Raw genomic sequence first — 56,912 nt, forward strand, 5'->3', positions numbered from 1 at the left:
GCTGGTCGCGCCTTTCGGTTTTATCGCCGACGGCAGCGCCTACTATTTGTTGTCGCCCGAGGCAGTCAACCCGGACTCGCCCGTCGCCCGCTTGCTCGACTGGTTGCGTCACCAGGCGCTGGGCAGCGAGCAGCACGACGCCACCCGCCCAGCCCCATAAGCGGACAGACTTACGGCCTCACCTCGGCATGAACCTCAGGGGCCAGCGCCGGGTCCTGCCCACCCAGCAACTGCACAAAAGCCTGGGCGGCCTTTTGCAGGGGCTGGTTCTTCAGCCATACCGCGTGCACCGGCAGCAGCAGGCCGTTGTCGATGTTCTTGAAGGTCAGGCGCTTGAGCCGCCCGGCCTTGAGCAAGGGCGCGATCACCGACAACGGGAAATTGCCCCAGCCAATGCCGGACTCGACCATGTCCAGGGCCATGGCCAGGCTGTCGGTGCGCCAGTAGGACTCGGCGATCAGCGGCCGGGTGTCGCGGATCGGCAGGTCGCGGCTGGCAACCACCACCTGACGCACGTTGACCAGTTCTTCCAGATAGAGGGTGGCGTCCGGCGCCTCGGGTAAGGGATGGCGCGCGGAAATGCAGGCGATCATCCGCTCGCTGCCGACGTACTGGAAATACTCCAGGACATTCAGGCTGAGCCCGGCGAAGGCCACGCCGACCGCGATCCGGCCAGTGTGCAGCAGCTGCAACAGATCGTCCTGGGGCGCGCTCAGCACCTCGATGTCGAGCAACGGATGACGCTCGGCGATCAGCTTGATCGCCGCCAGCACCCGGGACTTGTCGATGTCCTCGACCACGCCGATGGACAGCCGGCTTTCCAGCCCCAGGGACAACTCCACCGCATGCACCTGCAGGTGCTTGAGCTGCTCGGCGATCAGCCGCGCGTGGGGCGCCAGGGCATTGGCCATGGCGGTAGGCACCGGCTCGCGATGGCTGCGGTCGAACAGGGGGTAGCCCAGCTCCGCCTCAAGGTTGGCGATACCCATACTCACCGCCGAAGGCACCTTGCCCAGGGCCCGGGCCGCCGCGGAAAACGAACCGCGCTCGAGCACGGCGAGAAACAACTGGATGCTGTCGCTGGAGAAATTCATGCAGACGCCTGTCTAGAATGTCGACCTATCAGTAAACCTGAAAGCTACTGACTTTTTCTGTCAGACACATTGAAGCTATCTTGCGCCGCATTCGCCAGCCCTTCCTGCAAAAGGAGCGGCCCGGGCCAACGAACGCGGAGGAAAAAAAGCATGCAAGGCATCAAGCGCAAACTGGTTTACGTGTCACTGTTCGAGGTGTTCGGCATGACCTTCTCGGCCCTGGGCCTGGCCTTGCTGTCCGGCACCTCGCCGAGCAGCACCGGTCCGCTGGCGGTGGTGATCACCAGCATCGCGGTGACCTGGAACTTCATCTACACCAGCCTGTTCGAGCGTTGGGAAAGCCGCCAGGTCTCGCGGACCCGCACGATCAAGCGGCGGATCGCCCATGCCGTGGGTTTCCAGCTGACGCTGATCCTGTTCCTGATTCCGTTGATCGCCTGGTGGATGCACATCAGCCTGGTGCAGGCCTTCCTGCTGGACCTGGCGCTGATCCTGTTCATCCCCTGCTACACCTTCGTCTTCAACTGGCTGTTCGACCGGGTCTTTGGCCTGCCGGCGTCGGCGCTGCCGGACCCGGTCTGAGGTCACAGTGCAAATCGGCATCGCCCAAGAGCGACGCCGCTGTTAGATTTCCAGGGCCCTCCACCCGCCAAGGAAAACTTGCATGGGAACCCTGAGAATTCTCGGTAAAGCCTCGTCGATCAACGTCCGAAAAGTGCTGTGGACCTGCGAGGAACTGGGCCTGCCCTACGAACGCGAGGATTGGGGCAGCGGCTTCCAATCGACCCACACACCGGAGTTTCTCAGGCTCAACCCCAATGCCCAGGTGCCGGTACTGGTCGATGACGCTGGCGCGCTGTGGGAATCCAACAGTATTTGCCGGTACCTGACCGGCAAGGTCGCCGGGCAACGGCTGCTGCCCTGCGAGCCTCGGGCCCGGGCGCTGGTGGAGCAGTGGATGGACTGGCAGGCCACGGAGCTCAATCCGGCGTGGAGCTACGCCTTCGTCGCCCTGGTCCGGCAGAACCCGGACTTTCAGGATCCGCAGCGGATCGCCGCCGGCCTTCGCGGCTGGAACGCCAAGATGGCCCTGCTCGAGCAGCAACTGGCGAGCAGCGGCGACTATGTGCCCGGCGAGCAGTTCAGCCTGGCCGATATCGTCCTCGGGCTGTCGGTGCATCGCTGGATGATGACGCCCATGGAGCGCCCCGACTTCCCCGCCATCGCCGCCTATTACGCACGGCTCAGCGAACGCCCGGCCTTCCTGCTGCATGGACGCAATGGCATTCCCTGAGTCGTCTTTTTCTTCTGCAGGAGCGAGGCTTGCCCGCGATAAGGCCGTCCCAGACACCACCCAGTTCGATCCCTGAATCGGTGTTGCGATCAAGGGCGCTTTCGCGGGCAAGCCTCGCCCCTACGGAAGCTGGATGCCGTTTCGGCTGCAGCAGCGGCATAAAACCGCAAGATGTAACGAAATACGACAATAAATCAGCGCACAGCCCGACTTCCGAGACCGCATTCACAATCATTGATTTCCGTTAGCCAGCTAAGATTCCTCTTCACCGAAACCTGGAATCCCGCCCATGTCGTCCCTCGCCCCCACTGTCGCCACCGACGGCCTCGACCCGGTCCGCGCCGCCAATATCTCCGCCCGCATCGATCGCTTGCCCGCCGTCGCCACCGTCTGGCGCCTGGTGGCGCTGCTGTCGATTGGCGGTTTCTTCGAGCTGTATGACCTGTTCCAGACCGCCTATATCAGCCCCGGCCTGATCCGCGACGGGATCTTCGCCACCGGCAGCCAGGGCGTGTTCGGTTTTTCCGACCAGGCGGCCTTTGCCTCGGCGACCTTTCTCGGCCTGTTCCTCGGCGCCAGCCTGCTGAGCCCGATCGCCGACCGCTTCGGGCGCCGGGCGATCTTCACTTTCGCCCTGATCTGGTACACCGTGGCCACGGTGCTGATGGGCGTGCAGACCTCGGCCCTGGGGATCATCGGCATGCGTTTCCTGGTGGGCATCGGCCTGGGCATCGAACTGGTGACCATCGACGCCTACCTCTCCGAGCTGGTGCCCAAGCACATGCGCAGCTCGGCCTTCGCCTTTGCCTTTTTCGTGCAGTTTCTCTCGGTACCGGCGGTGGCGCTGATGTCCTGGTGGCTGGTGCCGCAGGACCCGTTCGGCATCGCCGGCTGGCGCTGGGTGGTGTTGGCCAGCGCGGTGTTCGCGCTGTTTATCTGGTGGTTGCGTTCACGCCTGCCCGAGTCGCCGCGCTGGCTGGCCCAGCATGGGCGCTTCGCCGAGGCCGAGCGGATCATGGACAACATCGAGGCGCGCTGCGCCAAGGACCACGGCAAGCCGCTGGACACCCCGCAACCCGAAGCCCTTGGTGTCCAGGGCTCGGGGCGTTTCGCCGATATCTGGCAACCGCCCTATCGGCGCCGGGCACTGATGCTGATCGTGTTCCATGTGTTCCAGGCCATCGGTTTCTTCGGTTTCGGCAACTGGCTGCCGGCGCTGCTCTCGGGCCAGGGCGTGAGCGTCACCCACAGCCTGATGTACGCCTTTATCATCACCCTCGCCTATCCGCTGGGGCCGCTGCTGTTCGTCAAGTTCGCCAACCGCTTCGAGAACAAGTGGCAGATCGTCGGCTCGGCCCTCGGCGCCATGACCTTCGGCACCCTGTTCGCCTGGCAGAGCACGGCCCTGGGGCTGATCGTCTGCGGGGTGCTGATCACCTTCTGCAACGCCTGGCTGAGCTTCAGTTACCACTCCTACCAGAGCGAGCTGTTCCCCACCAATATCCGCGCCCGGGCGGTAGGTTTCTGCTACTCGTTCAGCCGCCTGTCGACGGTGTTCAGCAGCCTGCTGATCGGCTTTTTCCTCGACCGCTTCGGCACGCCCGGGGTCCTGGCGTTCATTGTCGGCAGCATGCTGATCGTGATGTTCACCATCGGCCGTTTCGGCCCGCGTACCCGCAACCTGGCCCTGGAGAACATCGCCCAGCGTTGACCGGTCGCCGCTGGCCGCAAGCGGCAAGGCTTGTCCGCCGCGTGCCGCCAGCCTTGCCGGGTAATCGGCGCAAAGCCCTGGCAAAGAGCCCCGTCCCGGGGCACTGCGGGGTGGCGGCATGCAAATTGCTGCGCAGCCTTCGACAGCCCTTACACACAGGTACCCAATCATGTTGGTCAGTGCCCAGAAAACCACGGCGATCCAGCCCTCCCAGCGGTCCGACATGGACCCGAGCACCGCGGCCGCCAGCGCGCTGTACAGCGGTTTGATGCAGAACGTGCAAAACACCGCGACCCTGCAAGCGTCCCAGGCCGTACAGCAGGCCAGCAACACGGTCAGCGACAATGTCGCCGCGGCCTTCGCCAAGACCCGCGTGCTGCTGCAGGCCACCCCGCCGACCACCAGTACCGCGCAGGCCAACAGCACCACCCAGAGCTCGGCCCTGGATGAGTTCAAGGACTACATGAGCAAGTCCCCTGAGCAACGCATGCGCGACCGCATCCTCGAAGAGATGGGCATTACCGAGGAAGACCTGAAAAACATGCCGCCGGAGAAACAGCAGGCGGTGGCTCAGGAAATTGCCCAGCGGGTCCAGGACAAACTGAAACTGGCGCAAGTCGAGAAGGACGCCAGCGGCATCGAGAAGCAAGTCACCGACAAGTTCCTCGCGGCGCTTTAAAAGCGGCCAGCCGAAACAGGGTTCCCCACGGGAACCCTTTTTTATGAGTCGACTTGAGCGGCTGCGCTCAGCCCTGAGCCAGCATATCGAGCAAGGCCCGCAGCGCCGGCGACGGTTCGCTGCCCTCGGCCAGCACCAGGGCAAAGGTGCGCGGGATCGGCTCGCTCAATGGCAGTACGCACAAACCGTGGCGTTGCTCCGGCAAGGTCATCTGCGGCACCAGGGTCACCCCCACTTGCTCGCGAACCAGGGTGAAGGCGCTGCTCCACTCCCGCACCTCGACCCGCACGTCCGCCAGCTCCAGGCCGGCATCCGCCGCCAGGCTGCGGGCATTCACCGAACAGCCGCCGGTGGCCAGCACGAAGGGTTGGTTCACCAGTTCCTGCAAGGTCACCCCTTGCTCCTGACCGCGGCGCGCCAGGGCATGCCCCGCCGGCAGCACCGCCACCCAGGCATCGCGCCCCAGCAGGCCGACGCTGCGCTCGGGCGCAGGGTTGAGCAGCACCCCGACATCGATCAAGCGCGCCTCGAGCAAGGCCTCGACCTCGTCGTCGCTGACCTCCAGCGCCACTACCTGGATGCCCGGATACAACTGCTTGAAACGGCGCAGCAGCGGCGGCAGGAAAGTCGCCAGCACCATGGGGAAACTCGCCAGGCGAATGGTGCCGCGCTGAATGTCCCGGCAGGCGTCCGCGGTGTCGCGGATGTTCTGCAACGCCGCGAGCATCAGCCGCGCCTGTTCCACCACCTGTTCGCCAATGGCGGTGGGCAGGGCCTGGCGGTTCTCCCGGGTGAACAGCTGCACGCCCAGGTTGTCTTCGAGCAGCGCCAGGGCCTGGCTGGCGCCGGACTGGGTCATGCCGACCCGCTCGGCGGCGCGGGTGATGTTGCCGGTATCCGCCACGGCCACCAGCATGCGCCAGTGCATCAGGTTCATCATGGCAGTAGCTGTCCTTATGGGCGTTTTCTGAAAGATTAATTTTACTGAGAGCAGCGCGGACTATGACACTGATCTCCCCCTTCTGGAGAGCCCTCGATGAACCTGTATTTCTCGCCCCACGCCTGCTCGCTGGCCCCGCACATCGTGCTGCGCGAACTGGCCCTGCCGTTCACCCTGGTCCGGGTCGACAACCGCAACAAGACCACGGCCGACGGTGGCGACTTCCTGGCGATCAACCCCAAGGGTTATGTGGCGGCGCTGGAACTGGACGACGGCCAGGTGCTGACCGAAGGCCCGGCGATCCTGCAATACCTGGCCGACCTCAAGCCGCAGGCGGGCTTGGCACCGGCCAATGGCAGCTGGCAACGGGTGCGGTTGCAGGAGATGCTCAACTTCGTCTCCAGCGAGATCCATGGCGGCCTCGGCTGGCTGTTCAACCCTGAGTTTTCCGAAGCGACCCAGGCGCTGATCCGGCAGAAACTGTTCAAGCGCCTGGCGCTGCTGGACCGCACGCTGGAGCAGCAGAGTTACCTGCTGGGCGAATCCTTCGGTGTCGCCGACGCCTACCTGTTCACCGTGCTGCGCTGGACCGCCGGCTTCGCCATCGACCTGGAACAGTGGCCGGCGCTGGCAGGCTTCCAGGCGCGAATCGCCCAGCGCGAAGCGGTACAAGCGGCACTCGCAGCCGAAGCGGCATAAGGCTCGAGGCAGGATGCCGCAGCAGCTCCGCCGGTTATTTACTTACAAGCAAAAACCAGGAAGCCCGCGGGGCGGGCTTCGTAGAGGATCAATGACCGAAAATATTGTGCTCGATCTTCTTGGCTTTCTTGTCCGCGCGCTTTTCATCGGCGGTCCGGCTGGGTTTTTTCTTCGCCGTCTTTTTGGCATTCATACCTTTGGACATGATGCACACTCCACTCGCAGGGGATCGTTCATCTGGTATACACCTATCCCGCGCACTTCGTACTTTTATAATCACCCCCCCGGCCCCCCCTGCGAAAACCCATGCCCGACACCCAATACCTGCTGCTTGCCGACACCCTGCGACCGCTGCTGAACAAGTTCTATCGCGCCCACAACTCGCCAATGCGCGCAGCCGGGGAAGGGCAATCATGGGTGGCGAAACGGGGAGCGATCATTGCCGGGCTGAACCTCACGCCCATCGCCCAGGGCCACTGGCTGACCGGGCTGTTCGTCGACCCGGCCCATCGCGGCCAGGGCATTGCCGCGATGCTGGTCGAACGGGCACGCGCACAGCTGCCGGGGCCGCTGTGGCTGTTCTGTCATCCGGACCTGCAAGCCCTGTACGAACGCATGGGCTTTGCCACCGCCCCCGCCCTGCCCCAGGCCCTGGCGGATCGCCTGGAGCGTTATCGCAGGAGCAAGAGCCTGATCGCCATGGGCATCGATCCTTTGGTCAGCTCGACCCGCGACAGGGTGTGATCGCGGGCCCTGGAGCGCGGGCCCGCCTCGACGGCAAACCGGCCTCCGGCAAGTCCATGAAACCGACGCTTCTGGCTGTCTGTTTCAATCGTCGGCGTGGGGATCGAGGTCGGGGAACATCACCTCGGTAAAACCGAATTTGCTGAAGTCGCGGATCCGCGACGGATACAGGCGGCCGATCAGGTGATCGCATTCATGCTGCACCACCCGCGCATGGAAACCCGAGGCTACCCGCACGATCGGCTCGCCCCTGGGGTCAACGCCTTCGTAGCGAATGTGCTGATAACGCTCGACCGCGCCGCGCAGCCCCGGCACCGACAGACAGCCTTCCCAGCCTTCTTCCAGCACCGGGCTCAAGGGCGTGATCAGCGGATTGATCAGGATGGTCTGCGGCACGGCCTCGGCTTGCGGGTAACGCTCGCTGTGCTCGAAACCGAAGATCACCAGTTGCAGATCGACGCCTATCTGCGGCGCGGCCAGGCCGACCCCACCGACGTTTTCCATGGTCTGGAACATGTCGTCGATCAGTTGCCACAGCTCGGGGCTGTCGAACATCTCGGGCGGCACCGATGGTGCGATGCGCAGCAGGCGCTCGTCGCCCATTTTGAGGATTTCACGGATCATGATCAGACTTCGTCAGTGGTCGGCTTGAGCGAGTGGTCCCGGCCCAGTCCCGATACGTGTTGTTTGGGTTCGTCGTGCTCGCCGGGCACCCTTTCTCCAGGGTTCTTGCCGTCGGACGACATGTGCTCGATCGCCGCATTCATCTCGGCCCCCAGCAACAGCACCGCCGAGGAAATATAGAAGTACAGCAGCAGGACGATGATCGCTCCGATACTGCCATACATGGCGTTGTAGTTGGCAAAGGTCTTCACGTAGAACGCGAAGCCTAACGAGGCGATGATCCACACCACCACCGCCAGCACCGAGCCCGGGGTGATGAAGCGGAACTCCTGCTTCACGTCGGGCATCACGTAGTAGATCAGCGCCACGGCGACCATCATCAGGATCACGATCACCGGCCAGCGCAGGATGGTCCAGACCGTGACGATGAAGTCTTCCAGGCCGACCTGCGCGGCGATCCAGCCCATCACCTGCGGCCCGAGCACCATCAAGGCCGCGGCCGCCAGGAGCATGCCGGCGATGCCGATGGTGTAGAAAATCGACAGCGGAAAACGTTTCCACAACGGGCGTTTTTCCACCACGTCATAAGCGGCGTTCATCGCGCTCATCATCAGCCGCACGCCGGCCGAGGCGGTATACAGGGCAATCACGATACCCACCGACAGCAGGCCGCCCTTGGATTGCTGCAACTGGTCGATCACCGGGTTGACCTGCTCCAGCGCCTGGGGCGGCAACACCAGTTCCGATTGCAGGCGCAACCAGGAGAAGAAGTCCGGCAGGTGCAGGAAACCGATCAAGGCGATCAGGAACAGGATGAAGGGGAACAACGAAAACAGCATCTGATAGGCCAGTGCCGAGGCGTAGGTCGACATTTCATCGTCGATGAACTCAGTGACCGTGCGCACCAGCACACGATGCAGGGGCAGGCCTTTCAAATTCGGCAAGAACATAGCGTCTCCTTTCGCCGCAAGAATTCAGGGTCGGTGGCGACTCAGGGGCCGTTTTGTACAACAAACTAGCCTAGTTTGGCGATTTTGAACCGTTTCGTCCTGTTTTGGTGCCATGGCCGATGTAAAAACGGCCATCCGCGGATGGCCGTCGTGTCGCAGTGCGAGCCAGTGAATCAGGCCTTGTCGATGGTCTTTTTCAACGCATCCTTGGCCTTGCCGAGGGCTTGCTGCGCTTCGCCCTTCTTTTCCTGAATCTTGCCTTCGGTTTCCAACCGATCGTTATCAGTCGCTTTGCCGACACCTTGCTTGATATGACCAACGGCCTCGTTGGCCAGGCCTTTTGCCTTGTCCGCTGTGCTGCCCATGGTGTTTCTCCGTAGATCCATAGATCCGTAGAACAATCGAAGGTTTGGGGTCCTGCCCTGAGGTTGACCCAAGGCCCTTGCGCGGAGTTTCAATTATTTTCAGCGGGGCATTTCATCGCCTTATTTGCCCGCCGCACGCAGGTTGCGCTTTATGTTTGGCGACCAACCCACGAGAATGCGCAACGTATTCAGGCACTGCGCTGAAGATCCAATCCCGTAGGAATGTTATGAAACTCGATAAAAAGCTGGCCATCGCCCGCCGGAACCAGGAACTGGGCGGTGCGGTGCTGGGCGTCAACAACTGCCACTTCGCGGAACTGAGCCGCAGCCGCAATATCTGGTGGTTCGATCTGCCGGTCGGCCGCCTGGCCATCGGGCAGTACGAATGGGTCCACCTGCTGCTGTACACCCCTAGCACCGACCAGTTGCTGCACCTGAAAGTGCCGACCCTGTTCCTGCGGGAGAAGCTCGAAGGCCTGGTGGTACGCAACGCCGGCAAGCGCAAGGCGGCCCTGAGCCTGGAACTGAGCGCCGACAAGGACTCGTTCCTCAAGGACGTACGCCCCGCCGGCACCGGCGTGAACTTCGCGCAGTTCCAGCAGTAAACAGGCCCTTGTAGGAGCGAGCTTGCTCGCGATTACGGTCTGTCAGCCATTGAGATGGCGACTGGAAGAACGCAATCGCGAGCAAGCTCGCTCCTACAGGGAATTGAGGCGATAGCGCCCAATAAAAAGCCTCGCGGATGCGGGGCTTTTTGTTTGCCTGGTGTGTTACTTCTTCACGCCCAGCTTCTTCAGCTCTTCGTCGCGCAATTCGCGACGCAGGATCTTGCCGACGTTGGTGGTCGGCAGCGCATCGCGGAACTCGACGGCCTTGGGCACCTTGTAGCCGGTGACGTTGGCGCGCATGTGCTCCATCACTTGCTCCTTGGTCAGGGTCACGCCCGGCTTGGCGACGATGAAGATCTTGATCGACTCGCCCGACTTCTCGTCCGGCACGCCGATCGCCGCGCACTGCAACACGCCCGGCAGGCCCGCCAGCACGTCTTCCAGCTCGTTCGGATAAACGTTGAAACCGGACACCAGGATCATGTCTTTCTTGCGATCGACAATGCGGATGTAGCCATCAGGCTGGATCAGCGCGATATCGCCGGTCTTCAGCCAGCCGTCGCTCATCACCTCGTCGGTGGCGTCCTGGCGCTGCCAGTAACCCTTCATGACCTGCGGGCCCTTGACGCACAGCTCGCCGATTTCGCCCAGGGGCAGCTCGGTGCCAGCATCGTCGATGATCCGGCACAGGGTCGACGGCACCGGGATGCCGATGGTGCCGATCTGGATGTTCTGGATCGGGTTGACGGTGGCCACCGGGCTGGTTTCGGTCATGCCGTAACCTTCGCAGATCGGGCAACCGGTCACGTCTTTCCAACGCTCGGCCGCCGCCAGTTGCAGCGCCATGCCGCCGGACAGGGTGACTTTCAGCGCCGAGAAATCCAGCTTGCGGAAGGCTTCGTTATTGCACAGGGCGACGAACAGGGTGTTGAGGCCGACAAAACCGCTGAACTTCCACTTCGACAGTTCCTTGACCATCGCCGGCAGGTCGCGCGGGTTGCTGATCAGGATGTTGTGGTTGCCGATCAGCATCATCGCCATGCAATGAAAGGTGAAGGCATAGATGTGGTACAGCGGCAGCGGGGTGATCAGGATCTCGCAACCCTCATTGAGGTTGGAGCCCATCAGCGCCTTGCACTGCAGCATGTTCGACACCAGGTTGCGGTGGGTCAGCATCGCGCCCTTGGCCACGCCGGTGGTGCCGCCGGTGTATTGCAGCACGGCGACATCGCTGCTGGCCGGGTTGGCGTCCTTGACCGGCTGGCCGTGGCCCTGGCTCAGCACGTCGTTGAACTTGACGGCCTTGGGCAGGTGATAGGCCGGCACCATCTTCTTCACGTACTTGATGACGCTGTTGATCAGCAGGCGCTTGAGCGGTGGCAGCAGGTCCGCCACTTCGGTGACGATCACATGCTTGACGCCGGTCTTGGGCACCACGGCTTCGGCCAGGTGCGCCATGTTGGCCAGGCAGACCAGGGCCTTGGCGCCGGAGTCGTTGAACTGGTGTTCCATTTCCCGCGCGGTGTACAGCGGGTTGGTGTTGACCACGATCAGGCCGGCGCGGATGGCGCCGAATACCGCGACCGGGTACTGCAGGACGTTGGGCAGTTGCACGGCGATTCGATCGCCGGGTTGCAAATCGGTATGCTGTTGCAGGTACGCGGCAAAAGCACCGGACAGTTCGTACAGCTCACCGTAGGTGAGTGTCTTGCCGAGGTTGCTAAAGGCCGGTTTGTTGGCAAAACGTTGGCAGGACTGCTTCAACACCGCCTGAATATTCGGATACTCGTCTGGATTGATATCGGCAGCAATCCCAGCTGGGTACTTATCCTTCCAAAAGTCTTGGATCATGGAAGCCCACTCCTCAGCAACGCGAATTCGTCAGCGCATTTGATGCGATTATTATTTGTGTGTGTTTTTTATTGATGTCTATTGTTGGTGAGTCTGGCTGTCTACATAGGCCGAGAAGTCACAAAGCGCGCCGAGAGTAGCAGCTTTGCCAAAGGCCGCCTAGAGCCAAAATCGGCCTAAACAGTCACTTTGGTGACTAAAGAATATTTAATGGTCACTTTTAGAGTAAAAATTCTATCTAGCCATGCAAGGCTCTGGAATGGGCTTTTCGTCTCTTCAAAAGCATCGCGAGCAAGCTTCGCTCCTACAGAAACCCTGGGTTCCTGTAAAAACGAGGCGTGCTCGCGATAGCTGCGCCACGGCGCGTCGTTGTCACATCGGTTTGAACATCAGGCGATGTCGCGCAACTCCCGGCGCAGGATCTTGCCTACCGGCGTCATCGGTAACGACTCACGCAACACGATGTGTTTCGGCACCTTGTAGCCGGTGAAGTTTTCCTTGCAGTAGACCTTCAGCTCTTCGAGGCTGACCCCTGACTCGCGGGCCACCACGAACAGCTTCACCGCCTCCCCCGAACGCTCGTCCGGCACGCCGATCACCGCGCAGTTGGCGACTTTCGGGTGGGCCATCACCACGTCCTCGATTTCATTGGGGTACACGTTGAAACCCGAGACGATGATCATGTCCTTCTTGCGATCGACGATGCGCACGAAGCCATCCGGATCTATCACCGCGATATCGCCGGACTTGAACCAGCCCTCGGCATCCAGCACCTCCTCGGTGGCCTCCGGCTTCTGCCAGTAGCCTTTCATGATCTGCGGCCCCTTGATGCACAGTTCGCCGCGCTCGCCCAGCGGCTGCTCGACGCCCTCGTCGTCGATGACCTTGAGGGTCGTGCCCGGCACCGGCAAGCCCACCGAGCCCAGGCGCGACTGGTCGCCGTAAGGGTTGGTGCAGGCCACGGGCGAGGTTTCGGTCAGGCCGTAGCCTTCGGTGATGCGGCAACCGGTCACCTGCGTCCAGCGCTCGGCGGTGGCCTTGACCAGCGCCGTGCCCCCGGAGTTGGTGAGCTTGAGATTGGAGAAGTCGAGGGTCTTGAACTCGGGATGATCCATCAGCGCGGTGAACAGCGTGTTCAGCCCCAGCAACGCCGAGAAGCGCCACTGCTTCAGCTCCTTGATGAAACCGCCGATGTCCCGCGGGTTGGTGATCAGCACGTTGTGGTTGCCGGTGACCATCATGCACATGCAGTTCGCGGTGAAGGCATAGATGTGGTACAGCGGCAGCGGCGCGATCATCACCTCCTGGCCTTCGCGCAGCAACGGATGGCCGTCCGGCCCCAGTTGCCCGAGGCAGGCACGGGCCTGCTGCATGTTGGCCACCAGGTTACCGTGGGTCAGCATCGCGCCCTTGGCCAGCCCCGTGGTGCCGCCGGTGTATTGCAGCACGGCGACGTCGTCCAGGCCGGCGTTCAAAGGCTTGATCGGCTGGCCACGGCCCAGGCGCAGCGCGCTCTTGAAGGAAACGGCCTGGGGCAAGCGATAGGCCGGCACCATCTTCTTGACCTTGTCGACCAGGGTATTGACCAGCCAGCCCTTGGCGGACGGCATCAGGTCGCCCATCTTCGCCTCGATCAGGAACTGGATATCGGTATCGGGCAGCACCTCCTCGACCTTCTGCCCGAACAGGTTCATGTACACCAGGGCCCGCGCTCCGGAATCCTTGAACTGGTGGCGCATTTCCCGGGTGGTGTACAGCGGGTTGGTGTTGACCACGATCAGCCCGGCGCGCAAGGCGCCGAACACAGCGATCGGGTAATGCAGGACATTGGGCATCTGCACCGCGATACGATCACCCGGCACCAAGTCGGTGCTGTTCTGCAGATAACCGGCAAAGGCCGCGCTGTAGCGCTCCAGCTCGGCGTAGGTCATGGTCACGCCCATGTTGCTGAAGGCCGGGCGGTCGGCGAATTTCTTGCAGGAACGCTCGAACACCTCGATCACCGACTTGTAGGCACCCAGATCGATATCGGTGGGCACTCCGGCCGGGCGTTTGTCATTCCAGAAATCAGGCTGCATTGTTCTTGTCCTCGTTACCTGAGTTGTCCGGGCCGCTTCTCTCACGCTACGAAAGGCGGGGCTCTGCGGACGTTAGCAGCTATGAGGAATAGGGCAAACAAGGCCGAGCGCGTCATTGATAACGTGAATCTTGCCGCCATGGCGCGCGCGGATCGGACGGGGCCGCGACGATGAGCTATACAATGCAACGACCCCGTGCAAAGACCCCGTGCAAAGGAATCGCCATGATCCACCACTCTTTCTGGCTGAGCGCGAGCGACCACAGCCAGCTCTACGTCAACCAGTGGCTCCCGGCGGCCCCGCTCAAGGCCGTGATCCTGCTGGTCCACGGCATGGCCGAACACAGCGGGCGCTACGCCAGACTGGCACAGGCGCTGTGCAATGAAGGCTACGGGATCTATGCGCTGGACCTGCGCGGCCACGGCAAGACCGCCGAGCACGGGGTACTCGGGCACTTGGCCGACGATGACGGCTGGTGCAAGGTGGTCGGCGACCTGGCCAGCCTCAACCAGCACATCGGCCAGCAGCACCCGGGAATCCCGATCGTGCTGCTGGGCCACAGCATGGGCAGCTACATCGCCCAGGCCTACCTGCTGCACCACAGCGCCAGCCTCGACGGGGCGATCCTCAGCGGCTCGAATTTCCAGCCGGTGGCGCTGTACCGCGCGGCCCGCCAGATCGCCCGCTTCGAACGCTGGCGCCAGGGCCCCCTGGGACGCAGCGCGTTGATCGAATGGCTGTCCTTCGGCTCGTTCAACAAAGCCTTCAAACCCAACCGCACCGCCTTCGACTGGCTCAGCCGCGACCCCGACGAAGTCGACAAATACGCCCACGACCCGCTCTGTGGCTTTCGCTGCAGCAACCAGCTGTGGATCGACCTGCTGGGTGGCCTGCAGCAAATCAGCAAGGCCTCCAACCTGGCCCAGATCGACCCGGGCCTGCCATTGCTGGTGATCGGCGGAGAATGTGATCCGGTGAGCAATGGCATACGTCTCAAGGATCTGGCCGGTGCTCTGCGCGAGGCCGGCAGCCAGTGCCTGCAGCTCACTATCTACCCGCAGGCGCGGCACGAATTGTTCAATGAAAGCAACCGCGACGAAGTGACTGCCGATGTACTGGCCTGGCTCGACCAGGCCCTGCGGCATCGCCGACCGCCGAAGACTGAATGACCCTGTTTCAAATCGATATACCAATCAACGCTCAGCACAGGACTTGAGAGAGATGACCCAGGTTACCAACACCCCGTACGAAGCCCTCGAAGTCGGCCAGACCGCCAGCTACAGCAAGCATGTGGAAGAGCGTGACATCCAGCTGTTCGCCGCCATGTCCGGCGACCACAACCCGGTGCACCTGGACGCCGAATTCGCCGCCGCCAGCATGTTCAAGGAGCGTATCGCCCACGGCATGTTCAGCGGTGCGCTGATCAGCGCCGCGGTGGCCTGCGAGCTGCCTGGGCCGGGCACCATCTATATCGGCCAGCAGATGAGCTTCCAGAAGCCAGTGAAGATCGGCGACACCCTGACCGTGCGCCTGGAAATCCTCGAAAAACTGCCGAAGTTCCGCGTGCGTATCGCCACCCGCGTGTTCAACCAGCGCGATGAGCTGGTGGTGGACGGCGAAGCCGAAATCCTCGCCCCACGCAAACAGCAGACCGTCACCCTGCCGACCTTGCCGGCCATCAATATCGGCTGAACCGCCCTGTAGCCGCTGGCGCAGCCTCGCAGGCTCGGCAGCGGCTACAGGCGGGATTAGCGCCCCCCCTCCTCCACCTGCACGCTCGCCGTCATCCCGGCGCTCAGGTTGACGCCTTCGGGCACCTTGTCGAGCCTGATGCGCACTGGAATCCGCTGCGCCAGGCGCACCCAGTTGAAGGTCGGTTCCACCTCCGCCAGCAGTTGCCCGTCCGGCGTGGCGTTGCGGTCGGTGATGCCGCGGCTGATGCTTTCCACATGCCCCTGCAAGGCTTCTCCAGCACTCATCAGCCACACCTTGACCGGGTCGCCGACCTTGATCCGCGGCAGTTTGGTTTCCTCGAAATAGGCCTGCACGTAGAAAGTCGAATCGTCGATCAGGGCCATCACCGATTGCCCGGCGTTCACATAGTTGCCTTCGGCCAGGCGCAGGTTGGTGATGTGCCCACTGCGCGGTGCGCGGACCTGGCTGCGCGCCAGGTTGAGTTCGGCGACCTTGGCGTCGGCCTGGGCCTGGCGCAGCTCGCCACGGGCCACCCCGGCATTGATCTGCGCGTTTTCCCGCAGCTCGGCGCTGATCGCCTGTGGGCCTAAGCTGGCCCGGCGGCTGGCTTCGTGCTCTTTCAGGCTGAGTTGCTGCTGGCGGGTCTGCACCACCGCCTGGGCCTTTTCCAGCGCCGCCTCGAAGCGGTCGCGGTCGATGCTCAGCAACAGGTCGCCGGCCTTCACCGCCTGGTTGTCGTAGGCCTTGAGTTCACGCACCCAGCCCGACACATCGGGGGCGACTATCACCACGTCGGCGCGAATCCGCGCATCCCGGGTCCAGGGCGTGAGCATGTAGTACTGCCACAAATGAAAGCCGGCAAACAGCGCCGCAGCCACCAGGCACAAAGTAAAAGCGATACGCACGGAGGCACGCATGAACAACTCCTTATAAAGGTCCGAGTACGACAGTGACCAACGTCAGGACGCAGACGTACAAGGCCACATCGAACAGTGCTTCGTGCCAGATCCAGCGCCCCAGTGGCGTTGCGCGTAACAGCATGCGCAACACCCCGGTCAGCACCAGCGCCAGCACCACATAAATCAGAAACGGGCTGAGCAACACTCCGCCCAGCGACCACTCACGCAGCCCCATGGTTTTCCTCCTGCTGCCGGCACCAGGTGCGCCAGCTCTTCTGCAACTGCACCACCGCGCCCTGGGCCAGCTTCAACGCATCGCTCGGCGGTTGGCTGCCCAGGGCCTCGAGCAAGACCGTGCTGGCGTCGGCCAGCGCATCGCCGCGACCGGCGGCCGGCCCTTGTTCCAGCACCTGTTCCAGATGCTCGAAATAACTTCGCTGCGAAGCATCCGCGGGCACCTGGGCTACCGCCAGGCTCAACCGCAAATGCATCAGTTCATCGCCGATATCCAGGCCCAGCAGGCCATCGTCCCAGCGGCTGCGCGCCTGTTCCGGCAATTCCGGGTAATGCCGCGCCAGTTGCAGCAGGCGATCGGCCATGCGCCCGCCGAACCAGCTTTCCGCGCCGCGCAGATTGCGCCGGGTCAAGCGCACCAGATCCTGCAGGGTCGCCGCCAGCAGGCGCCGCCCATGCCAGGCTGGGTCGCGCAGGATCAGCAGGTGAAACGCCAACACCGCGGCGCCTACGCCGAGCACCATCGCCTGGGCGCTGTTGAAGAAATTCGCCACGTCGAACGTCATCTGGTTCTGCGGTGAAATCAGCACCACGAAGTGCAGGCAGAACGAGGTGGCCGTGGCGCCGATCTGCGGTTTGGCCATACCCAGCGCGCCGAAAAACAACGGCACGCCCATGGCCATCGCCAGCAGGGCGAAACTGCTCCACTGCGGCAGCAGGATCTGCCCGACCATGAAGGCCGCCGGAATCGCCAGGAAGATGCCGCGCATGAAACTCATGCCGATCTGCGCGCCGTTTTCGCGACTGGCGAACAGGCCGCACACCACGCAGGTCAGCAGCATCGCCCCGGAGGCCGCTGGCCAGGCCGTGGCCAGCCAGAAGCAGGCCACGGTGAGGAAAGCCAGGGCGCTGCGCGCGCCAAACAGCAGCGCCAGCGACAGATCGCGATGGGGGCTCAGGGTGGCGGGCTGCTCCACCGGCGCCTTGCCCTCCTCCACCGCCCGCAGCGCCTCGCCGGCGGCCAGGGCTGTATCCAGCAACAGGGTGAAACGGGCCAGGCAATAGCTTTGCGCCGAGCTGATCGCCGAGTCATGGGAAGCGTCCAGCAACTGCGGTCGCAACGCCTGCAAGGTCGGTTTGTCCATGGCCGCCAGGGCTTGCTGCACTTGCTCCATCCACGGCGCCAGTTGCTGCGCCTCGGCCTGGTCCAATTGCTTCCATTGCCGGCGTACCGAACGGGAGATCCGCAGCAGCATCAGCAGCTTCTGGCTCAGGCCACTGATCGCCCGCGCCCGCTGCCGCCCCGACGGCCCTTCGAACCAGGCATGTTCGCGCTGGGAGTCCACGGCGACGATGCGCCCGAGGATTTCCAGCAGGCCCTTGCGCGCCAGGGCATCGCCGGCCAGGGTCGCCCGCGCCGCCTGCATCCCGCTTTGCCAGGCGCTGCGCGCCTGGGCGGTCAACTGCCGCTCGACCCGCATCGGCCAGAGCAAGGCACTGCTGGCGGTGGCGCAGATAATGCCCAGGGAAATTTCCGTGCAGCGCGCCACGGCCTGGTCGAAGATCGACAACGGATGGGAGATCGCCGGCAAGGCGATGATCGCCACGGTGTAGCCGGCCAGCACGAAGGAATAGGACCAGGCGCTGCGCAGCAGGGTCGAACTGGCGGTGCACAGCCCCAGCCACAGCGCCAGGGCCAGCAGGAACAGCCACGGTGTCTGGGCGAACAGCCCCATGAACAGCACCGACATGCAGGTTCCCACCAAAGTCCCCACCAGCCGTGCCATGCCCTTTTGCAGGACCATCCCGGACAGCGGCTGGGCGACGATGATCGCCGTCATCAGGGCCCAGGACGGCTGCTGCAGGCCCCAACGCATGGCCAGCCACAACGCCAGCCCGGCACCGAACACGGTCTTGATCGCGAACTGCACGGCCGCAAGATTGGGGGCGAACAACGCCTGCAAAGTGATACGCACGGAAAGAACCCTGGGAAGGACAAAACAACGATAGATGCACTGGAGCGAGAGATGACGCCCGCAAATTATTAGCTAGCTAACTATCAGTCGTCCAGCATTAATTTCAAGCCACAAAAAAACGCCAGGCAAGCTGGCGTTTTTGACAGGTTTGACCCGTTATGAACGGGCGCGGGCCTGGTTGCGCAAGGCTTTGACCTGATCGTGGTTGCGCTGTACGCCATGGTACTGACGCTCCACCAGGTCACGAATGCCGACCAGGTTGTGTTTGCTGATTTTCTCCAGCGCGTTTCTGTAGGCTTTCAGCGCATGGTCTTCACCGCGCTCGGCCTCGTTGAGCACCGCTTCTTCGTCCTTGCCGGTCACAAGGGACTTGAGGTCGACCCAACGACGGTGCAGGTCGCCACTGACGCTGGTGGAGGTCTGCGGATCGCCGCCCATGGAACGCACGCTGGCCTGCAATTCGGCCGCGGCGGTGGCGCAATCGGCGGAGCGCTTGACGAACAGCGCTTTGAGCTCAGGATGCTTGATGTCTTCTGCGCAGGTCTTGAACCCCTCCTGACCGTCCTTACTGGTTTCGATCAGGTCGTTGAGGATCGAAATCGCTTCTTTGTTGATGTCAGTCATTTTTCATTCCTTCCAGGTTGAGGGAGTTGTCATAGGTGTTGCACCCTGCATGCCAGTCCTGAAATGAAAATTTCCCATTATTTTTCAAATAGTTAAATTTTTTACCGCTTTCTGTATCCGCGTTATTTGCATGATCTGTCATTTGGCCTGCATGCAGAATGCCTGTATTTTCCAAGGTGTTCGTCACCTCAACAGACAGCCGCCATGAATCCCGAAAAACTTGAACTTCTGGTCACCCGCGAAATGCCCTACGGCAAATACAAGGGCCGCATCCTCGCCGACCTGCCCGGCCCCTACCTGAACTGGTTCGCCCGCGAAGGTTTCCCCCACGGCGAGCTGGGCGGCCTGTTGGCATTGATGCAGGAAATCGATCACAACGGCCTTTCCGATCTACTGGACCCGCTGCGCGCCAAACACGGCAAACCCAAACCCCGTCATTAAGAAGACCGCCATGCCATGTAATGCCCAACTCGCCCGCGACGAAGATTACTGGCTGGCGATTGCCCGCCGATATGACGTCGAACCCGGGCCGATCAACCTGGAAAACGGCTATTTCGGGCGCATGAGCCGCGCCGTGGTCGAGGAATACCAGCGCCAGATCGACTTCGTGAACCGCAGCAACTCGGTGCATGTGCGCCAGCATTTCGAACAGATCGGCAATTTGCAGATTCGACAGCAATTGGCCGAGCTGGTTGGCGTCGATCGCCAGGCCATCGCCCTCACCCGCAGCGCTTCGGAGGCGCTGCAATCGCTGATTCGCAACTACAACCGCCTCCAGCCGGGCGATCAGGTGCTGCTCAGCGACCTGGAATACGACAGCGTCAAGGGCGCCATGCGCTGGCTGGCGCGCCATCGCGGGGTCGAGGTCATCGAGATCGAGCATACTCATCCGGCGAGTTTCGACAGCCTGCTGGCCAGCTACCGCGAGGCCTTCGAGCGCTACCCTCGGCTGAAACTGATGGCCCTGACCCACGTCACCCACCGCACCGGGCTGGTGCTGCCGGTCCAGGCCATCGCCCTGGATGCCCGCGAACGGGGAATCGACGTCATCCTCGACGGCGCCCACGCCCTGGCCCAGGTCGATTTCGAGCTCAGTGAACTGGGCGTGGCGTTCGCCGGCTATAACCTGCAGAAATGGATTGGCGCGCCGCTGAGCCTGGGTTTTGTCTATATCGACCCGCAACGCCTGGCCGATATCGATCCGGACATGGGCGAGCAACGTTATGCCCTGGACGATATCCGCTCACGGGCACCTTATGGCACGCCAAACATTCCGGCCTGGCTGACCTTGCCCCGGGTGTTCGAGGAGCACCGCGGCATGGGCGGCTCGGCCCTCAAGGGCGCACGCCTGAATTACCTGCGCGACCTGTGGGTGAGCCAGGTGCGCGACCTGCCCGGCATTGAAGTCATGACCCCGGACGATCCACGGCTGTATTGCGGCATCACCTCGTTTCGCTTCACCCGCCAGCCGGACCAGCAGGCGATGGCCGAGCGGCTGCTCCAGGAATACAACCTGTTCACCGTGGCGCGCAGCGGTTCGCGGTGCGGGCCCTGTATCCGGGTGACACCGGGCTTTACCACGCCGAGCGCGGATATCCAGATGCTGGTCGAGGCATTGACCGAACTGGCGGCCCAGTAACCTGTAGCCGCTGCCGCAGGCTGCGACAGGTCCGAAGGACCTTCTGCGATCCAGATGACGCTACGGCCTTTCGGCCGATCGCAGCCTGCGGCAGCGGCTACAGACAGTAGCGACCATTCAGATCGCGTTGTCCGCCCCGGCGTCATCGCGAACAAGCTGCGCTCCTACAGAAGCCCCCAGCGTCGCCAGGCAACTTTTCTCCGGGCAAAAAAAAACGGTGCACCGACCAAGCGCACCGTAAAGCCGTAGAACACACCAACGAATCTTTGAAAAAAGCAGGAAAGCTGTCAGTCCAGCAGCGCCAGGGCCTCTGCCGTGCACTCCTGGATCCGCGCCCAGTCGCCGTTCTTGATCCACTCGGGATCGAGCATCCAGCTACCGCCGACGCACATCACGTTCTTCAACGCCATGTAGCTCTTGATATTGGCCGGGCCGACACCGCCGGTCGGGCAGAACTTCACCTCGCCGAACGGACCGCCCAGGGCCTTGATCGCAGCCACGCCGCCGCTGACTTCCGCCGGGAACAGCTTGAAGCGGCGATAGCCCAGGCTGTAACCCTCCATGATCCCGGAGGCATTGCTGATCCCCGGCAACAGCGGGATCGGGCTGGCGACGCTGGCTTCCAGCAGGTCGCGGGTAATGCCCGGGGTGACGATGAACTGCGAACCGGCGGCTTCGGCGGCGGCCAGCATCTGGCGATCGAGCACGGTACCGGCGCCGGTCACCAGCTCCGGACGCTGCTCGCGCAGGATCTGGATGGCCTTGAGGCCGAACTGCGAGCGCAAGGTCACTTCCAGCGCGGTCAGGCCACCGGCGGCCAGGGCGTCGGCCAGGGGCAACACGTCCTGTTCGCGGGCGATGGTGATCACCGGCAGAATCCGCGCCTTGGCGCAGAGGCTGTCGATCAGGGCAACTTTGTCCGCCATGGAAACGGTCGGTTGTGGGATTGTCATAGCGGCTGATCCTTGGCTCATGGGCACCAGTAAATCTCTAACGGAGGTTGCAGGAAGGCACGAATCGGCATCGCGGCGACATTGTCACCGGCCAGTGCGGCACTCAGGGTGGTCAATTTGGATTGACCGGAAATCGACAGCACGCTGTAGGTGGCCGAGGCCAGCAAGGCGCGGCTCATGCTCAGGCGCTGATGCGGCACGCTCGGCGCCAGCATCGGCCAGCAGCGTCGCTGGCCGTCGGCCCGCAGGGCTTCGGTCAGGTTCGGGCTGTTGGGGAACAGCGAGGCGGTGTGACCGTCGTCGCCCATGCCCAGGATCAGCACGTCGATGGCCGACAACTCGGCCAGCAGACGATCGGCCTGCTCCGCGGCCTGTTCGAGGTTCGCCGCGGCGTTGTACAGGCTGAGGAACTTCGCCTTGGCCGCCGGCCCTTGCAGCAGGTAGCGCTTGAGCAGGCCGGCGTTGCTGTCGGCATGTTCGACCGGGACCCAGCGCTCGTCCGCCAGGGTGATCAACACCTTGGACCAGTCCAGGTGCTGCTTGGCCAGGTGCTGGAAAAACGCCACCGGGCTGCGCCCGCCGGACACCACCAGCGTGGCTTCGCCGCGCACCTGGATCGCCTGGCTCAGTTGCCCGGCCACCTTCAGCGCCAGGCCTTCGGCCAACAGCGCCGGGCTATGGAACTCGTGGGCGTGCACGCCCGCGGGCAGTTTCAATTTAGATATCGCCATACCACGACCTCCCGTCCCGCGTGATCAGTGCGATGGAGCTCATCGGCCCCCACGACCCGGCCGCATACGGCTTGGGCGCATCGCCGGATTTCTTCCAACCGGCGATCAACTGGTCGCACCACTTCCACGCGGCTTCGATTTCATCTTTGCGGACAAACAGGTTCTGATTGCCGCGCATCACTTCCAGCAACAACCGCTCGTAGGCATCGGGAATCCGCGCGCTGCGATAGGTATCGGAAAAATTCAGCTGCAACGGGCCGCTGCGCAGTTGCATGCCCTTGTCCAGGCCTTGTTCCTTGGTCATCACCCGCAGGGAGATACCTTCGTCCGGCTGCAGGCGGATGATCAGCTTGTTGCTGATCTGCAGGCGCTGCTCAGGGGCGAAGATGTAGTGCGACGGCTCCTTGAAGTGAATGACGATCTGCGACAGCTTCTGCGGCATGCGCTTGCCGGTACGCAGGTAGAACGGCACCCCGGCCCAGCGCCAGTTGCGGATATCGGCCCGCAGGGCGACGAAGGTTTCGGTGTCGCTCTGGGTGTTGGAATTCTCTTCCTCCAGATACCCCGGCACGGCCTTGCCTTCGCTGTGCCCGGCGATGTACTGGCCACGCACCACCTGGGTGGTCAGGCCTTCCGGGCTGATCGGCGCCAGGGCCTTGAGCACCTTGACCTTCTCGTCACGGATGCTGTCGGCCGAGAGGTCGGCGGGCGGGTCCATGGCGATCAGGCAGAGCAGTTGCAGCAGGTGGTTCTGGATCATGTCCCGCAGCTGGCCGGCCTTGTCGAAGTAACCCCAGCGGCCTTCGATGCCGACCTTCTCGGCCACGGTGATTTCCACGTGGGAGATGTAGTTCTGGTTCCACTGGGTCTCGAACAAGCTGTTGGCGAAACGCAGGGCGATCAGGTTCTGCACCGTCTCCTTGCCCAGGTAGTGGTCGATGCGATAGATGCGGTTCTCCGGGAAGAACTGCGCCACCGCGTCGTTGACCTTGCGCGACGACTCCAGGTCCGAACCGATGGGCTTTTCCAGCACCACGCGGGTGTTTTCCGCCAGGCCGGCCTTCGACAGGTTCTCGCAGATCGCCCCGTACACCGCCGCCGGTGTGGCGAAATAGGCGATCAGGCGTTGCTCGCGCCCGGCCAGCTCGGCCAGGGCCTGGTAATCCTCGGCCTTGAGGAAGTCCACGTGCAGGTAGGTCAGGCGCGCCAGGAAGCGCTCCAGCACTGCCGCGTCGATCTCCTTGGCACCTACATACTTGCGCAATTGCGCTTCAATGAAAGACAGGTGCTGCTGTTCGCTGCCCGGCTCGCGGGCCAGGGCCAGAATGCGCGTGTCGTCATGCAGCAGGCCGGCGCCATCGAGTTGGTAGAGGGCAGGAAACAATTTGCGAAGCGCCAGATCGCCCAGCGCGCCGAACAAGGCAAAGGTGCACGGTTCAACCGTTATCGAAGGCATGATGTTTGTTCTTTTATCAAGTTAAGCTACAAATACCTTTTTTCAAGGCATCACTCAAGGGAAAATGTAGTAATAACTACAACATTTTAGCAAAATATAGATTCGAAGTGGTGGTCCGTCGGAGCCATCAGTAGGATAGGCCACCGCCAAAGACCGGTTAAGACCGGCTTCCTTTGCATTGCCGAACCAGGAAAACCCTAATGGACCGCGTGCGAAATCTTCTGGAACAGATCCAGAATCGCCTTGAAGAATTGAACAAGGCGGAACGTAAAGTCGCCGAAGTCATCCTGCTCAACCCACAGCAGGCGACCCGCTTCAGTATTGCTGCCCTCGCCCAGGCCGCTTCGGTCAGCGAGCCGACGGTCAACCGTTTCTGCCGCTCGTTCGGCGTCAGCGGCTACCCCGAACTCAAGCTGCAACTGGCCCAGAGCCTGGCCAGCGGCGCAGCCTACGTCAGCCGCGCGGTGGAAGCCGACGACAACCCCGAAGCCTACACCCAGAAAATCTTCGGCAGCGCCATCGCCTCCCTGGACAGCGCCTGCCAGGCCCTGGACCCGAACCTGATCAGCCGCGCCGTCGACCTGCTGATCCAGGCCCGGCAGATCCACTTCTTCGGCCTCGGCGCCTCGGCCCCGGTGGCCCTCGATGCCCAGCACAAGTTCTTCCGCTTCAACCTGGCGGTGACCGCCCATGCCGATGTGCTGATGCAGCGGATGATCGCCTCGGTGGCGCACACTGGCGAGCTGTTCGTGATCATCTCCTACACCGGACGCACCCGCGAACTGGTGGAAGTGGCGCGCATCGCCCGGGAAAACGGCGCCTCGGTACTCGGCCTGACCGCCGCCGGCTCGCCACTGGCCAAGGCCAGCACCCTGAGCCTGAACATCCCGCTGCCGGAAGACACCGACATCTACATGCCGATGACCTCGCGGATCATCCAGCTCACCGTGCTCGACGTCCTCGCCACCGGCATGACCCTGCGCCGCGGCGTGGACTTCCAGCCGCACCTGCGCAAGATCAAGGAAAGCCTCAACGCCAGCCGCTATCCGGTGGGCGACGAGTACAACTGAGTTTCGCCTGGCCGCTCCGGCCTCATCGTGGGGCGCTCCTACAGAAACGCATCGAACTGTAGGAGCGAGGCTTGCCCGCGATGACGGCAGCAGCCACACCGCCAACCCGCCACTACGCCCCCGCTCGCGCCTGCAGGCTCAGATGCGCCCGCTCCCCCGGCGCCAGGCACAGGCTGTCGGTGCCGCCCGCCGCCGCCTCGACGCAGACGAACCCGGACACCTCGTTCCAGCTCACCCCCAGCAGTGGCCGGCTGCCCGGATGCCAGACCACGGTGTCGGCGGTGTCGCCGGTGTCGATGCGCAATTCGCGCTGCCAGGCGTGATCCTTGAGCTGCAATTCGCCCTCGTGCTGGAACACCCGCTGGCAGCCGCCGTCAACCCGTAGCTCGCCTGTTTGCCGGCACGCCTGGCGGCTCAACTGGTCGTAACCCTCGGCACCATCAAGCCCAGACAGCGCTACCTCACCGACGTCACCAATACGCCAGTAGGCGTGCAAAGCCTGGCTCAGCTGGCACGGCAGGCTGTCCTGGTGCTCGGTGCTCAGGCGCAGGTCCAGGCTTTCGCCCAGGTGCGCGTGCAGGTCGACCTGCCAGTCACACAGCTGCAACTGCCAGTGCAGGTACACGCCCTCGTCATCGCTGCGGCTGTCGAGCAGCTTCCAGTCGATCAGCCGGGCCCAGCCATGGGACGGCCAGGCGTTTTCGCTCGGGTGACGGCCGTACCAGGGCCAGCACACCGGCACCCCGCCACGGATCGCCCCGACCTGCGGCCACTTCGCCGCGCACCACAGCCAGGGCTTCTGTCCGGTCGGCTGAAAGTGCAGGAGCTGCGCGCCCTGGCGACTGAACACCGCCTGGCACAGTGGATGGTCGATCACCAGCACATCGCGCATCTGATAGCGCTCCCAGGCGAAGGTCGGGCGCTCGCGCAAGGATTTGAAAAAGCGTTGCAGCGGATGCTCATGCATGGGCCACGGTCCTGAAGATCATTGCTGTCCTGATATTCATCATTGATGCGCAAGCTCCTGTAGCCGCTGCCGCAGGCTGCGATAAGGCCGCAGGCCTTTAGCGATCTTGAGAACGCTACGGCCGTTCCGGCCGATCGCAGCCTGCGCAGCGGCTACAGGGGGCGAATTGTCCCGCAAAAAAAAGCGGATAGCCTGGGCCATCCGCAAAAATGCGCACATAGAGGAGGAGCTTATCGCAACAGCGTTAGAACACCGACTGAATTTTCAGGCCGGCCACCAGGGCGTTGTCGACTTCATCCACACCGCCTGGATGGGTGATGTACTGCAGGTTGGGACGCACGGTCAGCCAGTTGGTGACATGGAAGCCGTAGTTGATTTCGTAGTTGTACTCAGTCTCACGGATCGGCGAGAACAGCGGATCGTCGTAGTTGCTGACGCCGTTGGTGTCATTGAGCAACTGGGCGTTTTTCTTCACGTCGTCGTTGACATGGATACGGGCGAAACCAATGCCGACGTCATCCTTCGGACGTGCGTCGAACGGGCCCTTGTACACCAGCATCAGCGACTGGTAGTTGTCGATGAAGTTGGTGTCCTTGTCGTGGAACGTGGCGTTGGCCGCGATATTCAGACCGCGGGTCGCATCGCCGTTGTGGGTGGTGAGTTGCTGCTGCCCGACGAACCAGTAGCCGTGCTTGCTGCTGTGCACGCGATAGCTGTCGCCGGTGACCGCGGCGTCCTGGCCATTGACGTCCTCGCGCACGTCGCTGGCATCGGCCGTGCTCTTGTAGTAGCCGACGCGGTATTCGCCCGGCAGGTTGTTGACCTTCGGCGACCAGACCAGCTCGACCGGCAGGACGGTGCCCTTGGTACCGCTGCCGCTGAGCTTGAAGCCGTTGCCGTGTTCCAGTTGCGACGGGTTCTGGTTGTACGCGCCGATCTGCGCGTACAGCTCAGGGGTGATGTGGTACTTCACCCGCAGTGCCGCCTGGCTGACCGGCCAGTTGTACCAGATGTTGGTTGCCCAGTTGCCCACCTGGGAGCCGCAGAACGCCAGGTTCTGGAAGTCGCAGGGGAAGGTGTTGAAGTCTTCGCCTTCGCCGAAGTAACCGGCCTTGACGTCGAGCTTGCCGTCGAGGAACTGGTGCTGGATCCACAGTTGGGTCAGACGCACCATGTGGCCACGGCCGTAGACTTCCTGGGAGGAGCTCAGGGTGCCGGCACGCGGGTCGCCGATACGGTCGTTGGAGATGTTCTGGCCGTTACGGTTGGTCAGCTGGATCTTCGCCTGGGTGTTGTCCCAGCCCCAGAGTTTTTCCAGGTCCAGCGCCACGCCCAGGCCAAACTGGTCGCTGTAGCGTCCGGTCTTGTCGTCATTGTAGCCGCCGTGCAGGTTGGCGCCCATTTCGCCAACGTAATCGGCCTTGATGTCGATCCCTTTCTCGAGCAGCTTGGTCCGCTCGCCACCCCAGTCGCCGGTCATCCATTTCGAATCGGCGCTGAACGCTTCGTCAGCGTGCGCGCTACCGGCCAGGGTCATTGCCGCAATCGCTGACAACTGGCAGATCAAGCGTGCATTGGTGCTCTTGTTTTTCATCCCTACATCCTCGTCTTTATTGTTATTAACTGTTTTTCTCTAACGCGGTTTACACCTGATGCGACGGATGACAGGCCATCCGCCGCGCATTCGGTATGTCCTTGCTCCAATAACGCGGGCTTCAACGCCCCTTGAACTGCGCCACGTTGCTGGCATGGGCTTCGGCCTGCGCAGGGGCCGCAACACCCAGGCGCTCGCCACTCTTGGCATCGAACAGCAGAACCTTGGCCGGATCGAATTGCAGGGTCAGGGTTTCGCCGACCTGCGGCGCCACATCCGGCGCCAGGCGGCAGCAGACCTTGGTGCCGTTGAGGTTGACGAACACCAGGGTGTCGGGACCGGTCGGCTCGGTGACCTGGACCTCGGCGCGCAAGGTCGGCAGGCCGTTGCCCTCGCCGTTCGCCAGGCCGATCTGCTCCGGACGGATGCCGAGTATCACTTCACGGTCTTCCAGGCCGGCGTCCTGCATGCCCAAAGGCAGCTCGCAACGGGCCTGGCCGCTGTCCAGCAGGGCCAGCAGGCGGCCGTCCTTGCGCTGCAGGCGCAGGGGGATGAAATTCATCGGCGGCGAGCCGATGAAGCTGGCCACGAACAGGTTGGCCGGGTCGTTGTAGATCTGTTTCGGAGTACCGAACTGCTGGATGATGCCGTCCTTCATCACCGCCACCTTGTCGCCCAGGGTCATGGCTTCGATCTGGTCGTGGGTGACATAGACCGTGGTGGTTTTCAGGCGCTGGTGCATCAGTTTCATTTCGGTGCGCATCTCGACCCGCAGCTTGGCATCGAGGTTGGACAGCGGTTCGTCGAACAGGTAGATCTTCGGCCGCCGCGCCAGGGCCCGGCCCATGGCCACGCGCTGTTGCTGGCCGCCGGACAGCTGGCCGGGCTTACGGCTGAGCAGGTGTTCGATCTGCAGCAGCTTGGCCACCCGCGCCACTTCCTCGTCGATCTCGGCGGCCGGCATCTTGCGGATCTTCAGGCCGAAGGCGATGTTGTCGCGCACGCTCATGGTCGGGTACAGCGCGTAGGACTGGAACACCATGGCGATGTCGCGGTCCTTCGGGCTCATGCCGCTGATGTCGGCGTCGTCCACCAGGATCGCCCCACCGCTGATGTTTTCCAGGCCGGCGATGCAGTTCATCAGGGTGGATTTACCGCAGCCCGAGGGCCCCACGAGAATCAGGAACTCACCGTCATCGATCTTCAGTTCGATGTTCTTCAGGGTGTCCGGCAAGCCGCTGCCATAGGTCTTGTTGACGTTGCGTAATTCGAGAGTTGCCATCTTTTACCCCTTGACCGCGCCGGACGTCAGCCCACGCAGGAAATACTTGCCAGCGAATATGTAGACCAGCAGTGTCGGCAGCCCGGCGATCATCGCCGCCGCCATATCAACGTTGTATTCCTTGGTCCCGGTGCTGGTGTTGACCAGGTTGTTCAAGGCCACGGTGATCGGTTGCGCATCGCCGCTGGCGAACACCACGCCGAACAGGAAATCGTTCCAGATCTGGGTGAACTGCCAGATCAGGCAGACCATGACGATCGGCACCGACATCGGCAGCAGGATCTTGCCGAAGATGGTGAAGAAGCCCGCGCCGTCCAGGCGCGCGGCCTTGACCAGGGCATCCGGAATGCTCACGTAGTAGTTGCGGAAGAACAACGTGGTGAACGCCAGCCCGTAGACCACGTGCACCAGCACCAGGCCGCTGGTGGTGTTGGCCAGGCCGAACTTGCCGAGGGTGAAGGACGCCGGCAGCAGCACGGTCTGGAACGGCAGGAAGCAACCGAACAGCAGCAGGCCGAAGAACAGCTGCGAACCGCGGAAGCGCCACATCGACAGCACGTAGCCGTTCATGGCACCGACGAAAGTCGAGATGATCACCGCCGGCACGGTGATCTTCACCGAGTTCCAAAAGTAGCCACCCACGGTGTCCCAGGCCTTGATCCAGCCGATGCCGTCGATCACGGCCGGCCAGCTCAGCAGGTTGCCGGTGCGGATGTCTTCCGGGGTCTTGAAGCTGGTGAGCAGCATCACCACCAGCGGTACCAGGTACACCGCCGCGGCCAGCAGCAGGGTGGCGTAGATGGCGATGCGGCTGAAGTTCAGCGCAGGTTTTCCGAGCTGGTTAGTCATGGCGTTTGCCTCGCAGTTCGGAGTACAGGTACGGCACCAGGATGGTCAGCACGGCGCCCAGCATCAGCATGGCGCTGGCCGAACCTATGCCCATCTGCCCACGGCTGAAGGTGAAGGAATACATGAACATCGCCGGCAGGTCGGACGAGTAGCCAGGGCCACCGGCGGTCATCGCCGCCACCAGGTCGAAGCTCTTGATCGCGATGTGCGCGAGGATCATGAAGGCGCTGAAGAACACCGGGCGCAGGCTCGGCAGGACAATCTTCAGGTAGATGGTCGGCAGGCTCGCGCCATCGACCTGGGCGGCGCGGATGATCGACTGGTCGACGCCGCGCAAGCCGGCGAGGAACATCGCCATGACAAAGCCGGAGGCCTGCCACACAGCGGCGATCACCAGGCAGTACACCACGCGATCCTGATCCACCAGCCAGTCCAGGCGAAAGCCTTCCCAGCCCCAGTCACGCAGCATCTTGTCCAGGCCCAGGCCGGGGTTGAGCAGCCATTTCCAGGCGGTGCCGGTGACGATCATCGACAGCGCCATCGGGTACAGGTAGACGGTGCGGATAAAGCCTTCCCTGCGGATGCGCTGGTCCAGCAGCACCGCCAGGAACACGCCGAGCACCAGGCTGATGCCGATGAACATGCCGCCGAACAGCGCCAGGTTCTTGCTCGCCACCCACCAGCGGTCGTTGTCCATCAGGCGCATGTATTGCTGCAGGCCGACCCACTTGTAGCTCGGCATGAAGCTGGAATTGGTGAAGGACAGAATGAACGTCCAGATGATGTAACCGTAAAAACCGACCAGGACGATCAGCATGCTTGGCGCCAGGACCAACTTGGGGAGCCAGCGCTGCAGCGCGTCGAACGGTGAGGCTTTGCTGAAAACCGCCACAGAGCTCATCGGGATAATCCAATTGAAGAAGTGAGGTCCGACACGCCCTCTGTAGGAGCGAGCTTGCTCGCGATAGCGATCCGACTGCCGACACCTCTGTCGAATGTCATGCAGTCATCGCGAGCAAGCTCGCTCCTACAGGGGAAAGAGCCGTCAGATAAATCGCCGCAGGCAGACCTGCGGCATTCGGAGTTACTGAGCAGCCTTGACGGCTGACGCCAGCTGCGCACTGGCCTTGGCCGGGTCCGCGTCCTTGTCGTTCATGAAGTTGGTCACCACATCGAAGATCGCACCCTGCACGGCCAGGGAGGTGGCCATGTTGTGCGCCATGCTCGGTTGCAGGCCGCCGGTCTTGTCGTCGGCCAGGAAGTCCTTGGCCGCCGCCTGGGCGCAGGAGTCGAAGCCTTGCGCGGCCATGTCGTTGAGCATGTCGGTGCGCACCGGGATCGAACCCTTGTTGATGCTGAAGACCTTCTGGAAGTCCTTGCCCAGGGCGACCTTGGCCAGGTCCTGCTGCGCGGCGATATCGCCTTTGCGATCGGCCTTGAGCTTGAACACCGCCAGGGAGTCGATGTTGTAGGTGAAGGCTTTGTCGGTGCCCGGGAAGGCCACGCACTGGTAGTCCTTGCCGGCGACTTTCTTCGCCGCGGTCCACTCGCTCTTGGCCCAGTCGCCCATCATCTGCATGCCGGCCTTGCCATTGATGACGTCAGCGGCAGCGATGTTCCAGTCACGCCCGGCGCGGTTCGGGTCCATGTAGCCGGTGACTTTCTTCAGCTCGGTGAAGGCCTTGGTCATCTCCGGGCCGGCGAGGGTCTTCTGGTCCAGGTCGACCAGGGCTTTCTTGTAGCCATCGGCGCCCATGACCGAGAGCACCACATCTTCGAACACGGTGCTGTCCTGCCATGGCTGGCCGCCATGGGCCAGGGCGATGAAGCCGGCGGCCTTGAGCTTGTCGCCGGCGGCATAGAATTCTTCGAGAGTGGTCGGGGCCTTGTCGATCCCGGCCTTCTTGAAGACTTCCGGGTTGATCCACAGCCAGTTGACGCGGTGGATGTTCACCGGCACCGCGACATAGTCACCTTCGTACTTCACGGTGTCGGAGACTTTCTTGGAAAGCAGGCCATCCCAGTTTTCCGACTTGGCCACGTCTTTCAGCGCGTCGGTGCTGAGCAGGCCGGTGCTGCCCCACTCCTGGATGTCCGGGCCCTTGATCTGGGCAACGCCCGGCGGGTTGCCGGAAACGGCGCGGCTTTTCAGCACGGTCATGGCCGTGGCACCGCCACCGCCAGCGACTGCGCCGTCTTTCCAGGTGAAACCGTCTTTTTCGACTTGGGCCTTGAGCACATCGACCGCCGCTTTTTCACCGCCGGAAGTCCACCAATGGACGACTTCCACGGAGCCTTTGGCATCGGCGGCAACGGAAACGAGAGGGAATGCACTGAGGGGAAACAACGAGGCAACGGAAATGACAGCAGCTAGACGAGAAATCGCATTCATCTGAGGTGTACCTTTCTTGTTGTTATGCATGCAAGTCTGGTGCTTGCGCTGCATAGGATTCTAAACAGGGGACCCACCCGCGCAGGTAACGAAGGGATGCGCGAATGTCACCACATGGTTACACAATGCCCAGTCTAGACACTTCGGCCAAGGCCGATGCCATGCTCGGCGCCAGGGGCAGGCGCGGAATCAGCACCGCCTGCCAGGCGTGATACAGGTCCGGCTTGCCGGCCCAGATCTCGGCGCTGGGCCTGTTGCTGCTATCCAGCTCGTGATGCCAGCTGCCGTGCAGCGGGTCGATGAAATGCTCGGCAGTGAACTCCCAGAAACGCCGATACCAGGTTTCGTACTGCGCCTCCCCGGTGCGTTGCAGCAAGGCACTGGCCGCCGCCGCGGCCTCGGCGTGGGTCCAGTGCAGGCGCTGGCGCACCACGGGGCGCTGCTGCCAGTCCAGGGTGTAGACGATGCCCGGCGCGCCATCGACGTCCCAGGCGTCACGGCAGGCATTCTCGAAGAGTTTCTGGGCATCCAGCAGCAGCCAGCCGGGGCTGAGCATGCCGGCCTGGCAGCGCGCGGCTTCCAGGTGCAGCAGCAGGCGGGCCCATTCGAAGGCGTGCCCGGGGGTGGTGCCATAGGGGCGGAAACCGTCGGCCGGATGCTCCTGGTTGTAATCCGGCAGCGGCTGCCACTGCCGGTCGAAATGCTCGACCACCCGGTAATCGCCGGCGGCGGCATGCTCATGGATGACCCGCTCGACAATGTGCAGGGCGCGGTTGAGCCAGCGCGAGTCCTGGGTGACATCGGCCAGGGCGAGGAACGCCTCGGTGGCGTGCATGTTGCTGTTGGCGCCGCGATAGGCCTCCTCGCCGCTCCAGTCGCGGTTGAAGGACTCGCGCATCGCGCCCTCCTCCTCGCTCCAGAAATGCGTTTCGATGACCCGGATCGCCTCCGCCAGCAAGGCCTCGGCGCCGGGGCGCGCGGCCACCACCGCGGAACTCGCCGCCAGGGCGACGAAGGCATGCAGGTAGGCGGCCTTGCCGCTATTGCCGTCGCGCTGTCCGGGGCTGGCAAACCAGCCGCCGTACTGGCCATCGTGCAGCGCACCGTTGAGCGCGGCGATGCCGTGGTCCACCAGCGCGGCGTAGCCGGGAATGCCCTGGATATGGGCCATGGCGAAACTGTGGGTCATGCGCGCGGTGTTCATGGTGCCGGCGCGGGCATCGCTCGGCAGGCGCCCGCGCTCGTCCAGGTCGCCGAAGCCTTCGGGCAGCCGTGCCGCGCGGGCGAACCCCAGCAGGCGCTGGCCTTCGGCGGCCAGCCATTGATGATGGGCAGGAGCGTTCAGCCAGCTGCTGAACGTCAGTGGAATACTGTTCATGGCGAACCTGTTGTTGTTCTTATCAAGGCCTTGAGTCTAAACAACGGGTTCGCGCGGGCAGGTAACGAAGGTCACAGGAAATGTCACCAAGCCGTGACAAAACCCCTGTAGCCGCTGCCGCAGGCTGCGCTCGAGACCGCAGGGCTCGCAAAACCGGCGCCTCGGTCATACGACCAAGCGCGGCATAAAGTTTTACGACCGCTACGCGGCCGGGCGCAGGCTTCGCCAGCGGCTACAAGGGCATCAATCCATGGAGCGCGGCAGGTACAGGGTCACGCGCAAACCGCCTTCGCGCAGGTTCTGCAGGCTCACCTCGCCGCCATGGCTGTGGGCGATGTTGCGCGCGATGCCCAGGCCCAGGCCGTAGCCCTGCTGCTGGCCGGACAGGCGAAAGTGCGGCTCGAACACCTGCTCCAGGCGCTGCTCCGGCACGCCCGGGCCTTCGTCGTCGACATGCAGGATGAACGCATTGGCATCGTCGTCGATGTGCAGGTGGGCGTTCTGCCCGTACTTCAGCGCGTTGTCGATCAGGTTGCCCATGCAGCGCTTGAGCGCCAGGGGCTTGCCCGGATAAGGCGCCAGCGCCCGCCCCTGCTGGGTCACGCGGCCGTTGCCGTTGGGCGCCAGGTAAGGCTCCACCAGGCAGTCGAGCACCTGGTTGAGGTCCACCGGCTCGATGTTCTCGTGGATATCGGTGTCCTTGACGCATTGCAGCGCGCCCTTGACCAGCAACTCCAGCTCATCCAGGTCGCGGCCGAACTTGGTTTGCAACTGCTCGTCCTCCAGCAGTTCGACCCGCAGCCGCAGCCGGGTGATGGGCGTGCGCAGGTCGTGGGAAATCGCACTGAACAACTGGCTGCGTTCGGTCAGGTAACGGCTGATGCGCTCGCGCATGGCATTGAAGGCCCGGCCGACCTCCACCACTTCGCTGCCGCCGCCTTCGGCCACCGGCTGCACATCGGCGCCCAGGGACATGTCCCGCGCGGCCCGCGCCAGGCGCTTGAGCGGCCGGCTCTGCCAATGCACCAGCAGGCCGATGAACAGCAGCAGGAAACCGCTGGTGAGCACGATGAACCACACCTGCTGCGCCGGCAGCCCCTGCTCTTCGAGGCTGGTATAGGGCTCGGGCAACAGCGATGCGATGTACAGCCACTCGCCCGGCGCCATCTGGATCTGGGTGACCAGCACCGGCGGATTCACCGGTTCCAGGGTCAGGGCGTAATGGGCCCAGGAACGCGGCAACTCATCGAGTTTCAGGCCGCCGTTGAAAATCCGCAGGTCCTCGGGGCTGACGAAGGTCACCGAGATGTAGGCGTCGTTGCCCAGGGACTGGCGCAGCACTTCCTCCACCGCCTTGAGCACCGCCTGCTTGCGTGGCGTGATGGGCAACACTTCCATGCCCAGCGGCTTGTCGTTGAGGGTCACGACAAAACGGGTGCCGCCCATGCTGCGCAACTGGTCGAGCACCAGCGGCCGGTACGCCACCGGCAGCGAGCGAAAGTAGCTGACGCTGGCGGTCATCGAATGGGCCAGGCTGCGGGCGCTGGTGACCAGGCCTTCGAGCTGGGTGGCGCGCAATTGCGACACCCAGATCACGCTGGACAAGGTTTGCGCGAACAACACCGCCAGCAGCGTCAGCAGCAACATCCGGCCCAGCAGCGAACGCGGCACCGGCACCCGCGCCAGCAACTTGCGCGGCCACTCAGTGAGCATTGCCGGCAACCACATTGGCTGCCAACTGGTAACCGCTGCCGCGCACGGTGCGGATCAGCCGCGGCGGTTTCTCGGTGTCGCGCAGGCGTTGGCGCAGGCGGCTGACCGCCATGTCGACGATGCGGTCCAGGGGCATCAGCTCACGGCCGCGGGTGGCATTGCCGATGGTGTCGCGGTCGAGGATTTCCTGGGGGTGGTCGAGGAACAGCTTGAGCAGGGCGAAGTCGGCGCCGGAGAGGATCACTTCCTCGCCGTCGTTGTGGAACAGCCGGTGGCTGACCATGTCCAGGCGCCATTCGTCGAAGCACAGCACCTCGCCGCCGGCGCGCTCCTGGCCGAACTGCGCACGGCGCAACAGGGCCTTGATCCGCGCCTGCAATTCCCGGGGGCTGAAGGGCTTGCCCAGGTAATCGTCGGCACCCAGCTCCAGGCCGATCACCCGGTCGGCTTCATCGGAGCTGGCGGTGAGCATGATGATCGGCACCTGGCCGACCCGCGGATGCTGGCGAATCCAGCGGCACAGGCTGAAGCCGTCTTCGTCCGGCAGCATCACGTCGAGAATCACCAGGTCGCTCGGCGCCTCGTTCAGCGCCTGGCGAAAACCGGCGCCGTTGGGCGTGCTGCGGACCTGGAAGCCGGCGCGACTGAGGTAGGTCTCCAGCAGCTCGCGTATTTCCTGATCGTCATCAACCAACAAGATCGACTTACTGACTGAACTCACGCGGGCCGTCCTTTGTTGTTATGGATGGGGCCGGATTATGCCTTACCGATCAACGAAACGTAGATACCAAGACGCTGTAGCCGCTGCCGAGCCCGCGAGGCTGCGATCGACCTGGGCGGCATTCCGACGAAGCGGGCGCAGGGATTTAAAGATCGCTGAAGGCCTTCGGCCTTATCGCAGCCTCGCAGGCTCGGCAGCGGCTACCGATGTAGTGCACTGGATCAGGCGAACGCCTGCTCCAGCGCTACCCCGGCACCGGTCAGGCCCGAGTACGGCGCCGTCACCAGCCACACCGGAATGCCCTTGAAGTAATCGCTCATACAGCCCTTGTCGGCAAAACAACGGGCGAAACCGCTTTCGACGAAAAAGTCGGCGAACCGCGGGATCACCCCGCCGACGATGTACACACCACCGCGCGCACCGATGGTCAGCACGTTGTTGCCCGCCACCCGGCCCAGCCAGCAGCAGAACTGCTCGAGCACTTCCAGGGCGATGGGGTCGCCGGCCAGGCCCGCGGCGGTGATGGCTTCCGGGGTGTCGAGCAGCGGCTCATGCCCGTCCACCGCGCAGATCGCCCGGTACACCCGGGGCAAGCCGCCGCCGCTGAGCGCGGTCTCGGCGCTGACGTGGCCGATCTCGCTGTAGATGTGCTGCCACAACTGGGTTTCCCGCGGGCTGCTCAACGGCAGGTCGACATGCCCGCCCTCGCCCGGCAAGGCGGCCCAGCGGCCTTCGCCCAGATCCAGCAGGGTGCCGACGCCCAGGCCGGTGCCCGGCCCGATCACCACCGCCGGGCGCAACGGCTCGGCGGTGCCTTCGCAAACCACCCGGAACTCGCCGGGCTGCAGGCGGGTCATGCCCAGGGCCATGGCCGAGAAGTCATTGACCAGCAGCAGCTCATCGACCTGCAAGGTCTGGCAGAAGGCCTTGCGGCTCAGGCGCCAATGGTTGTTGGTAAAACGAAATTCGTCGCCGCCGACCGGGCCGGCCACCGACAGGCACACCGCGCCGATCGCACCCGGCGCCAGGCCGAGGCCGCCCAGGTAGACGCCGATGGCTTCTTCCGGGCTGGCGTGGTCCGCCGTCGCCAGCACCTGGATCGACTCCAGGCGCTGGTCTTTCCACAACGCAAAACGCGCATTGGTTCCACCAATGTCACCGACCAGCGCTAACTTCACTTAAGGTTCTCCAGGGCAGAGGTAAAGGCGCTGGCGCCCTGCTCCGCCGAGCTGAAGGCCATGCGCATGAAACCGAACAATTCGCGGCCGCTGCCGACGTTGTTGCCCAGCAGGCCCTTGGCCGGCTCGCGGGCGGCGAATTCGTCGGCGTCTACCTTAAGCTCCAGCGTGCCCTTTACGCCATCCACGCGAATGATGTCGCCGTCGCGTACTCGCGCCAGCGCGCCGCCGACCTGGGCTTCCGGGCTGACGTGGATCGCCGCCGGGATCTTGCCCGAGGCCCCGGACATGCGCCCGTCGGTGACCAGCGCGACCTTGAAGCCGCGGTCCTGCAACACGCCGAGGAACGGCGTCATCTTGTGCAGTTCCGGCATGCCGTTGGAGCGCGGGCCCTGAAAGCGCATCACCGCCACGAAGTCTTTTTCCAGCTCGCCGGCCTTGAACGCATCGGCCAGGTCCTGCTGGTCCTGGAACACCACCGCCGGCGCTTCGACGATCTGGTGCTGCAACGCCACGGCGGAAACTTTCATCACCCCGCGACCGAGGTTGCCTTCCATCACCCGCAGGCCGCCTTCCGGCGAGAACGCGCGGGCCACCGGGCGCAGGATGTTTTCGTCGAGGCTTTCGATCGGGCCGTCGCGCCACACCAGCTTGCCGTTGTCCAGGAACGGCTCCTGGGTGTAGCGGCTCAGGCCACGACCGGCCACGGTATTGACGTCTTCGTGGAGCAGGCCGGCTTCCAGCAGTTCGCGGATCAGGAACGCCATGCCGCCCGCGGCCTGGAAGTGGTTGATGTCGGCCTTGCCGTTCGGATAGACGTGGGACAGGGTCGGCACCACCTCGGAGAGGTCGGCCATGTCCTGCCAGGTCAGCTGGATGCCCGCGGCCTGGGCAATCGCCGGCATGTGCAGGGTGTGGTTGGTCGAACCGCCGGTGGCGTGCAGGGCGACGATGGAGTTGACCAGCGAACGCTCGTCGACGATCTCGCCGATCGGCGTGAAGTTGCCGCTCTGCGCGGTCAGGCGGGTGACCTGCTGCGCCGCCTCATGGGTCAGGGCGTCGCGCAGTGGCGTGTAAGGGTTGACGAAGGACGCGCCCGGCAAGTGCAGGCCCATGACTTCCATCAGCAGCTGGTTGGTGTTGGCGGTGCCGTAGAAGGTGCAGGTGCCCGGGCTGTGGTAGGACTTCATCTCCGATTCCAGCAGCTCTTCGCGGGTCGCCTTGCCCTCGGCGTAACGCTGGCGCACGTCGGCCTTTTCCTTGTTGGAAATGCCCGACGGCATCGGCCCGCCCGGGACGAAGATGGTCGGCAGATGGCCGAAGCGCAGCGCGCCCATCATCAGGCCCGGGACGATCTTGTCGCAGATGCCGAGCATCAGCGCGGCGTCGAACATGTTGTGGGACAAGGCCACCGCGGTGGACAGCGCGATCACCTCGCGGCTCGGCAGGCTCAGCTCCATGCCGGCCTCGCCCTGGGTCACGCCATCGCACATGGCGGGGGTGCCGCCGGCGAACTGGCCGACCGAGCCCATCTCGCGCAGGGCCTTCTTGATCTGTTCGGGAAAGTGCTCGTACGGCTGGTGCGCCGAGAGCATGTCGTTATATGACGAAACAATTGCCACGTTGGCGGCATTCATCATGCGCAGGCTGTGCTTGTCTTCCGAGCCGCAGCCGGCAACGCCGTGGGCGAAGTTCGCACACTGCAGCTTGCCCCGTTGCGGGCCATCGCTGGCGGCGCCGCGGATCAGGGCGAGGTAAGCCTCGCGAGTGGCGCGACTGCGGGCGACAAGCCGTTCGGTGACCTCAAGAACGCGGGGATGCATGTGTAGAACTCCAGGCTAACGGATGTGGCGACCTGTTTGTCTATGCTGGTCAAAACGCCCGCGGCACAGGGGATGGCAGAGGGTTTCTTGACCATTTGGACCAGTTGATTCAGGTCACTCGTTGTAGATAAAACAAAATATTGCCATCAAAAAGGCTTGTTTTCTATTTTTTTGCGAATAATCTTGTAATTCCAACAACAAAACTACGGCAGGCGCTTTTCTATGACTCTACGAATCGCAATCAATGGTTTTGGCCGCATCGGCCGCAACGTCCTGCGCGCACTTTATACCCAAGGCTATCGTCAGGATCTGCAGATCGTCGCCATCAACGATCTGGGTGATAGCTCGATCAATGCCCACCTGCTCAAATACGACACCGTCCACGGCACCTTCGATGCCGAGGTGCAGCACGATCAGGAAAGCCTGACCGTCAACGGCGACCGGATCGCCGTCAGCGCCATCCGCAATCCGGCCGAACTGCCCTGGGCCGCCGAGAAGATTGACGTAGTATTCGAATGCACCGGTCTGTTCACCGACCGTGCCAAGGCCGCCGCCCATCTCAGCGCCGGCGCCCGCAAAGTGATTATTTCCGCCCCGGCCAAAGGCGCCGACGCCACCGTGGTGTATGGCGTGAACCACGACATTCTGCGCCAGTCGCACCAGATCATTTCCAACGCTTCGTGCACCACCAACTGCCTGGCGCCGGTGGCCCAGGTGCTGAACCGCGAGCTGGGCATCGAAAGCGGGCTGATGACCACCATCCACGCCTACACCAACGACCAGAACCTGACCGACGTCTACCACAGCGATCCGTACCGCGCCCGTTCGGCCACCCAGAACATGATCCCGAGCAAGACCGGCGCGGCCGAAGCCGTGGGCCTGGTGCTGCCGGAACTGGCGGGCAAGCTGACCGGCATGGCGGTGCGGGTGCCGGTGATCAACGTATCGCTGGTGGACCTGACCGTGCAGCTCAAGCGCAACACCACCGCCGAGGAGGTCAACGCCCTGCTCAAGAGCGCCAGCCAGCACTCGAAGATCCTCGGCTACAACAGCCTGCCGCTGGTTTCCAGCGACTTCAACCACAACCCACTGTCGTCGATCTTCGACGCCAATCACACCAAGGTCAGCGGCGGCAAGCTGCTCAAGGTCCTGGCCTGGTACGACAACGAGTGGGGCTTCTCCAACCGCATGCTGGATAACTGCCTGGCCCTGTGCAGCGCCGAGTAAACCCACGGCCTGCGGCGCGGGAGCTGCCGCAGGCTGCGATCTTTTGATCTTCACATTCGAGGTTCAAGCGCGCAAAGATCGCAGCCTCGGCAGCTCCTGCAGACTCTCTCCCTCCCGGAGCCACCACCGATGATCGGTATCAGCTTCACCCAGGCCAGCATGGCGGCGCGCAAGCGCATCGCCCTGGTGGCCCACGACCATTGCAAGAGTTTCCTCCTCGACTGGGCCGAGCGACAGAAAGACCGGCTCGCCGAGCACGATCTGCTGGCCACCGGCACCACCGGCCAGTTGCTGCACCAGCGCCTCGGCCTGCCGGTGGAAAGCATGATCAGCGGCCCCCTGGGCGGCGACCAACAACTCGGCGCGCGGATCGCCGAGCAGCGGGTGGACATGCTGGTGTTCTTCTGGGACCCCTTCGAACCCCAGCCCCACGATCCGGACATCAAGGCCCTGCTACGGGTCGCGGCGGTCTGGAACATTCCCGTGGCCTGCAACGAATGCAGCGCCGACTACCTGCTCAGCAGCCCGCTGATGGAGCAGGCGCACAGCTACCGGATTCCGGACTACCCGGCCTACCTCTCCGGGCGTCGATGATTCACTCAGGGCTTGACCTTCGACGTAGATGATAAGCATTATCATCTGCTGAAAAAATCAGCCAGGTCCTGTTGTGAGCCAATCCCGCTTCAATCACGTCTTTCTCACCCAGCGCGTTTCGCTGCTGCGCACGCTGGAGCGGATGGTCAACAACCACAGCACCGCCGAGGACCTGCTGCAGGAAACCTACCTGCGGGTGACCCGGGCCCTGAGCGAACGGGCCATCGAGCACCTCGAACCCTTCGTCTTCCAGACCGCCCGCAACCTGGCGCTCGACCATCTGCGCGCGCGACGCATCCAGGCCCGCACCCTGCTCGAAGACGTGCCGGTGGACGTGGTCGAAAGCGTGGCCGCGCCCCTGAGCAGCGCCGAGGATGCCGCCCATGCCGAACAGTTGCTGGAACGCCTGAACATGAGCCTTGCCCAACTCAGCCCGCGCCAACAGCAGATCTTCATCCTCAGCCGCCTGCACGGCCACAGCTACCTGGAAATCGCCGAGAAGCTCAAGGTCTCCCAGAGCACCGTGCAAAAGGAACTGAAGCTGATCATGGCCATCTGTATCGGCGTCGCCGAGCGCTTGAACGGTCATTGAGGCCCAGCCGGACGGGCGTCAGCCGCAGCCCTTTGCTACCCTTGACCGCCCTGCGCTCTCCATCTAAAAAACAGCCGTGCACAGACACAGCCGAGGAACACCCGTGACGGACATCCACCGCACCCAGCCGACCGCCCAGGACGAGGAAACATCCCCCCCCTGCGCCGCGGATCAAGCCATGGACCAGGCCCTGGACTGGCTGATCCTGCTGGAGAACCCGAGCCCCGAGCAGACCCGGCAATTCCATGACTGGTTGAACGCCTCGCCCCTGCACAGCGCAGCCTTCGACAAGGCCCAGGCGATCTGGAACGGTCCGCAAGTGGTGCACTGCGCGCAAAACCTGGACACGCAAAAACCCAAGCTCAGCCTGCTGTCGCGCCTGCGTCCGCACTGGCGGCCCCTGGCGACCGCGGCGGTGCTGATCCTCGGTTTGTTCAGTTTCAGCAACCTGCCCCTGCGCCTGCAGGCCGATCACCTGACCGTGGTCGGCGAGCGCCAGCGCCTGCAACTGGAGGACGGCTCGAAAGTCCTGCTCAACACCAACTCGGCCTTCTCCAGCAGCATCGACGAGCGCCAGCGCGTGGCCCGCCTGTACCAGGGCGAAGCCTTCTTCGAGATCCCCGCCAGCCGCGGCCAGCCGCTGGAACTCGACGCCGGCCCGGTACGCGCCAGCGTGCGCGACACCGCCTTCGCCGTGCGTTACCTGGACGGCGTGGCCCAGGTGCGGGTGCAGCGCGGCGATGTCGACCTGCGCGCCACCCACGACGATGCCCGGGTGCGCCTGTCGGCCGGCGAAAGCATCCGCATCGGCCCCAACGGTTTCGACCGCCCGGCCAAGCTCGACCTCGACAAGGACCTGGCCTGGGTCCAGGGCCGGCTGGTGTTCGAGAACTGCCCGCTGAACCAGGTGCTGGCCGAATTGCGTCGGTATTACCCGGGCTGGATCGTCAACAACAACGAGCGCCTGGCCGATGTCGCGGTCACCGGCAATTACCGCCTCGACCAGCCGCTGGACGTGGTGCGCTCCCTGGCTCACATCACCTCGGCGCGCCTGCAGGAATTCCCGGCGCTGGTCATCCTCAACTAAAGCGCATTTATTTTTACGCGATCGCTGTCGGTCGTTCGTCTCGTTATAGCCAATGCAATTGATTCGCATTAAAAATGGCGAATCAGCACCTATAAAGATTCGTGCGACACGGAGCGCTATCGATGTCCTCTCGCCTCAACAGCCGGTCCTCTTCATCCTCCCGCCAGGCCCGCCTGCAGAACTGCACGCTGTCCCTGCTGACCGCCGCCATCCTGCTGGCCGGGGCCGCGCCAGTCCTGGCCGCCACCGCCGGGGCCAAGACCCTGCCAGCACGCAACATGGGCGACTACAGCTTCGCCATCGACCAGCAACCGCTGGTGTCGGCGCTGAACGCCTTTACCGCTGTCACCGGCTGGCAGGTCGGCCTGCCGGCGGAACTGGGCGAAGGCATCGCTTCCCCGGGCGTGCGCGGTTCGCTGCCACCGGAAAAAGCCCTGGACCGCCTGCTGATGGGCACCAACCTGAGCTACCGCAAGCTGGGCGCCAACAACATCGTCCTGGAAAAACGCGCCAGCGGCGGCGCCCTGAACCTGCAACAGGTGACCATCAGCGCCACGCGCCAGGAACAGGACGTCAGCAGCGTGCCCAGTACCGTGACCGTGCATGACCGCCAGGACCTGGACCGCAACAACGTCAACACCATCAAGGATCTGGTGCGCTACGAGCCGGGCGTTTCGGTCGGCGGCGCCGGCCAGCGCGGCGGTGGCATCAGCGGCTACAACATCCGCGGCATCGACGGCGACCGTATCCTGACCCAGGTCGACGGCGTGGAGATTCCCAACGGCTTCTTCAACGGCCCCTATGCCAAGACCCAGCGCAATTACGTCGACCCGGAAATCATCAAGCGCGTGGAGATCCTCCGCGGCCCGGCCTCGGTACTGTACGGCAGCAACGCCATCGGCGGCGCGGTCAGCTACTTCACCCTCGACCCGGACGACATCATCAAGCCAGGCCAGGACGTCGGCGCCCGCCTGAAGACCGGCTACAGCTCGGCCGACGACAGCTGGCTGAAGTCGGCCACCGTGGCCGGGCGCAGTGGTCAGTTCGACGGCCTGCTGCACTTCAGCCAGCGCGACGGCCACGAAACCGACTCCTACGGCAGCCACAACGGCACCGGCCTGGCGCGCACCGCCGCCAACCCGGAAGACGTGCGCACCAGCAACGTGCTGGCCAAGGCCGGCTGGAACTATGCCGACGACGCGCGCCTGGGCCTGACCTACGAGAAGTACAAGGACGACCGCGACACCAACCAGAAAAGCGCCGTGGGCGGCCCGTTCAACGCCGGCCAGCCGCTGGGCATGTACCGCTCGCGTACCGGTAACGACACCATCACCCGCGAACGCTTCGGCCTGGACAACCACTTCGTCCTCGACAGCCTGCTGGCCGACCACGTGAAGTGGAGCCTGAACTACCAGATCGCCAAGACCGACCAGAGCACCCTGGAAAACTACTTCCCGTTCAGCCGCAACGTCATGCGCAGCCGCGAAACCCTCTACCAGGAGAAACAGTGGGTCTTCGACGCCCAGGCCGACAAGGCCTTCGCCATCGGTGAAACCGAGCACCTGCTGACCTACGGCACCACCATCAAGCAGGAAAAGGTCACCGGCTCGCGCAGCGGCAGCGGCACCTGCCTGGCGGTCGGTCGCGGTTGCACGGCGGTCGGCGCCATCAGCCCGTCCGACGTGCTGAAGAAGTCCAGCGACTTCCCCGACCCGACCATCAACACCTACAGCCTGTTCGCCCAGGACCAGATCAGCTGGAACCAGTGGACCTTCCTGCCGGGCCTGCGCTACGACTACACCCAGCTCAAGCCGCACATTACCCAGGAGTTCCTCAACACCGTGGCCGCCGATGGCAATGGTGAGGTGAGCGACCAGAACAAGACCTGGCACCGGGTATCGCCCAAGTTCGGCCTGACCTATGCCCTGAGCGACCAGTACACCTGGTACGGCCAGTACGCCGAAGGGTTCCGCACCCCGACCGCCAAGGCGCTGTACGGCCGCTTCGAGAACACCACCACCGGTTACCGCGTGGCGCCGAACTCGAACCTCAAGCCGGAGAAAAGCCAGAGCTATGAAACCGGCCTGCGCGGTAACTTCGAGTCCGGCAACTTCGACGTGGCGGTGTTCTATAACAAGTACCGCGACTTCATCAACGAAGACGCGGTGACCCCGGGCTACGACGAACTGACGTTCCAGAGCAACAACATCAAGCACGCCACCATCAAGGGCGTGGAAGTCAAGGGCCGGCTCAACCTCGACGCCCTGGGCGCGCCGCAGGGCCTGTACACCCAGGGTTCGGTGGCCTATGCCTACGGTCGCAACAACGACACCGGCGAACCCTTGAACGCGGTCAACCCGCTGACCGGCGTGTTCGGCCTGGGCTACGACCAGGATAACTACGGCGCCCTGCTCAGCTGGACCCTGGTGAAGAAGAAAGACCGCGTCGACAGCAGCAGCTTCAAGACCCCGGACGGCACCAGCAGCCAGTTCAAGACCCCGGGCTACGGCGTGCTCGACCTGACCGGCTTCTACAAGGTCAGCGACGACGTCACCGTCAGCGCCGGCATCTACAACCTGGCCGACAAGAAGTACTGGCTGTGGGATGACGTGCGCGGCTACGACAGCGTCGGCGAAGCCGCCGTGCTCAGCCCGGCCAACCTCGACCGCCTGACCCAGCCGGGTCGCAACTTCGCGGTCAACCTGATCTGGGACATCTGATCCGGTCTGCCTCACTGTGCTTTTCGATGGGGCGCAGTGAGGATTTTTTACTGTGCCGCGTCTTCTTGTTCGTCTAGTTAGCAAGTGCTTCTCATTTCAAGCCGCTCTCGTTTTCAGTAGCTCTCATTTCCATTGACCAAGGACATCGTCATGACCACCCAGGATTCCCCACAGCGCCCGAGCCTGCGCTCCCAGCGCCTGAACCAGATCACCCACGAACCCCATGCCAGGCTCGACGCCCTGGTCAAGGCCCACGCGCCATTCGAAAGCGCCAGCAGCTTTGCCCGTTTCGTCGTCGCCCAGTACCTGTTCCAGTCCGAACTGGTCGCCCTCTACAACGACCCCGCGCTGATCGCCATCGTCCCAGACCTGGCAGAACGTTGCCGCGCCGAAGCGGCCAAGGCCGACCTGGCGGACCTGGACACCGAAGTCCCGGCCCCGGTGGCGGGCGCGGTGCAGAACCCGAGCAAGGCCGAGGCCCTGGGCTGGCTGTTCGTCTCCGAGGGCTCCAAGCTCGGCGCGGCGTTCCTGATCAAGCGCGCGGTGGGCCTGGGCCTCGGCGAAACCTTCGGTGCCCGGCACCTGGGCGAGCCGGCCGGTGGTCGCGCCGAAGGCTGGAAAACCTTCACCCGCACCCTCGATGGCCTGGCGTTCAGTGCCGAAGAGGAAGCCGCGGCGGAAAAAGGCGCGCTGGATGCCTTCAACCGCTTTACCGTGCTGCTGGAAAAGGCCTACGACACGGCGCCTGAACTGGCCTGATTTTTTCGCCGGCACCCTCGTTCCTGTATTGAAGGCGTAGACTCACGCCCGCTGCAGGAACGAACGCCGCTGGCGTCAGCCGTTATTCCCACCTTTTGTGGATTGAGCCCCATGCTCGTCACCTCATCATCGAACCCATGACCGGCACAACCCGATCCCCGTCCAAGGCCTCCCGCCTGTTCTTCGGCTGCCTGGCTTACATCAGCCTGGCCATCGGCCTGATCGCCATCGTCGTCCCCGGCCTGCCGACCACCGAGTTCGTGCTCCTCGCCGCCTGGGCCGCGACCAAGAGCTCGCCACGCCTGAGCGCCTGGATGGAAAACCATCGCCTGTTCGGCCCCATCCTGAGCAACTGGCGCAACGGCCGGATCGTCAGCCGCCGGGCCAAGGTCAGCGCCACCGTCAGCATGCTGCTGTGCGCCGGCCTGATGCTGAGCCTGCTCAACCATCACTGGACCCTGTACCTGGCGCTGGCCGGCATGGGCCTGGGCAACCTGTGGATCTGGTCGCGCCCGGAGGCTCTGGCCCAGGCCTCTTGATTCCTCTGCAAGAGCAGCCGGTCGACGTTCGGCTGCTCGCGACATGCCCTCCAGCGAAATCGCCCTGCTCCTCGTTTATGTCAAACACATGACCGCTCGTCGGCTTTCTCTCAGACAAATGCCGCCCAAGCCGATGTTCCGGGCATGGCGCTGAATGGACTTGGCGACCGGAGTCATCCGACTCACCGCTCCCCCCTATCCATTCGCGAGATCGCCCCATGTTCGACTCTCTGTCCATTCGCCTGAAAATCGTGCTGTTGTCCGGACTCTGCCTGCTCGGCGTGGTGGGCCTGATCGTCGGGATGAACATCTACCAGACCAACCAGAACGATCAATTGGTCAGCAGCTCCAGCTCGCGAATGCTCACCGACAGCGTGCAGAACCTGCTGCAGGCCCGGGCTGCGGAGCAGGCGGTGCGGGTACAGAAAACCTTTGGCGAGAGCCTGCTGGTGATCACCGCCCTGGCCGACCAGATCAACGACCTGCGGGCCATGGCCGGCAAGCGTTCGCTGGACGCCGCGACGCTGCGTGAAGAGCTCAACCACAGCCTGAAAACCGCCTTCGAACGCAACACCAAGGTGCTGGGCATCTGGCTCGCCTACGAGCCCAACGCCCTCGACGGCAAGGACAGCGAGTTCGCCAACGACGCCGGCCACGCCTCCAACGAAGCCGGGCGCTTCGCCAGTTACTGGAGCCGTGCCGGCGGCACCGGGCTGAACACGGTGATGGTCGAAGAGGACATGAACAAGACCACCCTGAGCGTCAGCGGCACCCCCTATAACAGCTGGTACACCTGCCCGCGCGACAGCAAGCGCACCTGCTTGCTGGACCCGTACGCCGATACCGTGGGCGGCAAGCTGATGCTGATGACCACCATTTCCCTGCCGCTGATCGTCGACGGCAAAGTCATAGGCGTGGTCGGCGTGGACATCGCCCTGGATGCCCTGCAGGCCGCGGCCGCCGACTCCCAGCGCGGGCTGTTCGACGGTGCCGGGCACATGCTGATCGTCGCCGGCAGCGGCATCCTCGCCGCCTACAGCAACGATGCGGCCAAGGTCGGCAAAGGCATCGCCGACACCCTCGGCGCCGAAGGCAGGGATGTGCTGCAACTGCTGGCCGGCAATACCCCGAAAATCCTCAAGCAGGGCGACCTGATCCGCGCCGTGTATCCGGTCAGCCCGATTGCCGATGCCCGTCCCTGGGGCGTGGTGATCGACCTGCCGGAGCAAGTGCTGCTGGCCGACACCGTGAAACTGCAGAGCGTGCTCGACGACGCCCAGGCCCAGGGCACCCTGGTGTCGCTGCTGGTGGCGGCGATCGCCGGCGTGATCGGCCTGCTGCTGATCTGGCTGACCGCCTCCGGCGTGACCCGGCCGATCAACAGCGTGGCGCAGATGCTCAAGGAAATCGCCAGCGGCGACGGCGACCTGACCCAACGCCTGAAGTACGGCAAGCAAGACGAACTGGGCGAGCTGGTGGGCTGGTTCAACCGCTTCCTCGACAAGCTGCAACCGACCATCGCGCAGATCAAGCAGAGCATCACCGACGCCCGCGGCACCGCCGACCAGTCCTCGGAGATCGCCCGCCAGACCAGCGAAGGCATGCAGGTGCAGTTCCGCGAAATCGACCAGGTGGCCACCGCCTCCAACGAAATGAGCGCCACCGCCCACGACGTCGCCAACAGTGCCTCGAACGCCGCCAACGCCGCCCGTGGCGCCGACCAGTCGGCCAAGGACGGCATGACTATCATCGAGCGCAGCACCCGCGACATCAGCACCCTGGCCGAGGAGGTCAGCAAAGCGGTGGTCGAGGTCGAGGCCCTGGCGGTCAACAGCGAACAGATCGGTTCGGTGCTGGAAGTGATCCGCAGCATTGCCGAGCAGACCAACCTGCTGGCCCTCAACGCCGCCATCGAAGCGGCGCGCGCCGGGGAAAGCGGCCGCGGCTTCGCCGTGGTCGCCGACGAGGTGCGCAACCTGGCCAAGCGCACCCAGGACTCGGTGGAAGAGATCCGCCTGGTGATCGAACGCATCCAGAGCGGCACCCGGGGGGTGGTGGCGACCATGCATTCGAGCCAGGCCCAGGCCCAGAGCAACGCCGGACAGATCCAGCAAGCGGTGCAGGCTCTGGGCAAGATCAGCGACGCAGTCACGGTGATCAGCGACATGAACCTGCAGATCGCCAGCGCCGCCGAACAGCAGAGCGCGGTGGCCGAAGAGGTCAACCGCAACGTTTCGGCGATCCGCAGCGTGACCGAATCCCTCACCGAGCAGGCCACCGAATCGGCCCAGGTCAGCAGCCAGCTCAACGCCCTGACCACCCAGCAGATGAAGCTGATGGACCAGTTCCGCGTTTGACCTTGCCCCTGTAGGAGCGAAGCTTGCTCGCGATGAACCAGAGAGCGCCGCGTTGAGCCAGTGATCAGGCATCATCGTTGACGACCATCGCGAGCAAGCTTCGCTCCTACGGGGGGCTGCGGCGCTTCACTTTTTTGATCTATGCTGCCCCCTCTCTTGCGGAGGGCCTGCAATGACCGATGTGCTGTCGTCTGTTCAAGCCGCGCTGGGCTTGCCTCGTACCCCGATTGCCATGACCTCGAGCGGCGCCCTGCCCTCGGCCTTCGCCGTGACCGAACTGGCCAGCGCCAGCATCGCCGCGGCCGGCCAGGCGGCGGCCGAGCTGCTGCTCAGCCAGACCGGGCGCCTGCCCACCCTGAGCGTCGATCGGCGCCTGGCCTCCTTCTGGTTCGCCACCTCCCTGCGCCCGCTGGGCTGGAGCGTGCCGCCGCTGTGGGACCCGGTCGCCGGCGACTACGCCACCCAGGACGGCTGGATTCGCCTGCACACCAACGCGCCGCATCATCGGCGGGCAGCCGAACAGGTGCTCGGCCGGGTCGTGGATCGTCCGGCCATGGCCGCCAAGGTCGCGCAGTGGAACAAGAGCGACCTGGAGCAGGCGGTGGTCGCCGCCGGAGGCTGCGCCGCCGAGATGCGCGGCTGGAGCGAGTGGCAAGCCCATCCCCAGGGGCAGGCTGTGAATGCCGAGCCCCTGGTGCATTACCAGACCTGCAACGCCAGCGCCGCCCAGCCCTGGCGCGGATCGCTGGCCCGGCCCCTGGCCGGGATCAAGGTGCTGGACCTGACCCGGGTGCTGGCCGGGCCCATCGCCAGCCGTTTTCTCGCCGGGCTGGGCGCCGATGTGCTGCGCATCGACCCGCCGGAGTGGAACGAGCCCGGCGTGGTCCCGGAAGTCACCCTGGGCAAACGCTGCGCCCGGCTGAACCTGCACGATGCCGCCGATCGCCAGGTCTTCGAAAGCCTGCTAAGCGAAGCCGACCTGCTGCTGCACGGCTACCGCGCCGATGCCCTGGAACGCCTCGGCTACGGGGCCGCCGAACGCCAGCGCTGCGCCCCGGGGCTGATCGATGTGTGCCTGAACACCTATGGCTGGAGCGGCCCCTGGCAGAACCGCCGCGGCTTCGACAGCCTGGTGCAGATGAGCAGCGGCATTGCCGAGGCCGGCCAGCGCTGGCAGCAGGCGGATAAACCCGTGCCGCTGCCGGTGCAGGCCCTGGACCATGCCACCGGCTACCTGATGGCCGCCGCCGCGATCCGCGCCCTGACCGAACGACTGCAAACCGGGGCCGCCGGCAGCGCACGGCTGTCACTGGCGCGGACCGCCAAGCTGTTGATCGAGCACTCCAATGGCAGCGCCGAGCCCGCCTTGCGCGGCGAAGACCAGGACGATCAGGGACTGCTGGTAGAGCAGACACCCTGGGGCCCGGCCCATCGCCTGCAAGTACCCTTGCAGATCAGCGGCACGCCCCTGCAATGGGCTTACCCCGCCAGCGACCTGGGCGCCCATCGCCCGAAATGGTGAGCCTGTAACGCGTAACCCTGTAGCCGCTGCCAAGCCTGCGAGGCTGCGATCGGCCGCAAAGCGGACGTAAATCAGGCCGCGCATTACGTCATTCATACCGCGTGCGCAGGGTTGGCGAGGACTGCGTCCTCGATCGCAGCCTCGCAGGCTCGGCAGCGGCTACAGAAACGGCGATCAGGGGGCTACAGCGCCGTCCACAAATGCTGCGCCGCGTAGCCGCGCCATGGCCGCCAGGCCTCGGCGCGGGCCAGCAACTGGCTGGCGCTGACCGGTCCGCCTTCGAGCGCCGCCAGGGCGTTGTGCAGGCCCACGTCCGCCGCGGGAAAGGCGTCCGCTTCACGGAACTGGCGCAGGGCCACGTAATGCGCGGTCCAGTCGCCGACACCCCACAGCGCCCGCAAGGCCGACAGGCTGTGTTCGAGGCTGGCCTTGGGGGCAAACAGCTGCGGATCGTCGAGTAGCGCCTGCGCCACGCCGGACAGGGTTCGGCCACGACTGCGCGGCATGCCCAGGCTCGCCAGATCGGCGCCCGCCATCCGCCCCGGCTCGGGGAACACATGGCTCAACCCCGCTGGCGCCTCCCTGCAGCTCAATGGCTGGCCATACTGCGCCACCAGCTTGCCCGCCAGGCGGATGGCCGCCACCACAGTGATCTGCTGCCCCAGCACCGCGCGCACCGCCAGCTCGAAACCGTCCCAGGCACCGGGTACGCGCAGCCCCGGCCGCGAGGCGATCAAGCGGGCCATCAACGGGTCGGCGGACAGTTGCCGGTGAATCGGCGCCAGATCGGTATCCAGGTCCAGCAGGCGGCGGATGCGCGCAACGATCCGCGCGTGGGCCTGCGGATCGGGAAAGTGCAGGGTCAGCGCCAGCGCATCGCTGTCGCCCGGGCTCACACTGAACCAGCCGTGTACGCCATCGAGGCTGATGCTGCGCGAGTAGCGCTCGCCACTGACAGTCTCCAACCCCTCGATGGCCCGCGCCCGGAGAAAGGCCAGCATCGCCGGCCAGTCATAGGGCGGCTGGTAAACCAGCCTCACAGCGACAGCACACCGCTGTACAGGCCATAGGCGGCCAGGCTGGCCCCGGCGACCACGCAAGCGAAAATGCCCTTCTCGATACCGGTGAACAACGGCTCGCCCTGCTCGCGCTTGGCCTTGGCGAACAGGATCACCCCGGGGGCATACAGCAGGGCCGACAGCAGCAGGTACTTGACCCCACCGGCGTACAACAGCCAGACCGCGTAGCACAGGGCCACGCCACCGATGCACAGGTCTTTCATGCGCTCGGCCGAGGCCTGCTCGTAGGTTTCGCCGCGGCCGCTGAGCAACACCGCATAGGCCGCCGACCACAGGTAAGGCACCAGGATCATCGACGACGCGAGGTAGATCAGGCTGGTGTAGGTCCCGGCGGAGAACAGGGTAATCAGCAGGAACACCTGGATCATGCTGTTGGTCAGCCACAGAGCGTTGACCGGCACATGGTTGGCGTTCTCCTTTTTCAGGAAGGCCGGCATGGTCCGGTCGCGGGCCGTGGCGAACAGGATCTCGGCACACAGCAGCGCCCACGACAGCAAGGCACCGAGCAGGGAAACCGCCAGGCCGATGCTGATCAGCAACGCGCCCCAGGGGCCGACTATGCGCTCCAGCACCGCCGCCAGCGACGGGTTCTGCAAGGTCGCCAGTTCCGGCTGGCTCATGATCCCCAGGGACAGCACGTTGACCAGCACCAGCAGGGCCAGCACGCCGATAAAGCCGATCACCGTGGCCCGGCCGACGTCCGCACGCTTCTCGGCCCGGGCCGAATAGACGCTGGCGCCTTCGATGCCGATGAACACGAAGACCGTGACCAGCATCATGTTGCGCACCTGGTCCATCACCCCGCCAAAGTTCGGGTTGCCACGGCCCCAGATGTCGCGGGTGAAGATGTCCGCCTTGAACGCCACCGCGGCAATCACGATGAACATCACCAGCGGCACGATCTTGGCCACGGTGGTCAGCAGGTTGATGAACGCCGCTTCCTTGATCCCGCGCAGCACCAGAAAGTGCACCGCCCACAGCAGGACCGAGGCGCAGGCGATGGCCACCGGGGTGTTGCCCTGGCCAAACACCGGGAAGAAATAACCCAGGGTGCTGAACAGCAGCACGAAGTAGCCCACGTTGCCCAGCCAGGCACTGATCCAGTAGCCCCAGGCGGACGAGAAGCCCATGTAGTCGCCAAACCCGGCCTTGGCGTAGGCGTACACCCCAGAGTCGAGTTCAGGCTTGCGGTTGGCCAGGGTCTGGAACACGAAGGCCAGGGTCAGCATGCCCACGGCGGTGATCGCCCAACCGATAAGGATCGCCCCGGCGTCGGCCCGGGCCGCCATGTTCTGCGGCAAGGAAAAGATCCCGCCGCCAATCATCGAACCCACCACCAGGGCGATCAAGGCGCCGAGTCGCAGTTTTTGTGTGGTTTGTGGCATGCCTACCTCTGCGTCCGGTCCAATTGTCCGACAACAAACTATATGAAATTAATTAACTTCCACAGATTGGAAAGGGACTAAAAGAGTCAATTATTGATCTTTTGTGGATCAATCGACATGACGAGGATCAGAACATGTTGAATAGTTTGGCTTTTTATTATGCATAAAACCTAAATGCCATCAGCGCTCCGGGCACCCTTATAACTTTTTAATGAGTTGCGCATTCTTGAAAGCGGGCTAGCTTCAATCTGGCGCCAATGAGAAGACCTTTCATCCGGAACCCGAGGCCTTATGGAATGGCGCTTTCAGGCTTCCTACCGGTTTCCGCAAAGACAGCTTAAGTCGTTCATTCACAATGGAATGTAGCAATGACCTGATCTAAATCAGCTGTTCGGATTTCTCGCAGATTTACTCTGACATCTCTCTTCTCCTGCAATGGAGTCACGCAATGTCTGACACTCCCGGAAAACTACGGCTTGGTGCGTTAGTCGCCTTGGTAGTCGGCTCGATGATTGGCGGCGGGATCTTTTCCTTGCCACAAAACATGGCGGCAAGTGCCGATGTAGGCGCTGTTCTTATTGGCTGGGCTATTACCGCTGTCGGTATGTTGACACTGGCTTTCGTGTTTCAAACCCTGGCCAACCGCAAGCCTGATCTGGACGGTGGTGTCTACGCCTATGCCAAGGCCGGTTTCGGCGATTACATGGGCTTTTCTTCGGCCTGGGGCTACTGGATCAGCGCCTGGCTGGGCAACGTGGGCTACTTCGTGCTGCTGTTCAGTACCCTGGGCTATTTCTTCCCGATCTTCGGCGAGGGCAATACTCCGGCCGCGGTGATCGGCGCCTCGCTGCTGCTGTGGGCCGTGCACTTTCTGGTGCTGCGCGGGATCAAGGAAGCGGCGTTCATCAACCTGGTGACCACGGTCGCCAAGGTGGTGCCGCTGCTGCTGTTCGTGCTGATCGCCCTGTTCGCCTTCAAGCTGGACATCTTCACCGCGGACATCTGGGGCGTGAAAAACCCTGACCTGGGCAGCGTGATGAACCAGGTGCGCAACATGATGCTGGTCACCGTGTGGGTGTTCATCGGTATCGAAGGCGCGAGCATCTTCTCCGCCCGCGCGGAAAAACGCTCGGACGTGGGCAAGGCCACCGTGATCGGCTTCATCACTGTGCTGCTGTTCCTGGTGCTGGTGAACGTGCTGTCGCTGGGCATCATGACCCAGCCGGAGTTGGCGAAGCTGCAGAACCCGTCGATGGCGGCAGTGCTCGAGCATGTGGTCGGCCACTGGGGCGCGGTGCTGATCAGCGTCGGCCTGATCATCTCGCTGCTGGGGGCGCTGCTGTCGTGGGTGCTGCTGTGCGCGGAGATCATGTTCGCTGCGGCCAAGGACCACACCATGCCGGAGTTCCTGCGCAAGGAGAACGCCAACCACGTGCCGGTCAACGCCCTGTGGCTGACCAACGCCATGGTGCAGATCTTCCTGGTCATCACCCTGTTCTCGGCCAGTACCTACCTGTCGCTGATCTACCTCGCCACCTCGATGATCCTGGTGCCCTACCTGTGGTCGGCGGCCTATGCCGTGCTGCTGGCGGTGCGCAGCGAAACCTACGAAGCGGCCCTGGCCGAACGCAAGAAAGACCTGTTGATCGGCTCCATCGCGCTGCTCTACGCGATCTGGCTGCTGTACGCCGGCGGGGTCAAGTATCTGCTGCTCTCCGCCCTGCTCTACGCCCCCGGCGCGATCCTGTTCGCCAAGGCCAAGCGGGAGTTGGGCAAACCGATTTTCACCAACGTCGAGAAGCTGATTTTCGCCGCAGTGGTCATAGGCGCCCTGTTGGCCGCCTACGGGCTCTACGACGGCTTCCTGACCCTGTAACCGCACGATTGTTTCTACCTCTGGAGGATCACGGTAATGACCACGGAAAAAGTTAAGTACGGCGTCCATTCCGAAGCCGGCAAACTGCGCAAAGTCATGGTTTGCTCCCCAGGCCTGGCCCATCAGCGGCTGACCCCGAACAACTGCGATGAACTGCTGTTCGATGATGTGATCTGGGTCAACCAGGCCAAGCGCGACCATTTCGACTTCGTCACCAAAATGCGCGAGCGTGGGATCGAAGTCCTGGAAATGCACAACCTGCTGACCGATACGGTGCACAACCCCGAAGCCCTGAAGTGGATTCTGGATCGCAAGATCACCCCCGACACCGTCGGTGTCGGCCTGACCAACGAAGTGCGCAGCTGGCTCGAAAGCCTGGAGCCACGCAAGCTGGCCGAATTCCTGATCGGCGGCGTGGCCGGCGAGGACCTGCCGGAAAGCGAAGGCGCCAGCGTGATCAAGATGTACCGCGATTACCTGGGCCACTCCAGCTTCCTGCTGCCGCCGCTGCCCAACACCCAGTTCACCCGCGACACCACCTGCTGGATCTACGGCGGCGTGACGCTCAACCCGATGTACTGGCCGGCCCGGCGCCAGGAAACCCTGCTGGCCAGCGCCATCTACAAATTCCACCCCGAGTTCGCCAACGCCGACTTCGAAGTCTGGTACGGCGACCCGGACAAGGATCACGGCCAGGCCACCCTCGAAGGCGGCGACGTCATGCCGATCGGCAATGGCGTGGTGCTGATCGGCATGGGCGAGCGGACCTCGCGCCAGGCCATCGGCCAGCTTGCGCAATCCTTGTTCGCCAAGGGCGCGGTGGAAAAAGTCGTGGTCGCCGGCCTGCCGAAATCCCGCGCGGCGATGCACCTGGACACCGTGTTCAGCTTCTGCGACCGCGACCTGGTCACGGTCTTCCCGGAAGTGGTCAAGGAAATCGTGCCGTTCGTCATCCGCCCCGACACCAGCAAGCCCTATGGCATGGACGTGCGACGGGAGAACAAATCGTTCATCGAGGTGGTGGCCGAGTCCCTGAACCTCAAGCAACTGCGCGTGGTGGAAACCGGCGGCAACAGCTTCGCCGCCGAACGCGAGCAGTGGGACGACGGCAACAACGTGGTGGCCCTGGAACCGGGCGTGGTCATCGGCTATGACCGCAACACCTACACCAACACCCTGCTGCGCAAGGCCGGCGTGGAAGTGATCACCATCAGCGCCAGCGAACTCGGCCGCGGCCGTGGCGGCGGCCACTGCATGACCTGCCCGATCGTGCGCGACCCGATCGATTACTAAACGACTTCCCCGGCCGCACCTCTGCGGTGCTGGCCGGGCCGAGTACAGAATCCCTGGAGAATCATCATGGCGTTCAACATCCACAACCGTAACCTGCTCAGCCTCGAACACCACACCGAACGCGAGCTGCGCTACCTGCTCGACCTGTCCCGCGACCTCAAGCGCGCCAAGTACACCGGCACCGAGCAGCAGCACCTCAAGGGCAACAACATCGCCCTGATCTTCGAGAAAACCTCGACCCGTACCCGCTGCGCCTTCGAGGTCGCCGCCTATGACCAGGGTGCCAACGTCACCTACATCGACCCGAACTCGTCGCAGATCGGCCACAAGGAAAGCATGAAGGACACCGCCCGCGTGCTCGGTCGCATGTACGACGCCATCGAGTACCGCGGCTTCAAGCAGGAAATCGTCGAAGAACTGGCGAAGTTCGCCGGTGTGCCGGTGTTCAACGGCCTGACCGACGAATACCACCCGACCCAGATGATCGCCGACGTGCTGACCATGCGTGAGCACGCCGACAAGCCGATCCACGACATCAGCTACGCCTACCTGGGCGATGCCCGCAACAACATGGGCAACTCCCTGCTGCTGGTGGGCGCCAAGCTCGGCATGGACGTGCGCATCTGCGCGCCAAAGGCCCTGTGGCCCCATGACGACCTGGTCAGCCGCTGCAAGCAGTACGCACAAGAAAGCGGTGCCCGCATCACCCTGACCGAAGACCCGAAAGCCGCGGTCAAGGGCGTCGACTTCATCCACACCGACGTCTGGGTATCGATGGGCGAGCCAGTGGAAGCCTGGGCCGAACGTATCCAGCAACTGCTGCCGTACCAGGTCAACGCCGAGCTGATGAAGGCCACCGGCAACCCACGGACCAAGTTCATGCACTGCCTGCCGGCGTTCCACAACAGCGATACCAAGGTCGGCAAGCAGATCGCCGAGCAGTATCCGCACCTGGCCAACGGCATCGAAGTGACCGACGACGTGTTCGAGTCGCCGGCCTGCATCGCCTTCGAGCAAGCGGAAAACCGCATGCACACCATCAAGGCGATCCTGGTCTCGACCCTGGCCGAC

General features: G+C 63.7%; 53 protein-coding genes (2 of these 53 only partly in view). 25 read left to right on the top strand and 28 right to left on the bottom strand.

What is annotated here, in order from left to right:
• Nucleotides 1-160, top strand: partial view of a LysR family transcriptional regulator gene (locus tag AC07VU_RS13755; RefSeq protein WP_495030032.1) — the end only. Its footprint begins 800 nt before the window's first position; 160 of the gene's 960 nt are visible here — the last part of the coding sequence; its start codon lies beyond the left edge, outside the window; the stop codon is at nt 158-160.
• Nucleotides 161-170: 10 nt separating this feature from the next.
• On the opposite strand, the gene AC07VU_RS13760 is transcribed toward AC07VU_RS13755, so the two are convergent.
• A complete protein-coding gene (locus AC07VU_RS13760) occupies nt 171-1,094 on the bottom strand; it encodes a LysR family transcriptional regulator (RefSeq protein ID WP_495030033.1) in 924 nt (307 codons plus the stop codon).
• 150 nt (nt 1,095-1,244) lie between these two features.
• Here AC07VU_RS13760 and AC07VU_RS13765 point away from each other — a divergent pair, with 150 nt between their 5' ends.
• The 4 genes from AC07VU_RS13765 (at nt 1,245) to AC07VU_RS13780 (ending at nt 4,778) form a co-directional block, all read left to right on the top strand.
• Nucleotides 1,245-1,676 (top strand): PACE efflux transporter, encoded by a 432-nt coding sequence (locus tag AC07VU_RS13765; protein ID WP_495030034.1) that lies wholly within the window; start codon nt 1,245-1,247, stop codon nt 1,674-1,676.
• An 82-nt stretch (nt 1,677-1,758) separates the two neighbouring features.
• Nucleotides 1,759-2,388 (top strand): glutathione S-transferase family protein, encoded by a 630-nt coding sequence (locus AC07VU_RS13770; RefSeq protein WP_274304422.1) that lies wholly within the window; start codon nt 1,759-1,761, stop codon nt 2,386-2,388.
• 289 nt (nt 2,389-2,677) lie between these two features.
• Entirely contained in the window at nt 2,678-4,099 is a 1,422-nt protein-coding gene (locus AC07VU_RS13775) for an MFS transporter (RefSeq protein WP_274304423.1), read from the top strand.
• Between the two features lie 169 nt (nt 4,100-4,268).
• A complete protein-coding gene (locus tag AC07VU_RS13780) occupies nt 4,269-4,778 on the top strand; it encodes a hypothetical protein (protein ID WP_495030035.1) in 510 nt (169 codons plus the stop codon).
• Nucleotides 4,779-4,845: 67 nt separating this feature from the next.
• Here the strand turns inward: AC07VU_RS13780 and AC07VU_RS13785 are convergent, their stop codons facing one another.
• Nucleotides 4,846-5,718: a LysR family transcriptional regulator gene (locus AC07VU_RS13785; protein ID WP_274304425.1), complete on the bottom strand. Its 873-nt coding sequence runs from the start codon at nt 5,716-5,718 to the stop codon at nt 4,846-4,848.
• Nucleotides 5,719-5,814: 96 nt separating this feature from the next.
• Between AC07VU_RS13785 and gstA the strand changes: the two genes are divergently transcribed.
• Together gstA and AC07VU_RS13795 are read left to right on the top strand one after the other, a co-directional pair.
• Nucleotides 5,815-6,417 carry a glutathione transferase GstA gene (gene gstA / locus AC07VU_RS13790; protein ID WP_274304426.1) on the top strand — a complete coding sequence of 201 codons (603 nt, stop codon included), beginning with the start codon at nt 5,815-5,817 and terminating at the stop codon, nt 6,415-6,417.
• Nucleotides 6,418-6,723: 306 nt separating this feature from the next.
• A complete protein-coding gene (locus AC07VU_RS13795) occupies nt 6,724-7,161 on the top strand; it encodes a GNAT family N-acetyltransferase (protein ID WP_007925097.1) in 438 nt (145 codons plus the stop codon).
• Between the two features lie 84 nt (nt 7,162-7,245).
• Here the strand turns inward: AC07VU_RS13795 and def are convergent, their stop codons facing one another.
• The 3 genes from def to AC07VU_RS13810 form a co-directional block, all read right to left on the bottom strand.
• Nucleotides 7,246-7,785: a peptide deformylase gene (gene def / locus AC07VU_RS13800; RefSeq protein ID WP_495030036.1), complete on the bottom strand. Its 540-nt coding sequence runs from the start codon at nt 7,783-7,785 to the stop codon at nt 7,246-7,248.
• A gap of 2 nt (nt 7,786-7,787) precedes the next feature.
• On the bottom strand, nt 7,788-8,735 hold the full coding sequence (locus tag AC07VU_RS13805; RefSeq protein ID WP_007925094.1) for a YihY/virulence factor BrkB family protein: 948 nt from the start codon (nt 8,733-8,735) through the stop codon (nt 7,788-7,790).
• Nucleotides 8,736-8,908: 173 nt separating this feature from the next.
• Complete coding sequence (locus AC07VU_RS13810; RefSeq protein ID WP_053262347.1) at nt 8,909-9,100, bottom strand: CsbD family protein; 192 nt, start codon at nt 9,098-9,100, stop codon at nt 8,909-8,911.
• A gap of 227 nt (nt 9,101-9,327) precedes the next feature.
• Between AC07VU_RS13810 and AC07VU_RS13815 the strand changes: the two genes are divergently transcribed.
• Nucleotides 9,328-9,705, top strand: a complete 378-nt coding sequence (locus AC07VU_RS13815; protein WP_007925090.1) for a hypothetical protein — start codon at nt 9,328-9,330, stop codon at nt 9,703-9,705.
• Between the two features lie 165 nt (nt 9,706-9,870).
• Here AC07VU_RS13815 and fadD1 read toward each other — a convergent pair whose 3' ends face one another.
• Both fadD1 and fadD2 read right to left on the bottom strand, forming a co-directional pair.
• Entirely contained in the window at nt 9,871-11,559 is a 1,689-nt protein-coding gene (gene fadD1 / locus AC07VU_RS13820) for a long-chain-fatty-acid--CoA ligase FadD1 (protein ID WP_009045218.1), read from the bottom strand.
• 389 nt (nt 11,560-11,948) lie between these two features.
• Entirely contained in the window at nt 11,949-13,637 is a 1,689-nt protein-coding gene (gene fadD2, locus AC07VU_RS13825) for a long-chain-fatty-acid--CoA ligase FadD2 (RefSeq protein WP_495030037.1), read from the bottom strand.
• Nucleotides 13,638-13,861: 224 nt separating this feature from the next.
• On the opposite strand from fadD2, the gene AC07VU_RS13830 reads away from it, so the two are divergent.
• On the top strand, nt 13,862-14,806 hold the full coding sequence (locus AC07VU_RS13830) for an alpha/beta hydrolase (RefSeq protein ID WP_495030038.1): 945 nt from the start codon (nt 13,862-13,864) through the stop codon (nt 14,804-14,806).
• 52 nt (nt 14,807-14,858) lie between these two features.
• Entirely contained in the window at nt 14,859-15,329 is a 471-nt protein-coding gene (locus AC07VU_RS13835) for a MaoC family dehydratase (protein ID WP_007925083.1), read from the top strand.
• 56 nt (nt 15,330-15,385) lie between these two features.
• Here AC07VU_RS13835 and AC07VU_RS13840 read toward each other — a convergent pair whose 3' ends face one another.
• From AC07VU_RS13840 to AC07VU_RS13860, 5 genes are all read right to left on the bottom strand, one after another.
• Complete coding sequence (locus tag AC07VU_RS13840; RefSeq protein WP_053262350.1) at nt 15,386-16,249, bottom strand: efflux RND transporter periplasmic adaptor subunit; 864 nt, start codon at nt 16,247-16,249, stop codon at nt 15,386-15,388.
• A gap of 10 nt (nt 16,250-16,259) precedes the next feature.
• Nucleotides 16,260-16,466 carry a DUF1656 domain-containing protein gene (locus AC07VU_RS13845; RefSeq protein WP_007925079.1) on the bottom strand — a complete coding sequence of 69 codons (207 nt, stop codon included), beginning with the start codon at nt 16,464-16,466 and terminating at the stop codon, nt 16,260-16,262.
• Nucleotides 16,453-18,441 carry an FUSC family protein gene (locus AC07VU_RS13850; RefSeq protein ID WP_087090320.1) on the bottom strand — a complete coding sequence of 663 codons (1,989 nt, stop codon included), beginning with the start codon at nt 18,439-18,441 and terminating at the stop codon, nt 16,453-16,455. The genes AC07VU_RS13845 and AC07VU_RS13850 overlap by 14 nt, the downstream gene beginning before the upstream one ends.
• Nucleotides 18,442-18,597: 156 nt before the next feature.
• On the bottom strand, nt 18,598-19,065 hold the full coding sequence (locus tag AC07VU_RS13855; RefSeq protein ID WP_277589460.1) for a ferritin-like domain-containing protein: 468 nt from the start codon (nt 19,063-19,065) through the stop codon (nt 18,598-18,600).
• On the bottom strand, nt 19,058-19,240 hold the full coding sequence (locus AC07VU_RS13860) for a hypothetical protein (RefSeq protein ID WP_277589461.1): 183 nt from the start codon (nt 19,238-19,240) through the stop codon (nt 19,058-19,060). Before AC07VU_RS13860 ends, AC07VU_RS13855 begins: the two co-directional genes overlap by 8 nt.
• Nucleotides 19,241-19,269: 29 nt before the next feature.
• Between AC07VU_RS13860 and AC07VU_RS13865 the strand changes: the two genes are divergently transcribed.
• Together AC07VU_RS13865 and AC07VU_RS13870 are read left to right on the top strand one after the other, a co-directional pair.
• The gene (locus tag AC07VU_RS13865; RefSeq protein WP_007925076.1) at nt 19,270-19,506 is read left to right on the top strand and encodes a DUF3820 family protein; all 237 of its coding nucleotides are present in this window, start codon (nt 19,270-19,272) and stop codon (nt 19,504-19,506) included.
• A 10-nt stretch (nt 19,507-19,516) separates the two neighbouring features.
• Complete coding sequence (locus AC07VU_RS13870) at nt 19,517-20,704, top strand: aminotransferase class V-fold PLP-dependent enzyme (RefSeq protein ID WP_495030039.1); 1,188 nt, start codon at nt 19,517-19,519, stop codon at nt 20,702-20,704.
• 287 nt (nt 20,705-20,991) lie between these two features.
• Here the strand turns inward: AC07VU_RS13870 and AC07VU_RS13875 are convergent, their stop codons facing one another.
• The 3 genes from AC07VU_RS13875 to zwf are packed head-to-tail and all read right to left on the bottom strand — an operon-like array spanning nt 20,992 to nt 23,844.
• Nucleotides 20,992-21,657 (bottom strand): bifunctional 4-hydroxy-2-oxoglutarate aldolase/2-dehydro-3-deoxy-phosphogluconate aldolase, encoded by a 666-nt coding sequence (locus AC07VU_RS13875; RefSeq protein ID WP_007921959.1) that lies wholly within the window; start codon nt 21,655-21,657, stop codon nt 20,992-20,994.
• 17 nt (nt 21,658-21,674) lie between these two features.
• Nucleotides 21,675-22,388: a 6-phosphogluconolactonase gene (pgl, locus tag AC07VU_RS13880; protein WP_495030040.1), complete on the bottom strand. Its 714-nt coding sequence runs from the start codon at nt 22,386-22,388 to the stop codon at nt 21,675-21,677.
• The gene (gene zwf / locus AC07VU_RS13885; RefSeq protein ID WP_007921955.1) at nt 22,375-23,844 is read right to left on the bottom strand and encodes a glucose-6-phosphate dehydrogenase; all 1,470 of its coding nucleotides are present in this window, start codon (nt 23,842-23,844) and stop codon (nt 22,375-22,377) included. Before zwf ends, pgl begins: the two co-directional genes overlap by 14 nt.
• Before the next feature lie 209 nt (nt 23,845-24,053).
• Here zwf and AC07VU_RS13890 point away from each other — a divergent pair, with 209 nt between their 5' ends.
• On the top strand, nt 24,054-24,914 hold the full coding sequence (locus tag AC07VU_RS13890; protein ID WP_169914959.1) for a MurR/RpiR family transcriptional regulator: 861 nt from the start codon (nt 24,054-24,056) through the stop codon (nt 24,912-24,914).
• A gap of 112 nt (nt 24,915-25,026) precedes the next feature.
• Here AC07VU_RS13890 and AC07VU_RS13895 read toward each other — a convergent pair whose 3' ends face one another.
• The 11 genes from AC07VU_RS13895 to edd all read right to left on the bottom strand — a co-directional run bounded on the left by AC07VU_RS13895 (nt 25,027) and on the right by edd (nt 38,811).
• A complete protein-coding gene (locus tag AC07VU_RS13895) occupies nt 25,027-25,881 on the bottom strand; it encodes a D-hexose-6-phosphate mutarotase (protein WP_007921951.1) in 855 nt (284 codons plus the stop codon).
• Nucleotides 25,882-26,125: 244 nt separating this feature from the next.
• Nucleotides 26,126-27,475, bottom strand: a complete 1,350-nt coding sequence (locus AC07VU_RS13900) for a carbohydrate porin (protein WP_150052646.1) — start codon at nt 27,473-27,475, stop codon at nt 26,126-26,128.
• 121 nt (nt 27,476-27,596) lie between these two features.
• Nucleotides 27,597-28,757, bottom strand: a complete 1,161-nt coding sequence (locus tag AC07VU_RS13905) for an ABC transporter ATP-binding protein (protein ID WP_053262357.1) — start codon at nt 28,755-28,757, stop codon at nt 27,597-27,599.
• A gap of 3 nt (nt 28,758-28,760) precedes the next feature.
• The gene (locus AC07VU_RS13910) at nt 28,761-29,606 is read right to left on the bottom strand and encodes a carbohydrate ABC transporter permease (RefSeq protein ID WP_007926331.1); all 846 of its coding nucleotides are present in this window, start codon (nt 29,604-29,606) and stop codon (nt 28,761-28,763) included.
• Complete coding sequence (locus AC07VU_RS13915) at nt 29,599-30,507, bottom strand: carbohydrate ABC transporter permease (RefSeq protein ID WP_007926330.1); 909 nt, start codon at nt 30,505-30,507, stop codon at nt 29,599-29,601. Before AC07VU_RS13915 ends, AC07VU_RS13910 begins: the two co-directional genes overlap by 8 nt.
• Nucleotides 30,508-30,690: 183 nt before the next feature.
• Nucleotides 30,691-31,998, bottom strand: coding sequence for an ABC transporter substrate-binding protein (locus AC07VU_RS13920; RefSeq protein ID WP_007926323.1), 1,308 nt, complete (start codon nt 31,996-31,998; stop codon nt 30,691-30,693).
• 118 nt (nt 31,999-32,116) lie between these two features.
• Complete coding sequence (locus AC07VU_RS13925) at nt 32,117-33,376, bottom strand: D-mannose isomerase (protein ID WP_495030041.1); 1,260 nt, start codon at nt 33,374-33,376, stop codon at nt 32,117-32,119.
• Nucleotides 33,377-33,619: 243 nt separating this feature from the next.
• A complete protein-coding gene (locus AC07VU_RS13930; protein ID WP_202949040.1) occupies nt 33,620-35,047 on the bottom strand; it encodes an ATP-binding protein in 1,428 nt (475 codons plus the stop codon).
• Between the two features lie 31 nt (nt 35,048-35,078).
• Nucleotides 35,079-35,810 carry a response regulator gene (locus AC07VU_RS13935; RefSeq protein ID WP_007926317.1) on the bottom strand — a complete coding sequence of 244 codons (732 nt, stop codon included), beginning with the start codon at nt 35,808-35,810 and terminating at the stop codon, nt 35,079-35,081.
• Between the two features lie 221 nt (nt 35,811-36,031).
• The gene (locus AC07VU_RS13940; RefSeq protein WP_495030042.1) at nt 36,032-36,988 is read right to left on the bottom strand and encodes a glucokinase; all 957 of its coding nucleotides are present in this window, start codon (nt 36,986-36,988) and stop codon (nt 36,032-36,034) included.
• Nucleotides 36,985-38,811, bottom strand: a complete 1,827-nt coding sequence (gene edd / locus AC07VU_RS13945; protein WP_087090301.1) for a phosphogluconate dehydratase — start codon at nt 38,809-38,811, stop codon at nt 36,985-36,987. Before edd ends, AC07VU_RS13940 begins: the two co-directional genes overlap by 4 nt.
• Before the next feature lie 222 nt (nt 38,812-39,033).
• Here edd and gap point away from each other — a divergent pair, with 222 nt between their 5' ends.
• The 9 genes from gap to AC07VU_RS13990 all read left to right on the top strand — a co-directional run bounded on the left by gap (nt 39,034) and on the right by AC07VU_RS13990 (nt 50,208).
• On the top strand, nt 39,034-40,038 hold the full coding sequence (gene gap / locus AC07VU_RS13950) for a type I glyceraldehyde-3-phosphate dehydrogenase (protein WP_007926310.1): 1,005 nt from the start codon (nt 39,034-39,036) through the stop codon (nt 40,036-40,038).
• A gap of 129 nt (nt 40,039-40,167) precedes the next feature.
• Entirely contained in the window at nt 40,168-40,632 is a 465-nt protein-coding gene (locus AC07VU_RS13955; RefSeq protein ID WP_053262363.1) for a methylglyoxal synthase, read from the top strand.
• Nucleotides 40,633-40,705: 73 nt separating this feature from the next.
• Nucleotides 40,706-41,224: an RNA polymerase sigma factor gene (locus AC07VU_RS13960; protein ID WP_495030043.1), complete on the top strand. Its 519-nt coding sequence runs from the start codon at nt 40,706-40,708 to the stop codon at nt 41,222-41,224.
• A gap of 103 nt (nt 41,225-41,327) precedes the next feature.
• A complete protein-coding gene (locus tag AC07VU_RS13965; RefSeq protein WP_495030044.1) occupies nt 41,328-42,311 on the top strand; it encodes a FecR family protein in 984 nt (327 codons plus the stop codon).
• Nucleotides 42,312-42,433: 122 nt separating this feature from the next.
• The gene (locus tag AC07VU_RS13970; RefSeq protein ID WP_495030045.1) at nt 42,434-45,031 is read left to right on the top strand and encodes a TonB-dependent receptor; all 2,598 of its coding nucleotides are present in this window, start codon (nt 42,434-42,436) and stop codon (nt 45,029-45,031) included.
• A 150-nt stretch (nt 45,032-45,181) separates the two neighbouring features.
• Nucleotides 45,182-45,790 (top strand): biliverdin-producing heme oxygenase, encoded by a 609-nt coding sequence (locus tag AC07VU_RS13975; RefSeq protein ID WP_007926298.1) that lies wholly within the window; start codon nt 45,182-45,184, stop codon nt 45,788-45,790.
• Between the two features lie 137 nt (nt 45,791-45,927).
• A complete protein-coding gene (locus tag AC07VU_RS13980; RefSeq protein WP_007926296.1) occupies nt 45,928-46,329 on the top strand; it encodes a YbaN family protein in 402 nt (133 codons plus the stop codon).
• A 218-nt stretch (nt 46,330-46,547) separates the two neighbouring features.
• Nucleotides 46,548-48,686 carry a methyl-accepting chemotaxis protein gene (locus AC07VU_RS13985; RefSeq protein ID WP_274304437.1) on the top strand — a complete coding sequence of 713 codons (2,139 nt, stop codon included), beginning with the start codon at nt 46,548-46,550 and terminating at the stop codon, nt 48,684-48,686.
• A gap of 172 nt (nt 48,687-48,858) precedes the next feature.
• Nucleotides 48,859-50,208: a CoA transferase gene (locus AC07VU_RS13990; protein WP_495030046.1), complete on the top strand. Its 1,350-nt coding sequence runs from the start codon at nt 48,859-48,861 to the stop codon at nt 50,206-50,208.
• Nucleotides 50,209-50,390: 182 nt separating this feature from the next.
• Here AC07VU_RS13990 and AC07VU_RS13995 read toward each other — a convergent pair whose 3' ends face one another.
• The gene (locus tag AC07VU_RS13995) at nt 50,391-51,248 is read right to left on the bottom strand and encodes a DNA-3-methyladenine glycosylase family protein (protein WP_495030047.1); all 858 of its coding nucleotides are present in this window, start codon (nt 51,246-51,248) and stop codon (nt 50,391-50,393) included.
• On the bottom strand, nt 51,245-52,672 hold the full coding sequence (arcD, locus tag AC07VU_RS14000; RefSeq protein ID WP_274304440.1) for an arginine-ornithine antiporter: 1,428 nt from the start codon (nt 52,670-52,672) through the stop codon (nt 51,245-51,247). Before arcD (AC07VU_RS14000) ends, AC07VU_RS13995 begins: the two co-directional genes overlap by 4 nt.
• A gap of 448 nt (nt 52,673-53,120) precedes the next feature.
• Here arcD (AC07VU_RS14000) and arcD (AC07VU_RS14005) point away from each other — a divergent pair, with 448 nt between their 5' ends.
• From arcD (AC07VU_RS14005) to AC07VU_RS14015, 3 genes are all read left to right on the top strand, one after another.
• Complete coding sequence (gene arcD / locus AC07VU_RS14005; RefSeq protein WP_274304441.1) at nt 53,121-54,548, top strand: arginine-ornithine antiporter; 1,428 nt, start codon at nt 53,121-53,123, stop codon at nt 54,546-54,548.
• Between the two features lie 36 nt (nt 54,549-54,584).
• The gene (arcA, locus tag AC07VU_RS14010; RefSeq protein ID WP_007926270.1) at nt 54,585-55,841 is read left to right on the top strand and encodes an arginine deiminase; all 1,257 of its coding nucleotides are present in this window, start codon (nt 54,585-54,587) and stop codon (nt 55,839-55,841) included.
• Between the two features lie 66 nt (nt 55,842-55,907).
• On the top strand, nt 55,908-56,912 hold the 5' portion of the coding sequence (locus tag AC07VU_RS14015) for an ornithine carbamoyltransferase (protein WP_007926269.1). It continues 6 nt past the right edge of the window; 1,005 of the gene's 1,011 nt are visible here — the first part of the coding sequence; its start codon is at nt 55,908-55,910; the stop codon falls past the right edge of the window.

The organism is Pseudomonas sp. GW821-FHT02B10 (assembly GCF_059421865.1).

What these genes read in the sequence shown, in the direction of transcription:
- AC07VU_RS13760 (WP_495030033.1), bottom strand. Translation starts at nt 1,094, where the DNA reads ATGAATTTCTCCAGCGACAGCATCCAGTTGTTTCTCGCCGTGCTCGAG.
- AC07VU_RS13765 (WP_495030034.1), top strand. Translation starts at nt 1,245, where the DNA reads ATGCAAGGCATCAAGCGCAAACTGGTTTACGTGTCACTGTTCGAGGTG.
- AC07VU_RS13770 (WP_274304422.1), top strand. Translation starts at nt 1,759, where the DNA reads ATGGGAACCCTGAGAATTCTCGGTAAAGCCTCGTCGATCAACGTCCGA.
- AC07VU_RS13775 (WP_274304423.1), top strand. Translation starts at nt 2,678, where the DNA reads ATGTCGTCCCTCGCCCCCACTGTCGCCACCGACGGCCTCGACCCGGTC.
- AC07VU_RS13780 (WP_495030035.1), top strand. Translation starts at nt 4,269, where the DNA reads ATGTTGGTCAGTGCCCAGAAAACCACGGCGATCCAGCCCTCCCAGCGG.
- AC07VU_RS13785 (WP_274304425.1), bottom strand. Translation starts at nt 5,718, where the DNA reads ATGATGAACCTGATGCACTGGCGCATGCTGGTGGCCGTGGCGGATACC.
- gstA (WP_274304426.1), top strand. Translation starts at nt 5,815, where the DNA reads ATGAACCTGTATTTCTCGCCCCACGCCTGCTCGCTGGCCCCGCACATC.
- AC07VU_RS13795 (WP_007925097.1), top strand. Translation starts at nt 6,724, where the DNA reads ATGCCCGACACCCAATACCTGCTGCTTGCCGACACCCTGCGACCGCTG.
- def (WP_495030036.1), bottom strand. Translation starts at nt 7,785, where the DNA reads ATGATCCGTGAAATCCTCAAAATGGGCGACGAGCGCCTGCTGCGCATC.
- AC07VU_RS13805 (WP_007925094.1), bottom strand. Translation starts at nt 8,735, where the DNA reads ATGTTCTTGCCGAATTTGAAAGGCCTGCCCCTGCATCGTGTGCTGGTG.
- AC07VU_RS13810 (WP_053262347.1), bottom strand. Translation starts at nt 9,100, where the DNA reads ATGGGCAGCACAGCGGACAAGGCAAAAGGCCTGGCCAACGAGGCCGTT.
- AC07VU_RS13815 (WP_007925090.1), top strand. Translation starts at nt 9,328, where the DNA reads ATGAAACTCGATAAAAAGCTGGCCATCGCCCGCCGGAACCAGGAACTG.
- fadD1 (WP_009045218.1), bottom strand. Translation starts at nt 11,559, where the DNA reads ATGATCCAAGACTTTTGGAAGGATAAGTACCCAGCTGGGATTGCTGCC.
- fadD2 (WP_495030037.1), bottom strand. Translation starts at nt 13,637, where the DNA reads ATGCAGCCTGATTTCTGGAATGACAAACGCCCGGCCGGAGTGCCCACC.
- AC07VU_RS13830 (WP_495030038.1), top strand. Translation starts at nt 13,862, where the DNA reads ATGATCCACCACTCTTTCTGGCTGAGCGCGAGCGACCACAGCCAGCTC.
- AC07VU_RS13835 (WP_007925083.1), top strand. Translation starts at nt 14,859, where the DNA reads ATGACCCAGGTTACCAACACCCCGTACGAAGCCCTCGAAGTCGGCCAG.
- AC07VU_RS13840 (WP_053262350.1), bottom strand. Translation starts at nt 16,249, where the DNA reads ATGCGTGCCTCCGTGCGTATCGCTTTTACTTTGTGCCTGGTGGCTGCG.
- AC07VU_RS13845 (WP_007925079.1), bottom strand. Translation starts at nt 16,466, where the DNA reads ATGGGGCTGCGTGAGTGGTCGCTGGGCGGAGTGTTGCTCAGCCCGTTT.
- AC07VU_RS13855 (WP_277589460.1), bottom strand. Translation starts at nt 19,065, where the DNA reads ATGACTGACATCAACAAAGAAGCGATTTCGATCCTCAACGACCTGATC.
- AC07VU_RS13865 (WP_007925076.1), top strand. Translation starts at nt 19,270, where the DNA reads ATGAATCCCGAAAAACTTGAACTTCTGGTCACCCGCGAAATGCCCTAC.
- AC07VU_RS13870 (WP_495030039.1), top strand. Translation starts at nt 19,517, where the DNA reads ATGCCATGTAATGCCCAACTCGCCCGCGACGAAGATTACTGGCTGGCG.
- AC07VU_RS13875 (WP_007921959.1), bottom strand. Translation starts at nt 21,657, where the DNA reads ATGACAATCCCACAACCGACCGTTTCCATGGCGGACAAAGTTGCCCTG.
- pgl (WP_495030040.1), bottom strand. Translation starts at nt 22,388, where the DNA reads ATGGCGATATCTAAATTGAAACTGCCCGCGGGCGTGCACGCCCACGAG.
- zwf (WP_007921955.1), bottom strand. Translation starts at nt 23,844, where the DNA reads ATGCCTTCGATAACGGTTGAACCGTGCACCTTTGCCTTGTTCGGCGCG.
- AC07VU_RS13895 (WP_007921951.1), bottom strand. Translation starts at nt 25,881, where the DNA reads ATGCATGAGCATCCGCTGCAACGCTTTTTCAAATCCTTGCGCGAGCGC.
- AC07VU_RS13900 (WP_150052646.1), bottom strand. Translation starts at nt 27,475, where the DNA reads ATGAAAAACAAGAGCACCAATGCACGCTTGATCTGCCAGTTGTCAGCG.
- AC07VU_RS13905 (WP_053262357.1), bottom strand. Translation starts at nt 28,757, where the DNA reads ATGGCAACTCTCGAATTACGCAACGTCAACAAGACCTATGGCAGCGGC.
- AC07VU_RS13910 (WP_007926331.1), bottom strand. Translation starts at nt 29,606, where the DNA reads ATGACTAACCAGCTCGGAAAACCTGCGCTGAACTTCAGCCGCATCGCC.
- AC07VU_RS13915 (WP_007926330.1), bottom strand. Translation starts at nt 30,507, where the DNA reads ATGAGCTCTGTGGCGGTTTTCAGCAAAGCCTCACCGTTCGACGCGCTG.
- AC07VU_RS13920 (WP_007926323.1), bottom strand. Translation starts at nt 31,998, where the DNA reads ATGAATGCGATTTCTCGTCTAGCTGCTGTCATTTCCGTTGCCTCGTTG.
- AC07VU_RS13925 (WP_495030041.1), bottom strand. Translation starts at nt 33,376, where the DNA reads ATGAACAGTATTCCACTGACGTTCAGCAGCTGGCTGAACGCTCCTGCC.
- edd (WP_087090301.1), bottom strand. Translation starts at nt 38,811, where the DNA reads ATGCATCCCCGCGTTCTTGAGGTCACCGAACGGCTTGTCGCCCGCAGT.
- gap (WP_007926310.1), top strand. Translation starts at nt 39,034, where the DNA reads ATGACTCTACGAATCGCAATCAATGGTTTTGGCCGCATCGGCCGCAAC.
- AC07VU_RS13955 (WP_053262363.1), top strand. Translation starts at nt 40,168, where the DNA reads ATGATCGGTATCAGCTTCACCCAGGCCAGCATGGCGGCGCGCAAGCGC.
- AC07VU_RS13970 (WP_495030045.1), top strand. Translation starts at nt 42,434, where the DNA reads ATGTCCTCTCGCCTCAACAGCCGGTCCTCTTCATCCTCCCGCCAGGCC.
- AC07VU_RS13975 (WP_007926298.1), top strand. Translation starts at nt 45,182, where the DNA reads ATGACCACCCAGGATTCCCCACAGCGCCCGAGCCTGCGCTCCCAGCGC.
- AC07VU_RS13980 (WP_007926296.1), top strand. Translation starts at nt 45,928, where the DNA reads ATGACCGGCACAACCCGATCCCCGTCCAAGGCCTCCCGCCTGTTCTTC.
- AC07VU_RS13985 (WP_274304437.1), top strand. Translation starts at nt 46,548, where the DNA reads ATGTTCGACTCTCTGTCCATTCGCCTGAAAATCGTGCTGTTGTCCGGA.
- AC07VU_RS13990 (WP_495030046.1), top strand. Translation starts at nt 48,859, where the DNA reads ATGACCGATGTGCTGTCGTCTGTTCAAGCCGCGCTGGGCTTGCCTCGT.
- arcD (WP_274304440.1), bottom strand. Translation starts at nt 52,672, where the DNA reads ATGCCACAAACCACACAAAAACTGCGACTCGGCGCCTTGATCGCCCTG.
- arcD (WP_274304441.1), top strand. Translation starts at nt 53,121, where the DNA reads ATGTCTGACACTCCCGGAAAACTACGGCTTGGTGCGTTAGTCGCCTTG.
- arcA (WP_007926270.1), top strand. Translation starts at nt 54,585, where the DNA reads ATGACCACGGAAAAAGTTAAGTACGGCGTCCATTCCGAAGCCGGCAAA.